Here is a 46,803-nt window from a genome sequence, read left to right as displayed (position 1 = left end):
CTCGACGCCTACGCCCACCAGGAACTCCCCTTCGAACGCATCGTCGAAGCCCTCAACCCCACCCGCTCCACCGCCCGCCACCCCCTCTTCCAGACCATGCTGCTGCTCAAGAACGGCAGCGGCGACGGCCTGGCCCTGCCCGGGCTGGAGACCTCCGAACACCCGCTCGACCTGCACATCGCCGAGTTCGACCTGCTGTTCGGCGTCACGGAGGAACCGTCCGGCGGCCTGCGCTGGACCATCGAGTACGCCACCGACCTCTTCGACCACGCCACCGTCGACGAGCTCAGCCGCCGCCTGATCCGCCTGCTGGACGCGCTGGCCACCGACCCCGACGCCCCCATCGGCCGGGCCGGCCTCCTCGCCCCCGAGGAGCGGGACCGCATCCTCACCGCCTGGAGCGGCGACACCGTCGAGCGGCCCCGCGCGCTCGCCGAGCGGCCGGTGCACGAGTTCCTGCAGGAGCAGGCCCGCACCCGGCCCACCGCCACCGCGCTGGTGCTGAACGACGAGCGGATCGGCTTCCGCGAGCTCAACGAGCGGGCCAACCTGCTCGCCCGGGAGCTGATCCGGCGCGGCGCCGGCCCCGAGGAGCGGGTCGCCGTCCTGCTCCGGCGCTCGACCGCCTCGGTGGTGGCGCTGCTCGCGGTGCTGAAGGCGGGCGCCGTGTACGTCCCCGTGGACACCGGGCACCCGGCGGACCGGATCGCCTACATCCTGGAGGACGCGGCCCCCCGGCTGGTCCTCACCACCTCGGACCTCGACCCGGCCCTCACCGACGGCGCCCCCGTGCTCCTGCTGGACGGCCTGCCGACCACACCGCCGGGGCACACCGCCGACCCGGGCACCGATCCGGGCACCGACCCGACCGACCGCGACCGCCGCACCCCCCTGCGGCCCGCCCACCCCGCGTACCTGCTCTACACCTCCGGGTCGACCGGCCGCCCCAAGGGCGTGGCGGTCGAGCACCGGGCGCTGACCAACCTGTTCCACAGCCACCAGGAGACGCTGTTCGCCGAGCACCTGGCCGCCACCGGCCGGTCGGCGGCCAGGGTCGCGGTGACCGCGCCGCTGTCCTTCGACGCCTCCTGGATGGGCCTGCTCGCCCTGTTCGCCGGGCACGAGCTGCACCTGCTGGACGACCCGACCAGGCGCGACCCGGCCGCGATGGTCGACTACGTCGGCCGACACGGCGTGGACTTCCTGGACACCACCCCCACCTACGGCCTGGAGATGCTCGAACACGGCCTGCTCTCCACGCCCGCGCTCACCCCCCGCACCCTCACCTTCGGCGGCGAGGCGATCCCGGAGCCGCTCTGGCGCCGCCTGCTCGCCGAACCCGCCACCACCGCCCACAACTTCTACGGCCCGACCGAGTGCACCGTCGAAACCCTCACCACCCCCCTGGAGGCGACCGACACCCCGGTGATCGGCCGGCCGATCGCCAACGCCCGGGTGTACGTGCTGGACGAGGCGCTGCGGCCGGTGCCGGCCGGGGTCACCGGCGAGCTGTACATCGCCGGGGACGGGCTGGCCCGCGGCTACGCCGGCCGGCCCGCGCTGACCGCCGAGCGCTTCGTGGCCTGGCCGTACGGCGACGGCGGGCGGATGTACCGCTCCGGCGACCTGGCTCGCTGGCGGGCCGACGGCAGCCTGGAGTTCTGCGGCCGGGTCGACGACCAGGTCAAGCTCCGGGGCTTCCGGATCGAGCTGGGCGAGATCGAGGCGGCGCTCGGGCGCCACCCCGGCGTCGCGGCGAGCGCGGTGGTGGTCCGCGAGGACCGGCCCGGCGACAAGCGCCTGGTCGGCTACCTCGTCCCGGCGGCCGGCGCCGGACCGGACCAGGCGGAGCTGCGCCGCTTCCTGGCGGCGGCCCTGCCCGAGTACATGGTCCCGGCGGCCTTCGTCCCGCTCGCGGTGCTGCCGGTGACCGCCAACGGCAAGCTCGACCGGCGGGCGCTGCCGGTGCCCGAGTACGGCGGGCTCGGCCGCGCCCCGGGCACGGCGCTGGAGCGCGCACTCGCCGCGGTCTTCGCCGAGGTGCTGCAGGCGCCGCGGATCGGCGTGGACGACAGCTTCTTCGACCTCGGCGGGCACTCCTTCCTGGCCGCCCGCGCGGTGACCCGGATCCGCACCGAACTGCCGGACGCCCTGCCGGACCTGACCCTGCAGACGTTCTTCCGGACGCCCACCGTGGCCGGGCTCGCGGCCCACGCCGAGGCCGGCCCGGCCGCCGCCGGCGCCGACCCGCTGGTGCCGCTCAGCACCCGCGGCAGCCGCCCGCCGCTGTTCTGCGTGCACCCCGTCACCGGCCTGAGCTGGTGCTACGCGGGCCTGGCCGGAGCGCTGCCCGACCGCCCGGTGTACGGGCTGAACGCCGACCTCGACCCGGCCGGCCGGCACCCCGACCTGACCGCGCTGGTCGACGCCTACCTGGCCCGGATCCGGGCCGTCCAGCCCACCGGCCCGTACCACCTGCTCGGCTGGTCGCTCGGCGGCAACCTCGCCCATGCGATGGCCTGCCGGCTGCAGGAACAGGGCGAGCGGGTCGGCCTCCTGGCCCTCCTCGACGCCTACCCGACGGGGCCGGCCGGCGCCGACCCGGACCGCCCCGGCACGCCCGCCTTCGCACCGGCGGAGATCGCCGGCTTCCTCGACCGGGAGGGCGCCGAGGGCGCCGGCGCCGCCCTGGAGCCCGCGTTCGTCGCCTCCCTCGCCGAGGCGGCCGCGCACACCGTCGCCCTGGTCGAGGCCGCCGCCCCGGGCCGGTACGACGGCGACCTGCTGCACGTCGCCGCCACCGCGGGACGGGAGCCCGGCGCCCCCGTCCCCGGGGACTGGCAGCCGTACCTCACCGGGCGGATCACCGGTCACGCGGTCGACTGCGAGCACCTGGACATGACCCGCCCGGGCCCGCTCGCCGCCGTCGCCGAGCTGCTCGGCCGCGACCCGCGCCTCGCCTGACCCCGGCCCCGCTCACCCGAAGAGAGCCGACTCCTCACCCCGAAGAGAGCCGACCATGATCCAAGAGACCATCGCCCAGTACGAGTTGTCCGCCGCCGAGGTGGCGCAGATCAGAGCGAGTACGGCGCGGCTGGCCGCCACCTTCACCGACCCGACCGCTCCCCCCGCGTACGACGACCTCCGGCACCGGTTCGCCGACCACGGGCTGCCGCCCCGGCTGCGCACCTTCCTGGAGGAGTTCCGCCGCACCGAGTCCGCCGCCGGCCTGCTGGTCCACGGCTTCCCGGTGGACGACGCCGGGGTCGGCCCCACCCCCGAGCACTGGGAGCGGGTGGCGGACCGGGACAGCACCCTGGAGCAGGAGCTCTTCCTGGCCATGTGCGGCACCGCCCTCGGCGACCCGTTCACCTTCTCCACGCTCCAGCTCGGCCGGATCATCCAGAACATCCTGCCGATCCGCGGCGACGAGGTCCGCCAGAGCGGCCACGGCAGCCAGACCCTGCTGGAGTTCCACACCGAGGACGGCTTCCACCCGGGGCGCTGCGACTACCTGCTCCTGTTCGGCGTCCGCAACCACGACCGGGTGCCGACCATCATGGCCTCGGTGCGGGACGTCAAGCTCGCCGAGGAGGACTGGGCGGCGCTGTTCCGACCGGACTTCCAGATCATGCCGGACGACGAGCACGTGCGGCAGCTCAAGCTGCGCCACCCCGAGCACCCGGCGCTCGCCCGGGCCGAGGAGATGCAGCGCAACCCGGTGCCCGTGCCGGTGCTGTTCGGCGACCGCGAACGCCCCTACCTGCGCGTCGACCTCCCGTTCATGCGCTGCGCCGCCGACCGGCCCGGCGCCGAGCAGGCACTGCACGCGCTGATGTCCGAACTGGAACGGGTGCAGCACTCGGTGGTGGTCGAACAGGGCAGCCTGCTCGTGGTCGACAACTACCTCGCGGTGCACGGCCGCAAGCCCTTCGAGGCCCGCTACGACGGCACCGACCGCTGGCTCAAGCGCATGATCGTCAGCCGCGACCTGCGCAAGGCCGCCCAGGCCGACGCGGCCGGCCTGCTGCCGGGCGGCAACCGCGTCCTGTACTGACCCCCGCCCGGCCTTCCACCCCGTTCTCACCGTTCCCACCGTTCCCACCGTTCCCACCGTTCCCACCCAGGAGTTCCCCTTGCGTACCGTCATCGTCTCCGGCGCCTCCAGCGGCATCGGCCGGGCCACCGCCGCCCGCTTCGCCCGGGCCGGGGACCGCGTCTTCAACCTCGACGTCGCCGCCCCGGAAGCCCCGGAAGCCCCGGAGGCCCCGGAGGCCCCGGAGGCCACGGAGACCCCGGCGGCCCCGGAGGCCACCGCGACCGCCCACGACGCGACCACCGAGGTCCGCTGGCTGAAGGTCGACACCGCCGACTGGGCGGCCGTCCGGGCCGCCGTGCGGCAGGTCCACGAGGAGACCGGCCGGCTGGACGTGGTCATCGCCAACGCCGGGATCAGCGTCCGGCACGGCGTCCTGGACATCGCCGAGGCCGACGCCCGGCGGATCACCGACGTCAACCTGCTCGGCGTGCTGGGCCTGTGGCAGGCCGCCGCCCGGATCATGGCCCCCCGGGGCGGGGGCGTGCTGCTGGCCACCGCCTCCGTCAACGGCCGCCGCGGCTACCCCCATTACGCCGACTACAACGCCACCAAGGCCGGGATCGTCGCGCTCACCCAGACCTTCGCGCTCGAACTCGCCCCGGCCGTCCGGGTGGCCTGCGTGAGCCCGGGCGCCGTCCTCACCCCGATGCAACTGGCCGAGTACACCGACGAGATGCTCGCCGCCACGAACGCCCGGATCCCGGCCGGCCGGCACGCCGACCCGGAGGAGATCGCGGCTGCCTTCCACTACCTGGCCTCCCCGGAGGCGCGGTTCCTCACCGGCCAGGAACTGGTGGTCGACGGCGGCGAGACCGCCGGCGCCACCACCGCCGACTGGGGCACCGCCCTCGCCACCGCCCGTAACTGACCCCCACCAGCGGGAGATTCGGAAACCCCGATGCACACATTGGTGACGACGACCTCGTCCGACTCGCACACCTGGAACCTGATCTACCTGGAGCACCTGCTGAAGGAGTGGGGCCACGAGGTGACCAACCTCGGCGCCTGCGTCCCCGACGAGCTGGTCATCGACCAGTGCTCCCGGCTGCGCCCCGACATCGTCGTGGTGAGCAGCGTGAACGGCCACGGCGCCAACGACGGCCTGCGGCTGATCCGCAAGGTCAGGGCCGTCCAGGAGCTGGCCGGGCTGCCGGCGGTGATCGGCGGCAAGCTCGGCACCGCGGGCAACGCCGCCGCCTGGGCGCCCCGGTTGCGCGAGGCGGGCTTCGACGCGGTGTTCGAGGAGAGCGAGGGCATCCTGCCGTTCCGCGGCTTCCTGGACCGGCTCGCGGCGCGGGTGCAGGTCTGATGGCCTGGACGGTCGACTTCGGGTCGTTCGTGCGCTCCGCCCCCGAGCTGGTCGTCCAGCCCCGGATGGGCTTCGGCACCCAGGCGCGGATGCGGCACGGCCTGCTGGCCACCCGGGGCGCGGACGCCACCACGGTGGGCACGCTGACCCTGGACAGCTACACCCGGGTCGGCGACCACGCCGCCGCCCGCCGGGCCGTGGACGAGGGCGTGGACCTCAACGGCTACCCCATCGTCACCCACGGCCCGGAGGCCACCCGGCGGATGCTGGAGGGCGTCACCGACGGCGACTTCCCGGTCCAGGTGCGGCACGGCTCGGCCGCGCCGCAGGCGATCATCACCGCGCTGGCCGCGGCCGGACTGCACGCCACCGAGGGCGGCCCCGTCTCCTACTGCCTGCCGTACAGCCGCACTCCGATCGCCGAGTCGGTCCGCAACTGGGAGGAGTCCTGCCGGCTGCTCGCGGCGGCCGGCGGGCCCGGGCAGCGGCCGCACCTGGAGTCCTTCGGCGGCTGCATGATGGGCCAGCTGTGCCCGCCCTCGCTGCTGGTGGCGCTGTCCGTGCTGGAGTGCCTGTTCTTCGTCCAGCACGGGCTGACCAGCGTGTCGCTGAGCTACGCCCAGCAGATCGACGAGGAGCAGGACGAGGAGGCGGTGCGGGCGCTGCGCGCGCTGGCCGGGGAGCTGCTGCCCGCGGTCGACTGGCACGTCGTCGTCTACACCTACATGGGCGTGTACCCGCGCACCGCCTCCGGCGCCCGGGCGCTGCAGGACCGGGCGGTGCGGCTGGCGGTCCGCACCGGCGCCGAACGGCTGATCGTCAAGACGGCGGTCGAGGCGTACCGGATCCCCACCGTCGCCCACAACGTCGAGGCGCTGGAGACCTCGGCCCGCACCGCGCGGCTCGCCCGGGGCCGCCCGGTGCTGCGCGGCAACGCCGACAACGAGGTGTACGCGCAGGCCAGGGCGCTGGTGGAGGCGGTGCTCTGCCTGGGCGAGGACGTGGGGGCCGCGCTGGTCGAGGCCTTCGCGCGCGGCTGGCTGGACGTCCCGTACTGCCTGCACCCGGACAACGCCGGGCGCACCGCCACCTACATCGACGAACGCGGCCGGCTGGCCTGGAGCGCGATCGGCGCGATGCCCATCGGGCACCTGGTGACCCCGCGCCCGGCCGCCGCGCTGACCAGCGGCGGCCTGCTGGACGCCCTGCACCACGTGGAGTCCCGGCTGGACCTGGGACAGCTCGCCGAGGCCGGCGCGTAGCCGGCGACACGTACGAGGAGATGACTTCGATGAGTTCGCTGCATGCCGGCGGGTACCCGCAGGAGCAGGTCCGGGCCCGGGCCCGGGAGGGTGCGGCCACGGTGTTCCCGCCCGCGGCCGCGTACGGGCACGAGCTGTTCGGCGCCGCGCCGCAGCCGGTGCCCGGCGACGGCGGGGATGTGCTGGAAGCCACCCGGCTGGTGCCGCCCGCGTTCATGCCGCTGCGCCTGGAGAAGCTGATCGAGCTGGGCCGGGAGCCGCTCTACCAGGACGTCGAACTGGCTACGGAGGTGGGCGGGTTCGCCGCCGCGCTGCCGGTGTACGTGTCGGCGTTCGGTTCGACCCAGGTGGCCAGCCGGGACCTCGGGATCGCGGCCGGCCGGCAGGCCGCCCGGCTGGGGATCCCGATGGTGATCGGCGAGAACGTCGGCCCGGTCAACGGCACCGGGCGCCTGGGCGAGAAGGAGGGGCGGACCCTGCTGGGGCGGATCGCCGCCTACCAGGACGAGCTGGCCGGCCCGGGCGGCGGCATCGCCGTCCAGCAGTCCACCGAGGACGCCGACGCGGAGATCTGGAACCTGATCTACAGCGACACCTCGGTGCAGCCGCTGCTCGAATCCGGGCGGCTGGCCTTCGAGTTGAAGGTCGGCCAGGGCGCCAAGCCGGGGCTGGGCGGGATGACGCTGGTGGACCGCGAGTCGGCGTGCCGGCTGGAGCAGCAGTACGCGGTGGAGCCCCTGCTGCCGGACGCCGCGGGCGAGCGGACGGTGCTGCGGTCGAGCTGCCCGGGCACCTTCACCGAGGAGATCCTGGCCCACCAGGTCCGGCTGATGCGCAACAACTTCCCCCGGGCCCGGATCTGGGTGAAGCTGCCGCCGTCCCGGGACGTCCGGTCGGCCGCCGCCACGGCCTGGGCGGCCGGCGCCGACGCGGTGACCGTGGACGGCGCCGAGGGCGGCTCCGGCTGGGCGCCGGTGTCCTTCCTGGGCTCGGTCGGGCTGCCGCTGGCCGAGTGCCTGCGCCGGGTCGCCCCCGCGCCGGGGCAGTGCCTGCTGGCCAGCGGCCGGATGTGGGAGGGCGCCCGCGCGGTCAAGGCGCTGGCCGCCGGGGCCACCGCGGTCGGGCTCGGCCGGGCCGCGCTGCTCGCCGTGGACGAGGACCCGCAGGCCGGCCTGGAGCGGCTGGTCCAGGCCCTCGCGCTCGAACTGCGGCTGATCACCAGCGCGTTGGGCAAGTACCGGCCGGCCGACCTGGGGCCGGAGGACCTCTGGCACCCGGACGCCGCGCAGTGGAGCGCCGAGCGCCGGCCGGAGCCCGTCGGCCGGTAGCGGGCGGGCACCGCCGGCCGGAACGTCCCGGTGAGCGCGGACCGCCCGCACGGTTCCCGACGGCCCGCGGGCCCCGAAACTGCCCGGCACCCGCCGGGACGACTGCCGGGCCGGGCCGCCTCCCGCTCCTACGCTCGAAAGCACCCCACCCCCTGACACCCACCGAGAGAGAGGCCGGACCCATGGCCAACCCCTTCGAGAACGAGGAGGGCCAGTACCTGGTCCTCGCCAACGACGAGGACCAGCACTCCCTCTGGCCCGCCCAGATCGCGGTGCCGGCGGGCTGGCGCGCGGTGCACGGCGTCGACAGCCGCCCGGCGTGCCTGGAGTACATCGAGCGGACCTGGACCGACATGCGCCCGGCGAGCCTGCGCCGCGAAATGGACGAGGTGGCCAACTAGCCATGAGCGGCCAGCTGTTGCAGGACGCCAGGGTGGTCCGTCCGGCCCCGCGGCCGGACGCCGACCACGCCCTGGTCTGCCTCGCCTTCTGCGGCGGGGGCACCGGACCGTACCGGAACTGGCTCGACCTGGTCGAGGAGTCCACCGAGCTCGCCCTGGTCTGCTACCCGGGCCGCGAGGGCCGCTTCGCCGAGCCCTTCGCCACCACCTGGGACGAACTCGCCGAGGACGCCGCCGAGTCGGTGCTGGGCGCCGCCGACGGCCGCCCGTACACCCTGTTCGGGCACAGCATGGGCGGCTGGATGGCCTACGACGTCGCCGCCCGGCTGGAGGCGCGCGGCGCGCACGCCCCGGCCCGGCTGATCGTCTCCTCCTGCAATGCCGCCGACCGCGGCGTCACCGAGCGCGACCGCTTCCCGCGGATCGAGGACGCCGACGGACGGCTGCTGGAGTGGATGCGGGAGATCGGCCTGCTGCCCGAGTACGTCCTGGCGGACGCCGACCTGAGCGAGATGGCGGTCGAGCTGATGCGCGCGGACATCGTCGTCCGCGACTCCTACCGCCCCACCCCCGGGGCCTCGGTCGGCATGCCCGTCCAGGTGCTGTACGGCGAGGACGACGCCGTCATCGAGCCGGCCGTCGCCGAGCAGTGGGCGCGCTGCGTGCGCGGCGAACTGCGGGTGGACCGGCTGCCCGGCGGCCACTTCTACCACCAGCGGCTCTGGGAGTCGCTGCCCGAGCACTTCGCGCCGCGCGGGCCGCGAGAGGAGAAGTCATGACGCTCGACTGGACCGAGGCGCCGGGCCGGCCGGTGCGGACCGTCGTCGAGGGCGTGTCCACCGCCGGGCAGGCTGCCGACTGGGTGCGCGCGCACCACGCCGAGCTGCGCGACGTGCTCACCCGGCACGGCTCGCTGTACGTGCACGGCCTGCCGATCGCCACCGCCGGCGACTTCGCGGCCGTCCGCGACGCCCTGTTCGCCGCCCGCGCCAAGTACCAGGAGAAGGCCACCCCGCGCAGCGACTTCGGCGACGACGTCTTCTCCTCCACCGACCTGCCGCCCTCCCAGGCGATCCGGATGCACAACGAGAACAGCTACACGCTGACCTTCCCCGGCCTGCTGCTGTTCTGCTGCCTGACCGCCCCGGAGGAGGGCGGCGCCACGCCGGTGGCGGACGTCCGCAAGGTCCTCGCCGAGCTGCCGCCCGAGCTGGTGGCCCGCTTCCGCACCGAGGGCTGGGCGCTCACCCGCAGCTACGGCGAGCACATCTCGCTCGACTGGCGCACCGCCTTCGCCACCGACTCCCCCGCGGACGTGGAGGCCTACTGCGCCGACAACGGGATCACCTGCCACTGGGGCGAGGACGGCACGCTGCGCACCCGTCAGCTGCGCCCGGCCGTGATCCGCCACCCCCGCACCGGCGAGGAGGTCTGGTTCAACCACGTCGCGTTCTGGAGCGAGTGGTCGCTGGACCCGGACATCCGGGACGTGCTGGTCGGCGAGTTCGGCCCGGACGGCCTGCCCTTCAACACCGCCCTCGGCGACGGCACCCCGCTGACCGCCGCGGAGGCCGCACTGATGGACGCCGCGTACGAGCGCGCCACCGTGCGCGAGCCCTGGCAGCCGGGCGACCTGCTGCTGGTCGACAACATCCTGACCGCGCACGGCCGGGACCCGTTCCGCGGCGACCGGAAGATCGTCGTCGCGATGGGCGAGCCGGTCGCCCTCGCCGACTGCGATCCGGCCGTCCCGGCGGGCGCGGCGGCCCTCCAGCCCACCCCGCTGTAGTCCAAGGAGCCTTCGATGCACTCGAGTTCGACCGGCCTGACCGACGCCGCCGCGGCCGCCCTGGCAGCCCCGGCTCCCGAGGCCACCACCGACCCGCTGCTGCGCTTCCGGGCGGCCGCCGCCGCCCACCCGGAGCGCACCGCGGTCACCACGCCCGCCGGCGACCGGCTGACCTTCGCCGAACTCGACAGCCGGGCGGGCGGGTTGGCCGCCGCGCTGACCGCCGCCGGGGTGCGCCCCGGCACGGCGGTGGGCATCAGCCTGGCCCGCGGCGTCGAACTGGTCGCCGCCCTGCTCGCGGTGTGGCACGCCGGCGCCGCGTACGTGCCGCTCGACCCGGCCCACCCGGCCGAGCGGCTGGACCACGTGGTCCGGGACGCCGGCATCACCGTGGTGGTCGCCGCCGGGGGCGGCCACCGCTGGGCGCCGGAGGTCCGGGTGGTGGCCCCCGACGCGACGGCGGCGCACCCGGCCCCGCCGGTGCCCGTACCGCCGGCCGCCCCGGCGTACGTCATCTACACCTCGGGCTCCACCGGCCGCCCGAAGGGCGTCACGGTGACCCGCGGCGGCGTGGCCCAGCTGCTCGCCGCCCTGGAGGCGCGCGGGATCTACCGGGACGCCCCGGGCCGGGTCGCCTGGAACGCCAGCGTCTCCTTCGACGCCTCCGTGCAGCAGTGGGCCCGGGTCTGCCGCGGCGACGGCTTGCTGCTGCTCACCGACGAACTGCGCGCCGAGCCGGAGGCGCTGGCCGCCTACCTGCTGGCGCACGGCGCCACCGACCTGGACACCACGCCGGCGCACTGGTCGGCGCTGCGCGACCAGGTGGCGGCCGCCGCCGAGCGGCTCCCCGAGCGCCCGCTGCGGCTGTTCATCGGCGGCGAGGCGGTGCCGCCCGCGATGTGGACGGACCTGGCCGGCCTCGCCGGGCGCGGGCTCGTCCGGGCGGTCAACCTGTACGGCCCCACCGAGTGCACCGTCGACGCCACGGCCGGCTGGGTCACCGACGGCACCCCGCACATCGGCACCCCGCTGCCCGGGGTGGGCGCCCACGTCCTGGACGACGCGTTGCGGCCCGCCCAGGAGGGGGAGCTGTACCTCACCGGCGCGGGCCTGGCCCAGGGCTACCTGAGCCGCCCGGGGCTCACCGCCGAGCGCTTCGTCGCCGCCCCGTCCGGCCCGCCCGGCAGCCGGATGTACCGCACCGGCGACCGGGTGCGCCGCCGGCCGGACGGCGGCCTGGACTACCTCGGCCGGGTCGACCACCAGGTCAAGGTGAACGGCTTCCGGGTCGAACTCGGCGAGATCGAGGCCGCGTTGACGGACCACCCGGCGGTCGCGGCCGCCGTCGTGGTGCTGCGTCCGGACGCCGCCGGCGCCACCCTGGCCGGGTACGTCGTCCCGCGCCCCGGCGTCACGCCGGACCTCGGCGCGGTGCGCGAGCACCTGGCGGCCCGGCTGCCGGCGTACATGCTGCCCTCGCTCACCGCGCTGGCGCGGCTGCCGCTGGCGGTCGGCGGGAAGGTGGACCGGGCGGCGCTGCCGGACCCGGCCGTCGAGGCGGTGCCCGACGGCGGCGAAGCCGCCGAGGCGCTGCCGACGGGCGAGTTCGAGGTGACGGTCGCCGAGGCCTGGCAGGAGGTGCTGGGCCGCGAGCGGGTGCTCGCCACCGACGACTTCTTCGCCCTGGGCGGGCACTCGCTGATGGCCCTGCGGGTGGTGGCGAACCTCAAGCGGCAGCTCGGCGTGGTGATCCCGAGCCGGCTGGTCTACCAGCACCCCAGGCTGCGCGACCTGGCCCGCGAGGCGGCCCAGCTGGCCTCCTGAGGCGCCCGCCGGGGCACCCCACGGCGCGTCGCTCCCGGCCGTCCACCGCGGCGGCCGGGGCGGCGCGCCGTGCCCGTACGGGCCGGTCCGGCGGGGGCGCGACCAGCCCGGACCTGCGCCGCGACCTTTGCCAAGACTCCTTGGCCAAGAAGTCTTGGCAAAGGAGTCTTGGGAACCTACGCTGCTGCCATGAGCAACACCCCGGAACACCCCGCCCCCGCCGAGCGTCCCTGGCCGCTGGGCCCCAACCCCGGCGGGGAGGTGGTCCTGGACGCCCGCAGCCTGCGCGGCCTGGCCCACCCCCTGCGGGTGAAACTGCTCGGGCTGCTGCGGAGCGACGGACCGGCCACCGTCACCCGGCTGGCGGAGTGCGCGGGTGTCAGCACCGCCTCCGCCAGCTACCACGTCCGCCAGCTGGCCGCGTACGGCTTCGCCGAGCCCGACCCGCGCCCGGCCGGCCGCGAGCGCTGGTGGCGGGCCGCGCACCAGACCACCCGGCTGCACACCGAGGACTTCGCCGACGTCGAGTCCGCCGCGCTGGCCGGCGCCTACCTGCAGAGCGTCGCCGACTACTACGCCGAGCAGACCCGCGCCGCGGTGGCCGAGATGCACCTGCTGCCGACCGACTGGCGGGAAGCCAGCAGCACCAGCGACTTCGCGCTGCGGCTGACCTCCGACCAGCTGAGCTCACTGGTCGCCGACCTCTTCGAGGTGATCGGCCGCTACCACCGCGACGACCCGGACGCCGCCGGCGAGGACCCGGAGACCGCCCCCGTCGTGCTGCAGCTGCAGGCCTTCCCCCGCCCCGGGGCGCTCACCGGGCCGCCGCCCGGCCGGCCCTCCGCCGACCGGCCCGCCGCCCAGAGCGACCCGCCGTCCGTCCAGGCCTCTCCGCACCGACCGGAGTGACGAAAGGACCGCCATGCCCTCCCGGAAGCCCTCCGCCGGCGCCTTAACCCCGCGAGGCCGCCGCACCTCGCTGCACGGACTGCTCGCCGCGTACACCGTCTCGCTGTTCGGCACCCGGCTGACGATGATCGCGCTGCCCTGGCTGGTCCTGGTGACCAGCGGCAGCGCCGCCGAGACCGGGCTGGTCGCCTTCTGCGAGGCGGTGCCGCTGGTGATCGGCAAGACCCTCGCGGGCCCGCTGATCGACCGGGTCGGCTCCCGCCCCTTCGCGGTCTTCGCCGACCTGGTCAGCGCGGTGGTGGTCGGCCTCGTCCCGCTCTGCTACTGGCTGGACGCCCTGCCCTACGGCGCGCTGCTGGTCCTCTCCGCGGCCATCGGCGTCGCCCGCGGCCCGGGCGACGTCGCCAAGCGCACCATGACCCCCGAGGTGGCCGAGCAGGCCGGGATCCCGCTGGAGCGGGCCAGCGGTCTGGTCGGCACCCTGGAGCGGCTGGCCGGCACCGCCGGCCCGGCGGCGGCGGGCGCGCTGATCGCCGCGCTGAGCCCGCTGTGGGCGATGACCGCCAACGCCCTGTGCTTCGTGGTCTCCGCCGCCCTCATCGCGCTGACCGGCCCGCGCGCCCGGCGCGGGCCGCAGCCCGCCGCGGAGGCCGCCACGGAGTCCGAGGCCGTGGCCGGTGCCGGCACCGAGGGGGAGCCGGAGCGCTACCTCGACCGGCTCCGGGAGGGCATCCGCTTCCTGCGCCAGGACCGGCTGCTGCGCTCGATCGCGGTGATGCTCAGCGTCACCAACCTGGTCGACGCGGCGTACGGCTCGCTGCTGATCCCGGTCTGGGCCAAGGAGGTCGGCGGCGGTCCGGCCGCGATCGGCGCGCTGGGCTCGGTGTTCGGCATCGCCGCGGTCGGCGGGTCCGCGCTGGCCACCGCCTTCGCGGCGAAGCTGCGACGCCGCCCGACGTACGTGATCGCCTTCCTGATCGCCGGCCCGCCGAGGTTCCTGGTGATGGCCTTCCACCTGCCGCTGTGGGTGGTCCTGGTGGTCGCCGTCGGCGACGGCCTGGCGATCGGCTTCGTCAACCCGATCCTCAACGCCGTGATGCTGGAACGGATCCCGCGTACGCTGCTCGGCCGGGTCTCGGCACTGACCGACTCGGTCGGCTCGGCCGGCGTCCCGCTCGGCCCGATGCTGGCCGGAGCCGCCGTCACCGCGGCCGGCCTGGTGCCCGTGCTGTTCGCCTGTGCCGGACTCTACCTGGCCAGTACGGTGCTGCCCGCGCTGCGCCCGCACTGGCGTGAGCTGGACGCCCGACCCGCCTCCGGCGAACCGACTGTCGCCCCGGCACAGGTTCCTGACGACAGGTCAGCCAGTGCCCGAACGCCCACCGCCGCGACGACTGCCGCCGAAACTGCCCCCGGGACCTCCGCATAGCGCGGATTTCGCCGCATAACGTGACAGCAGAGCTCGAAGTCCCGACCCCGGATACCTCTGACCCACGGAAAGAGACGATTCCCATGTCCAGTGGTGCGTTCGCTGCGGTACAGCTCAAGGGTGAGTACGACGTCGATCGGCTGCTGGCCGAACTCCACGACCTGGAGCGGACCCAGTGGGCCGCCCAGCGGACCTACGGCGAGAGCCTCGAACCCGGCGAGGCGACCGTGCTCGACTGGCGGGTGCTCCCGCTGCGCAGCCCCGAGGGCAGCGACGAGCGCACCGACCCGGGCGGCCTCGGCCTGGTCGGCTACGCCGGGACGTCCTGGCTGGCGCGGGCGCCGTACATGGCGTCCATCCTGGCCGCCCTGCCGACGGAGCTGCGCGCGGTGCGCCTGATGTCGCTGGGCGCCGGGGCAGAGGTCGACGAGCACCGGGACGTCCCGTACGGCCTGCCGGCCGGCTGGGTCCGGCTGCACATCCCGCTGGTCACCAACGACAAGGCCGTGCTGACGGTCGGCGGCGAGGACCACACCTGGCAGCCCGGCACCCTCTGGTTCGGCGACTTCTCCCGGCCGCACTCGGTGCGCAACGAGGGCACCGAGCGCCGGGTCCACATGGTCATCGACGCCTACGTCAACCACGACCTGCTGGAGCTGTTCCCGGCCGAGTTCCGGGACCGCGTGCGCTGGTCCGACGTGCTGCTCAACCGCCCCGAGCTGCCCCTGGACGCCACCGAACTCCCCTCCTTCGCCTGCGAGTTCGCCCTTCCGGAGGCCTTCCTGTACGGCGAGTCCGAGGAGTTGGCGGCCGCCGACGACCAGCACACCGCCGACGCCGTCTCGGTCTCGGAGGACCGGGCGGGCCGGATCCGGGTCGACGGCGAGCGCCTGGTGCTGGACGTGGACGGCGAGCCCCGGGCCGGTCTGGTCCACCTCGGCGAGGGCGAGTTCCGTGCCATGGGCTGGACGGCGGAGCGCACCCTGAAGATCGAGCCGACCGGCGTCGGCGGCCCCCGGGTCCGGCTGCGGATGCGCTGGGGCAGCCGGATGGAGGAGGTCGTCCGGGCGGCCACGCCGCTCGCGGGCTGAGCCCGACCCCGGGCCCCGCAGCCCGTGCCACCGCCCGCCCGCCGGCGGCCGGAGCCTCCGACGGGCGCCCGCCCCACCGACGTACGACGCCCCGGCCGCCGCGCGCAGCGCCTACAGCAGCGCGTAGAGGGCCGAGGCGTCGTCGTGCGTCTTGCCCCGCGGCCAGCGCTCGCAGGCGGCGTCCGCCCGCTCCACCGCGCGGACCTGGGCGATCAGCTCGCCCGGGCCCGACTCGGCCAGCAGCCGCAGCACGTCGCCCCAACTGCCCAGCCCGAAGCGCTCGGTGTAGCGCGAGGCCCCGTCGGTGAGGGCGGCCAGCGCGTGCAGCCGGTCCAGCCGGACGAAGCCGGTCTCGGCGTGCTCGGCCGCGCGCGGGCCGGCGGCGGCGATCCACGGCCCGGCGCCCCGGTTCCGGGCGGCCCGGACGGCCAGCGCGTACTCCAGGTGCAGCGCCGCCCGCTCGGCCGAGCCGGGCACGGTCGACCAGACCTGCCGGCGCAGTTCCTCCCCGCCGGGGAAGCGCTGGTTGTCCCCGATCACCTTCGGCGGACCGTCCCTGAACTCCAGCACCAGGAGCGAGTCGCCCAGCACCAGGTACTCCAGCACCTCGCCGTGCCGCCGGGCCGCGACCACCATCGCGGCGGGCGTGTTGGGATGGGCCAGGTCGCAGCGGCCGCCGTGCAGTGCGGCCGTCTCCACGATGGCGTCGGCCAGGCACTCGGCGATCGAGCGGTCCGCCCGGTCGGTGAGCCGGGCGAGCAGGTGCACGCCCAGCCGCCGTACGTACCAGGCCGTTCCGTGTCGGCACCCGGACTCCAGGCCGGCCGGCGAACTCGCGCCGTCCAGCAGGACCAGCGCCTCCGGCGAGGCCGCCGCGAAGTCCTCGCTCTCGCGGTCGGGCCGCCGTGCTTCCCCTGCGAGCTGTAGCTGCATCCCGACAGTGTGGACGCCGCCCCCGGCCCGCGCCCAGCCCCGTGCGCCGGTGTGGCGCGGCCCGGGGCGGGGCGCCCGGTGGCAGCCGGGGTGATTCGGCCATACCGTCGGTGAATGACCGGACAATTCGGCCAATCGGGGCGGGTCAGGTTTGGGAGCACCTTCGGGTGCCCGAGCGGCCCGCGACTGACGAGGAGCGGAAGATGTTCTGGCAGTTCATCGTGGTGCTGGCCGCCTCGCTCGGCTTTCCGACCGCCGCCCTGCTCTTCCTGATCGGCGGCCCGAGCTTCCCGGACGAGCAGCGCGGCAAGGCCTCCTGAGCCGGCCGGCCCCCGGAGCGAGCCGGCTCAGGAGGCCTCCGGAGACGGCCGGTCCTCCCGGGTCACGCCTTCCAGGCGGGATCGCGGCCGAGCAGCGCCAGGGCGCGCTCGAACCGGCCCGGCCCGGCACCCGGCCCCGGCGGCAGGCCCGGCCGGAAGGCCCGGCCGGGCGCCCGGGCCTCCGGGGTGTCCGGAACGGACTCCGTCACCGCCAGCAGCGCGGCGACCAGTTCCTCGTCGCCGTCCACCGCCGCGACGAAGCCCTCCCGGGTGCCGAGCGCGGCCGCGACGTCCCAGCCGTGCACGAGCGTGTCGAGCAGGTGGAAGCCCACCGCCTGCGCGAGCGGGAACGGGCCGCCGTCGCGGATCTCCGGGAGCCACAGCGACCGGCCGGCCGCGTCCGCCTCGCGGAACGCGGCGGTGAGGTCGAAGCCGGTCCGGCGGAAGGCGCCCGCCGGGTCGTCGCCGAGCGGGGCGTCCGCGAAGAGCGCGAGGTCGGGCCCGGCGCCGCGGGCGGCGGCCGCGAAGCCCCGGTGCTGGCCGACGCAGTGCTCCAGCAGCCGGCGCAGTGTCCAGCCCGCGCACGGGGTGGGCAGGTCCAGCTGCCCGGGCCGCACGGCGTCCACCACGTCGGCGGCCGACTCCATGGACCGTGCGTGCAGTTCGATGAGCTTCATGCCGCGGTGACCTCCGGGCCGGTGGACAGGAATCCGATCACCTGGTCAACGACGGCGGGTTCCGCGACGATCCGGCGGTGGCCGAGCCCCCGGGTGACCACCAGGTCGAGCCGCTCCCCGTACGCCTTCCGCAGTCGGTGCGCCTGGCCGAGCGGGACGACGTCGTCGTCCTCGTCGTGGACCACGAGGACCGGCAGGTCCACCTCCGCCACCCGCCGGGCGGCGTCGTAGCGCTCCCAGCCCCCGGCGTCCCCGCCGAACAGCTCCCGCTCGATCCGGTCCCGCAGGGCGCGCTCGACCGCCTCGTCCAGTCCGAGCCCGGCGCCGAACGCCGCCGGGAAGAACCCGACCCGGGACACCCCGGCGACGGCCGCCAGCCGGCCCGCCCGCAGGCCGTCGGCCAGCGCGCCGAAGGCGGCGCAGACGCCGAATGAGTGCGCGATGACGGCCTCGAACGGCCCGTACCGCTCCTGGAGCCGCAGCGCCAGCTCGCCGACCTCCAGCACGCTGGTGGTCCGTCCGCCGGAGTCGCCGTGGCCCGGCGCGTCGAAGGAGACGGCGCTCAGCCCGAGCGCCTGCAGCCGGGGCACCAGGGGCGCGTACCGGGACGCCCTGGAGCGCCAGCCGTGCAGCAGCAGGACCGGCCGCTCGCCGCTGCCCCAGCGGTAGCCGACCACCCGCTTGCCGTTCACGGCGAGCCGCTCGGTGACGGCCCGCCGGTGGACGTCCCGCTCCGCCGGGCGCACCCGGCTGCGCCGCATCGGGTGCATGAACAACTCGTAGGCGATCCGTCCGGCCACTGCGGGGGCGACCCGGGCGGTGGGGTCGAGGACGGTGCGGATCAGTGCCTGGGCCGGGTCCATCGGTCTCCCTGTCGGTGCGGACGGGTGTTCCTGCGGGGTGGGGCCGTGCTGCTCGCGCAGCGGGATCGGTCGAGCTCGGGTCGAGCCCGGTCGACCTCGGGTCGAGATATTAGCACGACCGTTCGTGCAGTTTCAGCGGGTGCGGACCGCCGACCCACTACCCTGGGCCGCACGCACTGCGAGCAGAACGGGGGCGGACGATGGCCGGACCGACCACGGACGGACGGGTCCTGCGCGGCGAGGAGACCCGCCGGGCCGTCCTGCGCCGAGCCGTCGCGATCGCCTCCGTCGAAGGCCTGGACGCGCTCTCCATCGGCCGCCTCGCCACCGACCTCGGGCTCAGCAAGAGCGGCGTCTTCGCCGGCTTCGGCTCCAAGGAGGAACTGCAGCTCGCCACCGTCCGCGCCGCCCGCCGGATCTTCGCCGACGCCGTCGTCGTCCCCGCCGCCGACACCCCGCCCGGCCTCCCCCGGGTCCGCGCCCTGTGCGAGGGCTGGCTCGCCTACTCCCGCGCCCGGGTCTTCCCCGGCGGCTGCTTCTTCTACGAGGTCACCGCCGAGTTCGACGCCCGCCCCGGCGCCGTCCGCGACGCCCTGGCCGGCTGCGCCCGGGAATGGTCCGACACGATCGTCGCGGCCCTCGCCGAAGCCCGCGCCGCCGGCGCCGTGCGCCCCGACACCGACCTCGGCGACCTCGCCTTCGCCCTGATCGCCGTCCTGGAGACGGCCAACTCCCAGGCCGTCCTGCACGACGAGACCACCCCGTACGAGCGCGCCGGCCGCCTCCTGCTGCGCCTCCTGCGCGCCGAGGCCGCCGACCCGGCCGACCCGGCCCTCGCCTAACCCTCCGCCAGCAGCCGCTCCAGCACGGCTGATTGGGCCAGCAGCCGCTCGTCCGCGCCCTCCGCACCGACCACCTGGAGGCCCAGGGGCAGCCCGCCCCCGGTCCGCCCGGCCGGCAGGTTCAGCGCCGGCCGCCCCAGGAAGCTCCACGGCAGCGACATCACCGCGTCCCCGGTGCTGTGCAGGCCCTCCGGCGCCCCGCCGGTCGCCGACGGCGCCAGCCACAGGTCCACCCCCGCCGCCGCACCCGCTGCGGCCACCCGCTCGCGCAGCAGCTCCCGGAACCGCAGCCCCGCCGCCCGGTCCGCGGGCGCGACGCCCTGGCCGACCCGGATGCCCGCCACCGTCTCCGGCCGGTACAGGCCCCCGAACCGGGCGAACCAGTCGGCATGGCTGCGGGCCGCCTCGAACCGGTTGACGGCCTGCAACTGCCGCCCCACCTCGGCGAAGTCCGGGAACAGTCCCACCCGGCGCACCACCAGCCCGGCCTCCGCCAACCGCTCCACCCGCTCCTCGAAGACGCGCAGCGCGGCCGGCTCGACCCGCTCCAGGTACGCCCCCTCCGGCACCCCCAGCACGGGCGCCGGCGCCTCCCCCACCGGCCGCCAGTCGTCGCAGAGCAGCGAGGCCGCCAGGGCCGCGCCGGCCAGGTCCGCGGTGAACACCCCCACGGTGTCGAAGCTCGGCGCGTTCGGGATCACCCCGCCCACCGGGATCCGCCCGTACGTCGGCCGGAAGCCCACCACCCCGCAGTACGCGGCCGGGCGGATCACCGAGCCGACCGTCTGGGTGCCGACCGCCAGCGGCACCAGCCCCGCCGCCACCGCCGCCGCCGAACCGCTGCTGGAACCACCCGGAGTGTGCCCCGGGTGGTGCGGGTTGCGGGTCGGCCCCGGAGCGCTCCCGGCGAACTCGGCGGTCACCGTCTTGCCCGCGACCAGCGCCCCCGCCGCCCGCAGCCGGTCCACCACCGCGGCCTGCGGCCCGGCCAGCACCCCGGGCGGCAGCGCCGACCCGGCGTGCGTGGGCAACCCGTCCACCCGCACGATGTCCTTGACCCCCACCGCCACCCCGTACAACGGTGGCCGCCCGGCCGGATCCGGGTACCGCGCCGCCAACTCCCGCGCCTGCGCCCGCAGTCGACCATGCCTCCCGGGCTCCGGCACGAACGCGTGGATCAGCGGATCGACCCGCTCGACCAGCGCGCAGAACCGGTCCACGTACTCCGCCAGCCCCGGCACACCCGCCCGCAGGCCGGCAGCCTCACCGGTCAACGGCCTCGGCCGGACGAGGGATCGCTCCATGCCGGTCACCGTAGACCGGGCCTACGGGTGCTCGGCCGCCAGGTACGGCGCCTCACGCAGGAAGTACGCCCCGCAGGTGTGGCAGCACAGCTCCCGGGTCTTCCCCCACTGCACCGCCTCCCGCACCTCCGCCCCCGGCTCGAGCTCCCGCCCGCACATCGCCACACTGCTCTCGCCCCGGACCACGTGCCACAGCCGCACCCCCTCGGCCACGCCGCCGGCCCCGTACTCGGCTCGCATCTGGTGCATCATCCCCCCATCGTCCGACCCCCCACCGCCCCCCGGCAACCGGAAGCCGGCGCCTGCCCGCGCGGCCCCGCCGGACACGCCGCCCCTCAGGAGGCCGCCCGCAGCAGCGCGCCGTCCTGCCACTTGAGGATCTTGTCGAAGCTGACGATCGCCCCCCGCAGGGGGTGGTTGCGGAGCTGGACGTGGTCGGTGAGGGCGTGGATGAGGAAGAGGCCGCGGCCGGATTCGGCGGTGAGGTCGGGGAGGGTGTCGAGGTCGACGGGGCGCAGGGTGGGGGCGGTGGGGCGGCGGGGGAGGACGTGGGTGTCGTAGGGGTGGCCGTCGCGTCGGGGCCGGTGGCCGGTGAGGACGTGGGCCGGGACGGTGGCCCGGCCGCGGCGGGGGCGGCGCGGGGCCGAGCGGGCCGGGGTCGGGGCGGCCGGGCGACGGACCGGCGGGGCGGCCGGGGCGGCCAGGCCGGGGCCGGAGTCGGTGACCTCGATCCGCAGCCGGTCGCCGCTGATCGAGGCGGTGACCTGGAAGCCGTCGTCGGGCCGTCCGGTGGCGCCGTGCTCGACCGCGTTGGCGCAGGCCTCGCTGAGGGCGACGCCGAGGTCGTCGGCGATCTGCGGGTCGACGCCCGCGGTCGCCATGGCACCGAGCAGGATGCGGCGGGCCAACGGGACGCTGGCCGGGTCGCGCTTGAGGTGCAGAGTCCACCAGATGTCCACGGGAGGTCCCTCCTGGCTGCGGCTCCACATACAACTAGGTATCTCCGGGCGATTCTGCGGTGAACCGTGCCCGGGGGCCGCTACCGCCCGTTCGGCGGATGGACTGGGGGACGGGGTCTGTGCCGGGCGGCGCGCACCGGGAGCCGTACGCCGCCGCCGAACGGGGCATTCGTAGGGATTTCCCACCCTGCCCGTGTCGGCGGTGTACGCAATGAGAAGATGGCCCGGCCATGACTGCCCTCGCCGCCGCCCCGCTCCCGGGCGCCCTCGGACCGGCCCAGCCGGTGGGGGCCGCCGCCTGGGATCTGCGGCTTGCCCGGGCGGTTCCGTTCGCGCTGGTCTGCACGCTGATCGCGGCCGCCGGGCACGCCCTCGCCGGTGGCGGGAACGTGCCGCCGACCGCACTGGTGGCGGGTTTCGCCGCGGTGCTGGTGCTCGCGGCGGCCTGTGGCGGACGGGAGCGTTCGCTGGCGGCCATCGCCGGGGCGCTGGGCACGGGGCAGCTCGGACTGCACTGCCTGTTCCACGGTTTCAACGGCTTCGGCAGCTTCGGCGGCTCCATCGGATCCATGGCCGGCATGCACCACGGCGGCTCCGGTCCGATGACCGTGCCGCAGGTGGCCGGGCGGCTGATCTGCAACGAGGCCCGTCCGGGCACGCTCCTCGGCCTGCCGGGCAGCCCGTCGCCGGAGCAGTTGGTCTCCTCGGCCGGCCTGGATCCGCACGCGTTCGCCGCCGCGCCCTGGTGGCAGGGCGGCGTGTTCGGCATGACGCCGTCGATGCTGGCCGGGCACCTGGCGGCCGCGCTGGTGGCGGGCTGGTGGCTGCGGCGCGGCGAGGCGGCGCTGTGGCGGCTGCTGCGGGTGGCCGCGTCGGCGGCCCGCGAGCAGTGGGCGGCGCCGCTGCGGTCGGTGTTCGTGCTGGTGGCCGCGCTGCTGCGCGGCCTGGGCGGCGTGGCCGGTCCGGTCCGCCGGTTCGGGGCCCGGGGCGGTGAGGGTCCGCTTCCGGCGGGTGCCGTGCTGCGGCACAGCGTGGTGCGGCGCGGGCCGCCGTGCGGGGCCTTCGCGTACTGATCCGCGTCCGCCGACGGCCCCCGGGCCGCTCCGGGTCGCGGGGGTGCGCACCGTCCGGGCCGATCTCCCGACCACCGGGTCCGGCCCGAGGCTCCGCCCTCACACGTCCCCACATGCGGCACCACCGGGACACACGACCGCGGTGCGGCTCCGTCCGCCGCCGTGTCCCGGCCTGCCGCCGAGCTCCGATCGGAGACCCCCCATCATGCGTTCCCTTCCCGCCCGCCGTCTCGCCGCCGTCGCCCTGACCGCCGCCGCCTCCGTGGTGGCGCTGGCCGGTCCCGCCTTCGCGCACGTCACCGTGAACCCGGGTTCGGCCGCCCAGGGCGGCTACACGGCCGTCGACTTCCGGGTGCCGAACGAGAGCGACACCGCGAGCACCGTGAAGCTGGAGGTCAACCTCCCGCTGGACCACCCGCTGGCCTCGGTCCGGACCCTGCCGCTGCCGGGTTGGACCGCCACCCTGGAGAAGTCCAAGCTCGACAAGCCGATCAAGGTGCACGGCAGCGACGTGAACGAGGCCGTCTCGAAGATCACCTGGACCGCCGACGCCGGCACCAAGGTCGCGCCCGGGCAGTTCCAGGAGTTCCGGGTCTCGCTCGGCCCGCTGCCCACCGACGCCGACAGCATGGTCTTCAAGGCCCTGCAGACCTACGACAACGGCGACGTCGTCCGTTGGATCGACGAGTCCAAGGACGGCCAGCCCGAGCCGGCCCACCCGGCCCCGGTCCTGAAGCTCACCAAGGCCGACGGCGGCGACGGGCACGGCGCCACCGCCACCCCGGCGGCGGGCACCCACGCGGACAGCTCGGACCACGCCGCCGGCTCGGACAGCGGCAGCAAGGCCGACGACTCGACGGCCCGCACCCTCGGCGTCATCGGCATCGTGGTCGGTGTGGTCGGCACCGCCGTCGGCGTGCTCGGCCTGCGCCGTCGGAGTGGCGGCTCCGCCTCCTGATCCCCGCGCCGCCGGGGCCGCGCCCATGCCACGGGCGCGGCCCCGCCGGCGGACCACCACGCACGATCGGAACTCCCATGCCCCGCACCACCCGCACCGCCCGCACCACCCGTCTGGCCGGCGCGGCCGCCCTCGCGCTGGCCGCCGCCCTGACGCTGTCCGCCTGCGGCTCCTCCGGCGGCTCCACCGCCGCGAAGGTCACCCGGCAGAAGGAGGACACCCCGTACCAGGGCACCAAGCTGGCCAAGAACTTCGAGAAGCCGGACCTCCAGCTGACCGACACCTCCGGTCAGCCGTTCGACCTGCGGCAGCGGACCAACGGCAAGGCGACCCTGCTGTTCTTCGGCTACACCAGTTGCCCGGACGTCTGCCCGACCACCATGGGCGACATCGGCGTCGCGATGAAGGCGCTCCCCGCGGAGGACCGGCAAAAGGTCGACGTCGTCTTCGTCTCCACCGACCCGCAGCGCGACACCCCCCAGGTGCTGCGCACCTGGCTGGACTCGATGGGCACCGACTTCATAGGCCTCACCGGCGACCTGGCCAAGGTGAAGACCGCCGCCAAGTCGCTCGGCATCATGATCGAGGACCCGGTGGTCAACGCGGACGGAACGGTCACCTCGACCCACGGCGCGCAGGTGCTGGCCTTCCTCCCGTCGGACGACAAGGCGCACGTGCTCTACATGAGCGGCACCGAGGAGAAGACCTACGAGCACGACCTGCCGCTGCTCGCCAAGGGGGTCGCGGCGTGATGGTGACCGGGACGCGCTTCCGGCGGACGGCCCTCACCGGCTCGGTGCTGGCCACCGTCCTGGGCGGCGGCGCCATCCTGGCCGCCTGCGGGGCGGGCGGCCAGGACGGTGCCGCCGCCGGACCGGCCCGGCTCAGCGTCGCCGACTCCTACATCCCGCTGCCCCCGGCCGGCGGGATGGCGGCCGGCTACCTGACCGTGCGCAACGACGGCGGGCGGGACCAGCTGCTCAAGGTGAGCAGTCCGGGCGCGGAGTCGGTCACCATGCACCGCTCGACCCCGTCGAGCATGGAGCAGGTCGACAGCCTGGACGTGCCCGCGCACGGCTCGCTGCAGTTCGCCCGCGGCGGCACCCACCTGATGATCACGGGGTGGCAGAAGGCCCCCACCGTGGGCGACGAGCTGGAGCTCGACCTCACGTTCGCCAAGTCCGGCACCATCGCGGTCAAGGTGCCGGTCAAGGACCTCACCTACCGACCCGGCCAGAGTTAGGGGACCGCCACCATGCAGTCGGCCGGCCTGGAGAAGGCCTCGCACCGTCGGATCGCCGGGGTGCTCGGAGCGCTCGGCGCGCTGCTCGCGCTGATGCTCGCGGGCGCCGGACCGGCCTCCGCGCACGCCACCCTGGACTCCACCGACCCCCGGCAGAACTCGGTGGTCGCCACCGCCCCGCAGGCGGTCACGCTGACCTTCAGCGAGTCCGTCTCGCTCTCCTCGGACTCCGTCCGGGTGCTCGACCCGGCCGGCCGGGCCGTGGACACCGGCGGCCCGGCGCACGCCGACGGCAAGGGCAACACGGCCCGGGTCGGGCTGAAGGGCGGGCTCGCCAACGGCACGTACACCGTGGCCTGGCGGGCCGTCTCGGAGGACTCGCACCCCGTCGGCGGGGCGTTCACCTTCTCCGTCGGCGCCCCGTCGGACACCTCGGTGTCGGCCACCGCGCTGCAGGGCGCCAAGGCCGACGGCCTGGTCGCCGCCCTGTACGGCACCGGGCGCACCATCGCCTACGCGGCGTTCGCGCTGCTGGCCGGCGTCGCCGCCTTCGTGCTGGTCTGCTGGCCGGCCGGGGCCGCCCGGCGCCCGGTGCAGCGGCTGCTGATGACCGGCTGGACGACGCTGCTGGTCTCCACCGTCGCCGTGCTGATGCTGCGCGGGCCGTACGAGCGCGGCACGGGGGTCGGGCAGACCTTCGACCTGTCGCTGGTGCGCGCCACGCTGGACGAGCGGATCGGGACGGCGCTGGCCGCCCGGCTGCTGCTGCTCGCGGCGGGCGGGATCTTCCTGTCGCTGCTGGTCGGCCAGCTGGGGCAGCCGCCGCGGCCGGTCCCGGCGAAGCCCGACGCGGACGGCGGTGCCGGCGGCGCCGCTGGTGATGCGGGCGGCGCGGGCGACGCGGGCGACGCGGGCGAAGACGCCGAGGCCGTCGAGCTGCGCGAGCTGGAGCGGCGGGCCGCCGAGCGCCCCCAGCGGGAGACCCGGCTGGGCCTGGGCGTGGCCGGGCTGCTGCTGTCCGTCGCCCTCTCGGCGACCTGGGTCGGGGCCGACCACGCCTCGGTCGGCATCCAGGTCTGGCTGGCGCTGCCGTTCGGCATCCTGCACCTGATCGCGATGGCGTGCTGGCTGGGCGGCCTGGCCGCGCTGCTGGTCGCGCTGCGCGAGGGCGTCGGCGCCGAGGTGGTCGACCGCTTCTCCCGGATCGCCTTCGGCTCGGTGGCCGTCCTGGCCGTGACCGGCGTCTACCAGTCCTGGCGGGGGCTCGGCAGCTGGGGAGCGCTGACCGGAACCGAGTACGGGCGGCTGCTGCTGGTGAAGGCCGGCTGCGTGGCCGTGATGCTCGGCGTCGCCTGGATGTCGCGGTCCTGGCTGGCCCGGCTGCGCTCGGCCCCGGCGGAGGCGGCGGAGGTCGAGCCGGCCGAGGTACCGGCGCCCGTCGGCGGCGGTGATGTCCTCGGGCACGCCGAGGACCCGGTCCGGCAGGCCCAGCTGGCCCGGCAGCAGGCCGCCCGGAACAGCGCCGGGCGCGAGCGCGGGCTCACCCCGACCCGGGCCGGGCTGCGCCGCTCGGTGCTGGTCGAGGCGGTGGTCGCGGTGGCGGTGCTGGTGGTCACCACGATGCTCACGAACTCCCCGCCCGGGCGGGTGGCGAGCGAGATCGGGACCGGGTCCGCCGCCGCGCCGGTCGCCGACGCCGGGGCCGCGGCCGCCCCGCAGACCGAGCCGGGCCGCACCGTCGAGCTCAAGCTCCCGTACGACACCAAGGGCCGCACCCCGAACGCCAAGGGCACCGCGACCGTCACCCTCAACCCGGCCCGGCCCGGCCCGAACGAGGTGAAGCTCGCCCTGGACGGCACGGACGGCCGGCCGGTGGACGTCCCCGAGGTGCAGCTCGCCTTCACCCTGCCGGACCGCGACCTCGGCCCGCTGCCGGTCGCGCTCACCCCGGAGGGCACCGGCCGCTGGAGCGGCACCGCACAGCTGCCGCTGGCGGGCACCTGGGTGGTGTCGGTGCAGGTCCGCTCGTCCGACATCGACCAGACCACGCCGACCCAGCAGTTCAAGATCGGCTGACGGCGATGGACGACGCAGCCACGACGGCGGAGCAGGACCCGGCAGGTCAGGACCCGGCTGGGCAGGCCGGGGCGGAGCGGGCCGCCGGGGGTTTCACCAGGCGGGCCCTGCTCGGCACCGCCGGCGCCGGGCTGCTGGTCGGCGCCGGCGCGGGCGTCGCCGGGGCGGTCGCCCTGGACCGTTCCGACCGCGCCGCCGGTACGACCGCCGCGGGCGGCGCGCTCGGCGCGGCCCGGGTGCCGTTCCGCGGGGAGCACCAGGCCGGGATCCTCGAACCGCAGCAGGCGAGGGTCCAGCTGGCCGCCTTCGACCTGGCCGGGGACGTCGGCCGGGACGGACTGCGCACCCTGCTGCAGCGCTGGACGAAGGCGGCCGAGCGGCTGACCGCCGGGGAGCCGGCCGAGGAGTTCGACAACCAGGTCGCGCTGGACGCCGGGCCCTGCTCGCTCACCCTCACCGTCGGCTTCGGCGCCGCGCTCTTCGACCGGGCCGGGCTGGCCGACCGCCGCCCGCCCGGGCTCGAACCGCTGCCCGCCTTCCCGGGGGACGCCCTCGACCCCGCCCGCGGCGAGGGCGACCTGTTCGTCCAGATCGGCGCCGACGACGCGCTGGTCGCGGTGCACGCCCTGCGGGTGCTGCAGCGGCTGGCGGCCGGTACGGCGGCGCTGCGCTGGCAGTCGGCCGGCTTCGCCCGCACCCCCGGCGCGGCCGCGCGGCCGGTGACCGGCCGCAACCTGATGGGCCAGGTCGACGGCACCAACAATCCGAAGCCCGGCGAGGACGGCTTCGCCGCCAAGGTGTTCTGCACCGCCGGCGGTGACCGGCCGGCCTGGCAGGCCGGCGGCTCGTACCTGGTGTTCCGGCGGATCCGGATGCTGCTGGACCACTGGGAGGCGCTGCCGGTGGACCGGCAGGAGCGGGTGGTCGGGCGGCGCAAGGCGGACGGCGCCCCGCTCGGCGCGCCCGCCGGGGCCGGCGAGCACACCCCCGTCGACCTGTCCGCCTTGGGCCCGGACGGCGCACTGGCGATCCCCGCCGACGCGCACATCCGGGTCGCCGCCCCCGCGGCCAACGGCGGGGCGGCGATGCTGCGGCGCGGCTTCTCGTACCACGACGGGCTGCTGCCGGACGGTTCGCCGGACGCCGGGCTGCTCTTCCTCGCCTTCCAGGCCGATCCCCGCCAGGGCTTCACCCCGGTGCAGCGCAAGCTCTCCCGGGCCGACGGCCTCTCCCGCTTCCTGCGGCACGAGGCGAGCGGCCTGTACGCGCTGCCCCCGGGCGCACCGGTCGGCGGCTACCTCGGGCAGCAGTTGCTGGAGGGGTGACCCCCGGCCCGTGGACGCGCGGTCCCGGCCCGTAGCACAGGCGGTCCCGATCACTGGAACGCCTTTCTGCCGGGACGGCGGAATCGTTATGGTGACTGCCTCGGCACCATCCCGTTCGTGCCCCGTTCGTGCAGCACCAGAGCCCATGGAGGCGTCATGTCGGCCACCCGCTACACCTACCTCGGCCCGGCCGGCACCTTCACCGAGGCCGCGCTGCACACCCTGCCCGAGGCCGCGACCAGGGAACTGGTGCCGCTGTCCTCGGTGGCGCTGGCGCTGGACGCGGTGCGCGGCGGGGAGGCCGCCGGGGCGTTCGTGCCGATCGAGAACTCGGTGGAGGGCGCGGTCACCGCGACCAACGACGAACTCGCCTCCGGCACACCGCTGATGATCTACCGTGAGGTGCTGCTGCCGATCTCCTTCGCCCTGCTGGTGCGGCCGGGCACCGAACTGGCCGGGATCAAGACGGTGACCAGCCACCCGGTGGCCCAGCCCCAGGTGCGCCGCTGGCTGGCGGCCAACCTGCCGGAGGCGGTCTGGGAGTCCGCCGCGTCCAACGCGGACGGCGCCCGGCTGGTGGCGGAGGGCCGCTACGACGGCGCGTTCGCGGGCGAGTTCGCGGCGCCGATCTACGGGCTGGAGCCGCTGGTCAAGGACATCGCGGACGCGAAGAGCGCGGCCACCCGGTTCGTCCTGGTGGGGCGCCCGGGCCGGGTCTCCTCGCCGACCGGCGCGGACAAGACGTCGATGGTGGTCTGGCTGCCGGACGACCACCCGGGCGCGCTGCTGGAGCTGCTGCAGGAGTTCGCGGTGCGCGGCATCAACCTGATGCGGATCGAGTCCCGGCCGACCGGTGAGGGCCTGGGCAGCTACTGCTTCCTGATCGACTGCGAGGGCCACCTGTCCGAGCGCCGGGTGGGCGAGGCGATGATGGGCCTCAAGCGGATCTGCCCGCAGGTGCGGTTCCTCGGCTCCTATCCGCGCGCCGACCGCCAGGAGTCCGTCCACCGCCGGCCGGGGACCTCGGACGACGATTTCTCCTCGGCGGCGGACTGGCTCTCCCGTGCGCTCGACGGGCGCGGGGACATCTGAGGCGGCCACGAGGAGCTTCCGGGCCCGCCCGCGAGGTTCCGGGGCGGGCCCCACCGAGGCCCGGGAGCACCGCCGAGGCGGAGCCGAGAGCCCTGCCGGTCGACTGAACGCAACTCTTGCCATTCTGGCCTTTTCCGACCTTTTCCGACCGTCTCGGACCGGGCCGATCAGGTAGGGCGGGCGACCCTCCCCGTCGTCCACAGGGCCGCCCACCGCCGGAGGCCGCTGTCCACAGGCCTTCCCACTGTCCACAGCCGGAAGTTATCCACAGGCCTGGGGACGAGTCGACAAACCGGTATAGCCATTGCCCGGAACCGGTCGGACCATCGGTTTGCGTCACAGAGATGATTAATCGGACCAGAGTCACCCGGTTGCCAGCAAATCACCCGTCTGAGTGCTTCAATTCCCTCACCTGAGAAGGTCGAATGAGGTTTGAATCCTCAATTCCCTGGTTCGGGCGGACGGAGGGTGATCCTCCCCTTCAATCCACAGACCCGGCCCCAGCCCTGTGGATAACCCGCTGCCGGCGCGGTCCCCACCGGAGTTATCCACAGGACCGGGCCGGTTATCCCCAGGGAAAAACCGGTACCGGTGGAGGAACTTCCGCCCGGTACGCTTGGGCCTGTGATTGACCTTCGCCTGCTCCGTGAGGACCCTGACCGAGTGCGCGCCTCGCAGCGCGTCCGTGGCGAGGACGTCGACCTGGTCGACGCCCTCCTCTCCGCCGACGAACGGCGCCGGTCCTCGGGCAGCCGCTTCGACGAACTGCGCAACGAGCAGCGGCTGCTCGGCAAGCAGGTCGCCCAGGCCAAGGGCGAGGAGAAGGCCGCCCTGCTCCAGCGCACCAAGGAACTGGCCGCCGCGGTCAAGGCCGCGGACGCCGAACAGGGCGCGGCCAAGGAGGAGGCCGAGCGCCTGGTCCGCTCGCTGGCGAACCTCATCGACCCGGCCGCCCCGGTCGGCGGCGAGGAGGACTTCGTCACCCTCGAGGAGATCGGCACCCCGCGCGACTTCGCCGCCGAGGGCTTCGAGCCGCGCGACCACGTCGAACTCGGCCAGATCCTGGGCGCGATCGACACCGAGCGCGGCGCCAAGGTCGCCGGTGCCCGCTCGTACTACCTGACCGGTGTCGGCGCGCTGCTGGAGCTCGCCCTGGTCAACATGGCGATCGCCCAGGCCACCGCCGCCGGCTTCGTCCCGATGATCACCCCGACCCTGGTCCGCCCGGCCGCCATGGACGGCACCGGGTTCCTCGGCCAGGCCGCCGAGAACGTCTACCACCTCGCCGAGGACGACCGGTACCTGGTCGGCACCAGCGAGGTCCCGCTCGCGGCGTACCACATGGACGAGATCATCGACGCCGAGAAGCTGCCGCTGCGCTACGCCGGCTACTCGTCCTGCTTCCGCCGCGAGGCCGGCACCTACGGCAAGGACACCCGCGGCATCATCCGCGTCCACCAGTTCGAAAAGGTGGAGATGTTCGTCTACACCACGCCCGAGGACGCGGAGAACGAGCACCGCCGCCTCCTCCAGTGGGAGAAGGACTTCCTCAACGCGCTGGAGCTGCCGTACCGGGTCATCGACGTCGCCTCCGGCGACCTCGGCGCCTCCGCCGCCCGCAAGTTCGACATCGAGGCCTGGATCCCCACCCAGGGCAAGTACCGCGAGGTCACCTCGACCTCCAACACCACCGAGTACCAGGCCCGCCGGCTGTCGATCCGGATGCGCGAGGAGGGCAGGACCCGCCCGCTCGCCACTCTGAACGGCACCCTGGTCGCCGTCCCGCGCACCATCGTGGCGATCCTGGAGAACCACCAGCGGGCCGACGGCTCGGTGGCCGTGCCCGAGGCACTGCGGCCGTTCCTCGGCGGGCGGACCGTCCTCGAACCGGTCAAGTAGCCCCCGGCTCCTCCGCACCGCCCCCGTACCACCGCACCACCCGCAACTCCCGGGAGACGACCGGCCCATGAGCACCACCAGCCCCAGCCCCGTCTCCCCGGAGGGCACCCGCGACGGTGGCGGCCTGCCCTACCGGCTGGTCGCCACCGACCTCGACGGCACCCTGCTGACCAGCCGGGGGACCGTCTCCGAGCGCACCCGCGCCGCCCTGGCCACGGCCACCGGCGCGGGCGCGCTGCACATCGTCGTCACCGGCCGCTCGGCCGTCTGGGCCCGCCCGGTGTTCGACGGGATCGGCTACACCGGGATAGCCGTCTGCGGCCAGGGCGCCCAGGTCTACGACGCCGGCGCCCACAAGCTGCTCACCTCCCTCACCCTCGACCGCCGGCTCGCCGCCCTCGCCATCGAGAAGATCGAAGCCGAGACGGGCCCGCTCGCCATCGCCGCCAACCAGGACGGCCTCGACGGCCAGGTGCTGGCCGGCCCCGGCTACGAACTGCGCATCGGCTCCGACCTGCCGGTCGTCCGGGTCGACCGCGGCGGACTGCTCGCCTCCCCGGTCAGCAAGCTCTACATCCAGCACCCCGCGCTGGGCGACGACGCCCTCGCCGAGGCCGCCCGCCGCGCCGCCGGCGACCTGGTCGGCATCGTGATGGCCGGTGCCGGCGTGGTCGAACTGCTCCCGCTCGGCCTGTCCAAGGCCACCGGCCTGGCCGTCGCCGCCCGCCGCCTGGGCCTGCGCGCCGCCGACACCATCGCCTTCGGCGACATGCCCAACGACGTCCCGATGTTCGCCTGGGCCGCCCACGGCGTCGCCATGGCCAACGCCCACGAGGAACTCCTCGCCGTCGCCGACGCCGTCACCGCCGGCAACGACGAGGACGGCGTCGCCGTCGTCCTCGAACGCCTCTACCCGGGCCGCTGACGCCACAGCCGCCCCGCCCCCTCTTCCGACCTGGCCGAGGCCACCCTTCGGCCCGGCCACGCGTCCGTGCGCTGGTCAGCAGGGGTTGTAGGATGACCGGGCAAGCGGTTGTAGGATGACCCACGACCGACGATGACGCGTACCGCGACGGAGGGAGGCCCGGAATGAGCGGCGACGGCAGCAGCCTGCAGGCAGCCGGGCGGCGTTCCCTGGTGGACACCACGATCGACCAGCTGCGCGAGCAGCTGGCCGGTGGGGTGTGGCCCGTGGGCTCGCAGATCCCCACCGAGCACGAGCTCGCCGAGCGGCTGCAGGTCGGCCGGAACACCGTGCGGGAGGCGATCCGGGTGCTGGCGCACGCCGGGATGCTGGTCTCCCGGCAGGGCGAGGGAACCTTCGTCCGCTCCACCAGCGACCCCGCGGCGGTGCTGCGCGGCGTCCAGCGCTCGGGCATCCGGGACGTCCTGGAGGTCCGAGCGGCACTGGAGACCGAGGCCGCCCGGCTGGCCGCGCTGCGGCACACCGCCGAGGACGTCCGGCGGATGCGGGCCGCGCTGGCCCGCGAGGCCGAGGTGTTCGCGGCGCACCCCGAGCGGACGAGCCGCGAAGCCACCGTCGAGCACGACCTGGAGTTCCACACCGCCGTCGTCGACGCCGCGCACAACCCCGCGCTGGCCGAGGTGTACCGCTACTTCGGCGCCTCCGTCCGCGAGGCCATGACCGCCGCCTTCGGCGACCACGACATGCCCGAGGCGGTCGTCGCCACCCACGAGGCACTGGTCGACGCGATCGAGAGCGGTGACCCGGACCGGGCGGAGGCGGCCTGTCGTGCGCTGCTCGCCGGCCCGACCGCGGCCGTCGAGCAGCTGCTCGCGGCCATCGCGGCCCGGAAGTAGGACGGCGCGAGCCTCCTCCTGTCCGCCCCCGCATCCACGCACCTCCCGGAAAGAACAGCACACCCATGGCCGTCACCCGTGCCCAGCAGCCGGTTGTCACCACGTCCGCCCCGCTCCCCGTCCGCGCCCGACTGGCCCATCCGCTCCTGCTGCTGACCGGCATCGTGCTGGTCGCGCTGAACATGCGGGCCTGCCTGGCCGCGATCTCCCCGATGGTCGGCGAGATCCAGCGGACCTTCGGCCTCTCCACCACCGCGAGCGGGCTGATCACCACCGTGCCGGTGCTGTTCCAGGGCGTCGGCGCCCCGCTCACCCCCCGGCTGACCCGCCGGTTCGGCGCCGAGCGGGTGGTGCTGGGCGCGGTGCTGGTGCTGGGCGCGGGCGTGCTGCTGCGGGTGCTGCCCTCGGTGTTCGCGCTGTACGCGGGCTGCGTGGTGATCGGCGTGGCCATCGCGGTGCTGAACGTGTCGATGCCGGGCCTGGTCAAGCGGGAGTTCCCGGACCGGGCGGCGACCATGACCGGCGTCTACTCGACCACCATGCTGGTCGGCGCGACCCTCGCCGCCGGCACCTCCGTCCCGCTGGAGCACGCGCTCGGCGGCGGCTGGCGGGCCTCGCTCGGCGCGTGGTCGCTGCTCGCGCTGGTCGCGGCGGTGGCCTGGCTGCCGCAGGTGCTGCGCTCCCGGCAGGAGCGGGGCTCGGCGGCCGTGGCGGCCGTGCCGGGCACGCCGATCGCGGGGGTCTGGAAGTCCCCGCTGGCCTGGCAGATCAGCCTCTTCATGGGCGTCTCGTCGCTGCTGGTGTACACCCTGGTGGCGTGGATGCCGACGATCCTCGCGGACCACGGCATGGACCGCGGCCAGGCCGGCCTGGTCTTCGCCTTCTCCAACCTGGTGCAGGTCGCCGGTGCCTTCCTGGTGCCGCTGATGGCCGGCCGGATGACCAGCCAGCGCGCCCTGGCGGTGACCATGGCCGCCCTGAACGGCTTCGGCATCGCCCTGCTGCTGGTGGCCCCGGTCTCGGCCGCGTGGGTGTCCGCGACCATCCTGGGCGTGGCCCAGGGCGGTTCCCTCGGCCTCGGCCTGGCGTTCATCGTGCTGCGCACCCGCAGTGCGGCCGGCGCCGCCCAGCTGGGCGGGATGTCGCAGGCGGTCGGCTACCTGGTCGCCGCGGCCGGCCCGGTCGGAGCGGGTGCGCTGCACCAGCTCACCGGCGGCTGGGAGGCCACCCTGGTGCTGATGCTGGTGCTGGTCGTCGTGGTCGGCGCGGCCGGCTGGGGCGCGGGCCGCAACCGCACGCTCTGAACCACGCCGCGAGCCGTGCTCAGGACCGCGCCCGCTCCGGAGCCTTCCGGACGGTTCACTCCTCGCCGGCCAGCGTCAGCCCGGCCAGCTTCACCGAGGCGAGCACCGTCGCCCCGACGGTGACCACCAGCAGCAGCGGCACGGCCGCCGCGAGCGAGACGTCGGCGCCGATCGCGGTGTCCCCGGCGACCGCCTCGGCCACCGCCCGGCCCCACTGCTGGATGCTCAGCGTCCGGGCGCCCTCGACGAAGTTGCCGACCGCCGACTCCCAGATCAGCGCGTACCCCAGCCCGGCCACGACCGCGTGCCGGGTGACGACGCCGAGCAGCAGGAACAGCGCGCTGTACGCGGCCCCGGCGACCAGCACCGCCACGGTGTAGCCGAGCGCCACGCCGTCCCGGGTGCCGTACAGCAGCAGCCCGGCGAGCAGCGTCGGGACGACCGAGAACAGCCAGGTGACGCCGATCGCGACGGTCAGCTTGGTGGTGATGATCCGCCACCGCGGCAGCGGCTTGGCGAGCAGGTAGACGATCGAGCCGTCGTCGATCTCGGTGGCGATGACCCCGGTGCCGACCACCAGGCCGAGGACCGGCACCAGGGTGCCGAGGCCGAGCTGGCCGAGGATCCTGACGGTCAGGCCGTGCGCGTCGGCGCTCGACCCGCTCGCGATGGCGGAGACGAGCAGCAGCAGGGCGGGGACCACCAGCAGCACGAGGCCGCGGCGGCGGCCCAGCAGCCCGCGCAGGGTCAGCCTGGCGACGGTGGGGTTCATGGTCGGTCGGCCCCTTCCTGGGCAACAACGGTCACGGCGGGGGCGGCGGGCGTGCGGGAGACGGCCGGCGGGGCGGGCGCAGTGGCGGCGGCGGGCGCGGCGGCACTCACGCGGAGACCAGGTACGAGAAGACGCTCTCCAGCGACTCGTCGGCCGGGGAGACGGTGTACAGCCGGATGCCGGCCTCCCGGGCGACCCTGGGCAGCAGGGTGGTGAAGCCCTGGAAGTCGACCGCCTCGATCCGCAGCGCGCGCTCCCGCCCGTCCACCTCGATGCCCGTGGTGGAGCCGTCGGCGATCAGCGCGGCGGCGAGCCGGCGGTCGTCGCTGGAGCGGACCAGGTAGCGGTGCGGGCGGTCGGTCATCAGCCGGCGGATCCTGCGGAAGTCGCCCGAGGCCGCGTGCCGGCCGGCCACCACGACCTCGATGTGGCGGGCCAGTTGCTCGACCTCCTCCAGGATGTGGGAGGAGAACAGCACGGTGCGGCCGTCCGCGCCGAACCGGCGCAGCAGCTCCATCAGCTGGAGCCGCTGGCGCGGGTCCATGCCGTTGAAGGGCTCGTCCAGCAACAGCACGGCCGGGTCGTGGACCAGCGCGGAAGCCATCTTGACCCGCTGCTTCATGCCCTTGGAGTACGTCCCGGTGCGGCGGTCCTTGGCGTACGCCATCTCCACCAGGTCCAGGGCGCGGCGGGCGGCGGCACCGGGCTGGGGCAGGCCGTGCAGTTCGGCGTTGGCGACGACGAACTCCCAACCGGTCAGGTAGTCGTACATCGACTCCCGCTCGGGGACCAGGCCGATCTGCCGGTACACCCGCTGGTTGCGCCAGATCGGCACGCCGTCCAGCGTGACCGAACCGCCGGAGGGGGCGAGGAAGCCGCTCATCAGGTGGATGAGGGTGGACTTGCCCGCGCCGTTCGGCCCGAGCAGGCCGGTGATACCGGGCCCGACGGCCATGGTGACGTCGTTGACCGCGACCACGTTCCCGAACCAGCGGGAGACCTTGTCGATGCTGATGGTGGCCATGCCGCCCTCTCTCAAACCTTCTTGTAGCGGCTCAGCAGCAGCCGGTACGACCCGACCACCATGGCCACCGCGACGAGCGCGAAGACCGCCACGCCGAGGCCGCCCGGAGCGTGCCGGCGGTCGAGTCCGGCGCCGAGGCCGAACACCTCGTCGACCAGGGACTCCACCAGGTCGATGGGCGAGATCAGTGCCGTCCACTGCGCGCCGTCCGAGCCGGTCGTGCCCGGGTTGCTGATGCCGACCGCGACGGTGGCCACCGCGGAGCTGACCGCCAGGTAGCCCATGATCGCGGCGACCCCGAAGCCCCGGCGCGGGGTGGCGGCCGCGATCACCAGGGCCACCGAGGTGGGCACCAGGGCGTACAGGACGGCCGCCGCGAGGCCGTGGAGGAACTCCCCGGTGTTGTGCGAGAAGTCCATCCCGCCGAGCAGGGCGCCGACGTACAGCACCAGCAACGGCGCTGTCATCAGCAGCAGTTGGGCGCAGACCATGGCGGCGAACTTGGCCCGCACGTAGTCGCTGCGGGTGATCGGGCGGGAGAAGTAGAGCGGCACGGTCTGGTACCGCAGGTCCCGGGAGAGGAGCACCGGCGCCTGGGAGGCGAGGAAGACGGAGACCACCAGGCTGAGGTCGGCGAGATAGGCCGGGGGCTCGACCGGCAGCTCGTCGCGCTTCAGGGCGACCGCGATCGCCACGAAGATCATCGCGGGCACGGAGACCACGCCCAGCACCAGCATCGGCAGCACCTTGGACTTGCCGGAGCGGCCGAGGCCGTACGCGGCGCGCAGGCTCTGGGTGAAGAGCGAGCGGGTGGCGTGGCCGCGGCCGAGCCGGGGGCCGGCGTAGCCGCGGTAGCCGATGTCGTGGATGACGCCGGTGTCGGCGGGCCTGCTCTCAGGAGGCAGCGACATCGTCCGTCCCTCCCCTGCTGTCCTGGGCGTACGGACCCTCCGCCGGGCCCGAGGTGCCGTGGTCGTGGGCGGCGCGGCCGTCGCGGCCGTCCTGGGCGTCGCGGTCGTCGGTGAAGAGTTCGGCGACCCGGTGCCGGCGCTGCTCCAACCGCACCAGCCCGAGGCCAAGTTCGGCGACGGTGTCGCGGATGGCGTCGTACGTCGACTCGTCGGCCAGCCGCACCAGCAGCAGGTGCGAGTTCTCCGCCTGCACCGAGAGGCCGGCGGCCGCGAGCCGTTCGCGGACGACCGCGGCGGGCTCGGCAGCGGCGGGCTCCGCAGCGGTGGCCCGGGCGGCGCGGTCCTGCGCGGGGAGCCCGGGCAGGTCGGTGACCTCGACCGCGAGGACGGCCGTCGCCCCGGTGAAGGAGGCGGTGGAGGAGGAGCGCAGCAGCTTCCCACCGTCGATGACGACCAAGTGGTCGCAGGTGCGCTCCAGTTCGCCGAGCAGGTGGGTGGTGACCAGCACCGAGATGCCGAAGTCGGTGTGGACCCGGCGGATCAGCCCCAGCATCTCGTCCCGGCCCGCCGGGTCGAGCCCGTTGGTCGGCTCGTCCAGCAGCACCAGCTTCGGATCGTGCACCAGCGCCTGGGCGAGCTTGACCCGCTGCTTCATGCCGGTCGAGTACCCGCCCATCGGCCGGTACCGCTCCTCGTAGAGGCCGACGTGCCGCAGCGTGTCCGCGGTGCGCTCGCGGGCGGCGGTGGCGGGCAGGCCCGCCATCCGCGCCATGTGCACCACGAACTCCGTGGCGGAGACGTCCGGCGGCAGGCAGTCGTGCTCGGGCATGTAGCCGACCTGCTCGCGGATCTCGGAGCCCCGGGTGGCGACGTCCAGGCCGAGGACCTCGCCCCGGCCGGAGGTCGCCGGGGCGAGTCCGAGCAGGATCTTGATCAGGGTGGACTTGCCGGCACCATTGGCCCCGACCAGCCCGACCACCCCCGGCTGCACCTCGACGGTGAGCCGGTCGAGGGCGGTGACCCGGGGGAACCTCTTGGTGAGGCCGTCGGTCGCGATGACTGCTGTGGACACGCCTTCAACGTAACGGCGTTCCCCGGCAAGGGACATGAGCTGGAATGACGAGGCCGACTGCTGCTGCGGGATGACGTCCGGACTCTTCCCCCCCTAGGGGTCGACGGGCCTCGGCACCGCCCGCACCCCCAGGTGGCGGCGCCGAGCAGCCCGAGTCCCGGTGAGCCGCCCGGCGCCGCACGCCCCGCGGGTCAGCTGTGCGCGCGCTCCCACAGCTCGGTGACCTTGCCGGAGGCGTCGATCGCCACCTTGTAGTCACCGGACGAGCACGGGTACGAGCCCTTCTCGTTGTGCGGCGTGGCGATGCACTCGTTGACGTGCTTCACCAGGTCGGCCAGGTTGACGTCCTTCGGCGGCGCGAGCACCGAGCTGAGGTGGCCCTTGGCGGTCGGCGCGAAGGCCGCGGTCTTGTCGGCGCCCACCGGATCGAAGCCGACGTCGTCGACCCCGCAGACGTCCTTGGTGTCCTTGTACACCAGGGTGGTCGTGGTGGTGCCCTTCCCCGGGTAGATCCACTTCTGCCCGGCGGGCAGCGGCCCGTGGGTGCAGAAGCCCTCCTCGGACTGCCCGGAGGGGGTCGACGCTCCGGTCGGCGCGGGCTTGCCGGTGCCGGCCGGGGATCCGGTGGGCGCGGCGGGAGCCGAGGTCGGGGCGGCGGTCGGGGCGGCCGTCGCGGGATTGTTGGACCCGCTCCCCGCCCCCTGGTCCGACGAGTCGTCCGGGCCGCAGGCCGTGAGGCCGAACGCGGCGGAGGCGACCAGAGCAGCGGCGAGCAGTGTCCTGGAAACAGGCATGACGAAGGAACCCCCGTTGTAACGCATGATCAGATTGGCGGTGCGGCGGACAGACTAGCGCCTGCCACCGACGCCTCCCCGAGCACGGTCCCGCCGGCACACCGCGCGCACCGGCGCACGGCTCGCACCGGCCGGCCTGCACGCACCGGCGTGCCCGCCGGAAACGGCAGCGGGTGCCACCCCACAAGGGGCGGCACCCGCGGGTCGGGGAGGGTCAGGGACGGGCGGCGGTCCGGGTGGCGGCCACGAAGGGCAGCCGGAACGGGCTCGACGCCGCGGTCCCGCCCTCGGCCGCGGACGGCGCCGGAGCGGCCTGCACCTTCGCGGACGGCGCGCCGGCGGCCGGAGCAGCAGGAGCGGCAGGAGCGGCAGAGGCGGAGAACGGCTTCGCGCCGCTGCTCGTGGTGTAGAACCCGAACAGGTCCACCACGATGTCGGTGCTGCCGACGTGGTTGAAGAAGTCGACGTAACCGTTGGCCCCCACCGTGGCGTTGACCATGTTGGGGATGGTCTGGCCCGCGGTGAAGTTCAGGTTGGAGGCGTCCGACAGCCCGGCACCGGTCGGGCCGGAGTCCACCGGCCCGCCGTCGGGGTACACGGTGATGAAGCTGTCCTCGGTCGGGTTGGTCGCCGTCACGTTGAGCAGCAGCGAGCCGATCCCCCAGTCCCGCGGCTGCAGGCCCCAGCCGACCATGGAGGTGCCGCCGGCGATCGGCGAGCCGGTGTCCCGGCTGTCGTACAGCCGCTCCGGCGCGACGGTCACCAGCACACCGTCGGTGGTCTGGCCGCTCGTGTCCGGGACGAAGTAGCCGGAGGCGTCGACCACGATGTCGACCGGCGCGAAAGCCGAGCTGAAGATGTCCACCGAACAGCCGCTGCCCAGGCGGGCGACGGCCGTGTTGGCGATCGTCTGCCCCGCCGTGAAGTTGAGGCTGGAGGCGTCCGGCCGCGACTGCCCGTGCGGGTAGACCGTCAGGAAGCCCGCGTCCTGCGGGTCGGTGACGGTGACGTTGAGCGCCGCGGCCGTGGCCGCGGCCGGGAGCCCGGCCGTGGTGCACAGGTCCACGGTGACCGTGCCGCGGGCCGGCACGTGGGCGGGGCGGGTGTCCAGGGCGCGCCGGGGGCTGAGGCCGGTGTAGACGGAGCCGGTGGTGTCCGGGACGTAGTAGCCGACGACGTCGGCGACCAGGTCCAGGTTGCCGTCCGAGCCGTTGAGCATGCTGACCGCGCCGCCCGCGCCCAGCTGGACCGTCACCGCGTTGGGGATGGTCTGGCCCTTGGCGTGGTTCAGGCTGGAGGCGGTCGGCACGGGCTGCCCGGTCGGGTAGACGGTGACGAACCCGGCGTCCTTCGCCTCCGTCGCGGTGACGTTCATGACGACGGCGACGGCATCGGCCGGGACACCCGCGACGCCGGCGACCTTCAGCGACCCGGCGCTGCGGGCCGCCAGCGTGCCACCGCTGCGGGTGTCGAGCACGCGCTGCGGCGCCGTCGGGACGAAGGTGCCCGCGATGCCCACCGAGACGTCCAGCGGCTTGGCCAGCGGAGTCCCGACCGCGCCGAAGCTGTGCACGCCGTCGGCGTCCGTCACGGCGATCTCCAGCGCGTACAGGCCGGCCTGGCACCCCGTCGGCAGCGGGCCGTTGGCGCCGTCGGTGGTGGACGCGGCGGCGAACGGCAGGTTCAGCGAGACCGTCGTCGACAAGGTGCCGTCCGCAAGCGTGGTGGACGCCGTCGGTGCGCACCCCGGAACGGCCGGCCCGTGCGCCGTCACCGTGACCTTGGAGATCGCGACCGAGTCGGACACCGGGAACGACACCGGCACCCCGCCCCCGTTCGGCGGCACCTGGCGCTGGAACGACACGTCCCCGATCGAGATGCCGCCGGCCGACTGCTGCGACGGCGCGGAAGCCGACCCGGCGTCAGCCGAAGCGGCGGGCGCCGCCAAGCCGGCCGCCGCCAACCCCGTCACCGCCGTCAGGGCCACCGCGGTGGCACGCCGCAGCCGGCGGTTCCTGGATATGTCTCTGGTCATGCCTTGCCGTCCTTCATGGGGGGGACTTCGACACCATCGGGTGGGGCATGGCGGAGCCCGACGCTCCAGAGACCACCCCCGCGGAAATGCGCCCAGATCCTAGCGGCCGCCGCCGACACCCCCGTGACCGGGCGGAATGGGCAGCCCGGGGCCGGGAAGACGGGCGCCATGGGAGACATTCTCGTCGGCGCGTGTTCATGGACGGACCAGGAGCTGCTGTCCAGCGGCTGGTACCCGGAAGGCCACCGCAGCGCGGAGGACAGACTGCGGTACTACACCACGGAGTTCCCGGTGGTCGAGGTGGACGCCACCTACTACTCGATGCCCAGTACGCGTAACAGCACGCTCTGGGTGGAGCGTTCGCCGACCGGCTTCCGGTTCGACGTGAAGGCGTTCTCGCTGCTGACCGGGCATCCGACCCGGCCCGGCGCACTGCCCGCCGATCTGCGGCCGGCTCCCGGCCGGCGGCCCGGTCGAGCGGCGGCGGACCCGGAGCTGCTGGACGAGGTGTGGCGCCGTTTCAGCGGGGCCCTCGAACCGCTGCGCCGGTCGGACCGCCTGGGGACGCTCCTCTTCCAGTTCCCCCCGTGGCTGGCCCCGGGCGCGTCGGCCACGTCGGTGCTCCGCCAGTGCCGGGAGCGCACCGAGGGCTGGCCGGTGGCCGTGGAGTTCCGGCACCCCGACTGGTGGCAGCCGGGCCGTCTCGCCTCCACCCGCGGCCTGTTGGCGGAGCTGGACCTGGCCGCCGTGGCCGTGGACACGGCGCAGTCGCTCCCCACCTCCATCCCGCCGGTCACTCCGGTCACCTCCGCCCGGCTCGCGGTGGTCCGCTTCCACGGCCGCAACCGCGCCTGGGGGACGGGGTCGAAGGAGGAGCGGTTCCGCCACCGCTACACCCCCGAAGAGCTCTCGTCCTGGACGCCGGCCGTCCACGCCATGGCCGACCGGGCCCGCGAGGTCCACGTCCTGTTCAACAACTGCTGCGGCGACGCGGCCGTCCGCGCCGCCGCGACGATGAGCCGGCTGCTCGGCACCCCGACCCGCAACCCCCGTCCGGTCGGCGGGCTCTCACCCACCGCCAGGCCCGCGTAGGTCCGGTGCCGTCGGAAGCAGCGGCCGTCCCGGGCCCGCTCCGCTCAGACCGCGATCAGCCGGACCCGGGTGCCGCAGAGCTTCGTAAGGTCGCTGCCATGCGACTGAGCACCGTGATCCTCCCCATTCACCGGTGAGCGAGGGGCAGAAGACCTGGCGGCGGGCCGAGGAGCTCGGGTTCCATGCCGCGGACACCTACGACCCCCTGTCCTGGCGGTCGTTCCGGGACGAGCCGTGGTTCGGGGCGGTCCCGACCCTGACGGCGGCGGCGTGCGCCACCGACCGGATCCGGCTCGGGACGCTCGCCCCCTCGGTCAAGCCTCGTTCACCCGTCCCCCTGGGCGGGCGAGCCTCTTCGACGTCCGGGGCCGGCTCCGCCCGGCGGCGCGGGCGGAGCGGGGCCGCCGTTCAGGAGGAGAGGCGCTTCAGTGCCGCGGTGGCGACGCCTTCGACGGAGGCGGGCTCGCCGGGGACCTCGACGATGGCGACCTTGGTGCCGCTGCGCAGGACCGCGACCCCGCCGGCGGCGCCGCCGTCGCCGTTGTAGGCCGGGTACCAGCGGGCGGTGCCGCCGGTGACGGTCAGGGTGTGGGCCGCGCCGTAGTGCCAGTGGCCGGCGGGCTCGTCCTGGCAGACCTCGACGAGCGCGACGAGCTGCTTCTCCCAGGTGGCGGCCGTGGTCCCGGTGGGGGCGCTCGCGGCCGACTCCCTCAGCATGCCGGGGGTCTCGAAGGTCCAGGTCACGGACGCGTAGCCGGTGGCCTGACCCTTGGTCAGGTCGCGCATCGTCTCCTCGCCGGAGCAGGCGGACAGCCCCTCGCGTCCGGTCAGCGAGATGGTCGCGCCGGCCGGGTTCATGCCCTTCTGGAAGTCCTCGCTCTGGACGAGGCGGGCGGAGCCGAGTCCGGGCGCGGCGACCGCGGTCGAGCGGGCGGCGACCGCGTCGCGCTGCGCGGCCCCGTCGGCGGCGGCCGACTGGGTGCCGACGACGCCGGCCGTGATCAGTGCGGCGGCGAAGCAGGCCGCGGCGGCGAGCCGGTTGCGGCGAACGGACTTCTGGACGGTCTGGTTCTCGGTCATCTGGTCCCCCTGCTGGTCGGGACGCCTGCTGCGTCCTCGTACAACCGGGGAGATGCCGCCTCCGGAGGGAAAGTCGGAGTCCCTGACCGGCTGTTTCACAGCTGTGACAGAGCGGTCCTGACGACGCGGTCCATCGCGGCCGTCCCCAGGCAGGCCTCCACCTCCAGCACTCCGTAGTGGTTGCCGCTGCGCAGCACGGCGATGCCGCCGCAGGGCTCCCTGCCCTCGGGCGCAGTGCCGGTGGTGTTGAGCGATCCCTGGTAGGTGCCCATCCATCGCGCGGTGACGTCCGGGCCGAGCTGCAGCGTCGTGGTCTTTCCGTAGACCCAGTGCCCTGGTGTCGCCTCCTGGCAGGGCACCTCCTCCAGCAGCAGGCGTTCGCTGTAGTTCTGCGCCAGGGAAGGGCTCTGGGCCTCGGCGGCGACCTCGCGGGCGACCTGGCCGCCGCTCTCGCCGGCCACGGTGGGGTCGTCCGGGCTGGTGCGGCCGGTCATGAGTCCGCGGAAGTGGGCACCGCGCCCGCCCAGGGTCTGAGTGAGGGTCTTCTCGCCGGTGCAGGCCGCGTTGGCGTAGTTCCCGTCGCCGTACCGGTCGGTGACGTGGATCCGCTCGACGCCGACGTCCGGGCTGAACGCCGCGGGCTCCAGAAGGTTCGCGGTCGTCACCGGCCCGGTCGCACCGGTCGCACCGGTCGGCGAGGCGGAGCCGGAGGCCGAGGACCCGGGCGTCGGGACGGACCCGCCGGGCGTCGCGGGAGCGGACGCGCCCTGGGACGCCCCGCCGACCGCGGCATCCGGCCGTGCTGTCGGGTGCGCGGTGGCGCCGGGGGGCGCCGGCAGGACGAACCGGCCGGCCACCAGCCCGAGCGCGGAGGCTGCCACCAGGGCGGCGACGGCGGACCGGGGCCGGACGACGACGCGGCCGCCGCCCGCCGCAGGACGGTCGTTCACAGACCGGTGGCCAGGCGCTCGCGCATGAAGCTGCGGGCCTTGTGGATGCGGTCCTTGACCGTGCTCAACGGGGCGTCCAGCACCTCGGCCACCTGGATGTAGGTCAGGTCGCCGAGGTCGCGCAGCACGAAGGCCTCCACCAGGGCGGGGTGCCGCTGCTCCAGCGCGGCCAGCGCCTCCATCACGTCGAGCCGGGTCCCGGCGATGACGCTGGTGGTGCGCGGGTCGACGGACTCGGGGAGGTCGGCGTGGCTGTCCTCGGCGCGCCGGCGCATCGAGCGGTACGTGGACCGGGCGGCGTTCGAGGCGATCACCGTCACCCAGCCCAGGAAGGAGCCGCGGCCGCCGTACTCCCCCAGGTGCTTGCTGATGGACAGCAGCGCGTCCTGTGCGGCCTCCTCCGCGTCGGCGTGGTGGGGCAGGAAGCGCGAGCAGCGGCGCAGCACCACCGGCCGCAACTTGGCCAGCAGGTACTCCATCGACCCGGGGTCTCCCGCCTGAGCGGCCGCCACGAACCGTTCCAGCTCGCCGTCCTCGAACATCCGGATCCCCCCGTTTCGTCCCGCCCGCATCCAGCCCGCCGAACGGGAGTTCCGCACTCCCCGCGACTCCGGCAGAATGCTGCCACATGCGCAAGCTCGGCCGTTACCTCCTCCTGGAGCGGCTCGGAGCCGGCTCCTTCGCGACGGTCTGGAAGGCCTATGACCCGGAGCTCGACACCGAGGTCGCGGTGAAGGTGCTGGCCGAGAACTGGGCCGCCAACGCCGATGTGCGCGAGCGGTTCCTGGCGGAGGCGAGGCTGCTGCGCCGGATCGCCAGCCCGCGGGTGGTCCGGGTGCACGACGTCGGGGTGCAGGAGGACCGGCCCTACTTCGTCATGGACTACGTGCGCGGCGGCACCCTGGCGGACCGGGTCGGGCGGTGCGACCCGCAGGAGGCGCTGCGGCTGGCCGCTGAGGCGGGCTACGCGGTCCAGGTCCTGCACGAGGAGGGCGTGGTGCACCGCGACGTCAAGCCGTCCAACCTGCTGCTCGCCGCCGGCCCCGCGCCCGCCGCGGTGCTGGTGGCGGATCTGGGCAGCGCGAAGCAGCTGGCCGACGCGTCCGGGCTGACGGTGACCACGGGCACGCCCGCGTACATGGCGCCGGAACAGGCCTTCCAGAGCGGCGGGTTCGACGGGAGGGCCGACGTGTACGCGCTGGCCGTCGTGGCCTACGAGCTGCTGACCGGGCAGAAGCCGTTCGGCCCGGGCGGACGCGCCACAGCCCTGATGACGGGCCAGCCGGCCGCCTCGACGCTGCCGGCGCTCCCGGCCGGAACGGAGCTCCCGCCGAACGTCGCCCTGCTGCTGCGGGCCGCGATGTCCGTCGAGCCGGCGGACCGACCGCCGTCCGCCCGGGCCTTCGCGGACGCGCTGCTGGCCCCGGTCCCGCAGTCCCGGCCGCTGGATGGCCCGGGGTGGCTGACCCGGCGCGCGGTCTGTCTGGTGTCGGGCACGGTGTTCACGGCGACGACCCTGTTGAGCTGGCTGTGGCGCTGAATCCGACAGGGGGCCGGTCCGCGCCGGCGGTCGTGTCCTGATCGGCGCCGGCCGCTGACGGCTACCGTAGGGTCGGCGGTATGCGACTGAGCACGGTGATCCTCCCCATCCACCGGTGGAGCGAGGGGCAGAAGACCTGGCGGCGGGCCGAGGAGCTCGGCTTCCACGCCGCGTACACCTACGACCACCTGTCCTGGCGGAGCTTCCGCGACGAGCCGTGGTTCGGGGCGATCCCGACCCTGACGGCGGCGGCGTGCGCCACCGACCGGATCCGGCTCGGGACGCTGGTGACCTCGCCGAACTTCCGCCACCCGGTGACGCTGGCGAAGGAGTTGATCACGCTGGACGACGTGTCCGGCGGCCGGCTGACGCTGGGGATCGGCGCCGGCGGGACGGGCTTCGACGCGACGGCGCTGGGGCAGCAGGCGTGGTCGCCGAAGGAGCGGGCGGACCGGTTCGGCGAGTTCCTGCCGCTGCTGGACGAGCTGCTGCGCACCGACGCCACCACCCGGGAGGGCAGGTACTACTCGGCGGTCGAGGCGCGGAACGCCCCCGGCTGCGTGCAGACGCCGAGGGTGCCGTTCTACGTGGCGGCGGCCGGCCCGCGCGGGATGGGGCTGGCTGCGGAGTACGGGCAGGGCTGGGTGACGTACGGGGATCCGAAGGGGCCGGCGGACGTGCCGGTCGAGGAGGCGCCCGGGGTGATCGCGCAGCAGATCGCAAAGCTGACGGCGGCCTGCGAGGCCAGGGGCCGGGACGTCGCGACGCTGGAGAAGATGCTGCTCCAGGGCTCGACGGCGGAGAAGCCGCTCCAGTCGCTGGACGCCTTCGTCGACTGGGCCGGGACCTACCGGGAGCTGGGCGTCACCGAGCTCGTGATCCACTGGCCCGTCCCGGACTCGATCTTCGAGAACGACCTCGCCGTCTTCGAGCGCATCGCCACCGAGGGCCTCGCGCAGTTGGGTTGATCGTGCAGGGGCCTCCGGCGGGCGCCGGGGAACGACGGCGCCGGCCTCCGAGGGTGTCTCGGAGACCGGCGCCGGGGGTGCCGTCCATCGGTGGGGACCGGTGGGAGGGGCGTCCTACGAGCCCCAACCTTGCCGTCCGCCCCGACCGGGACCACGACCAGGTTCGGCGTCGTCTGACCGGCCACCCAGTTCAGGTTGGACGACGTCGGCTGAGCGCTCCCCGACGGCCACACCGTCAGATGACCGTCCCCCGCGGGCTCGGTCACCGTGACGTTCAGGACCACGGCCTTCACGCCCTGCGGCACACCGCCACGGCCCGCCACCTGCAGCGACACCGTCTCGTTCGCCGAAACCTTGTCGTCGCCCGGCCGGCCGACGCCCGCACGCGAGTCGAGCAGCCGCGACGGGTCCACCGTCGAGAAGGTCGACCCCGCC

43 protein-coding genes and 1 pseudogene are annotated in these 46,803 nt (G+C 74.9%); 29 read left to right on the top strand and 15 right to left on the bottom strand.

Annotated features, from left to right (window positions below; translation table 11 throughout):
• From IF30_RS0132730 to IF30_RS0132670, 13 genes are all read left to right on the top strand, one after another.
• Positions 1-2,964: non-ribosomal peptide synthetase (locus tag IF30_RS0132730; RefSeq protein ID WP_030245262.1), on the top strand; the 2,964-nt coding region annotated here is incomplete at its 5' end.
• Between the two features lie 55 nt (positions 2,965-3,019).
• Complete coding sequence (gntD, locus tag IF30_RS0132725) at positions 3,020-4,057, top strand: guanitoxin biosynthesis L-enduracididine beta-hydroxylase GntD (protein WP_030245258.1); 1,038 nt, start codon at positions 3,020-3,022, stop codon at positions 4,055-4,057.
• Positions 4,058-4,136: 79 nt separating this feature from the next.
• On the top strand, positions 4,137-4,967 hold the full coding sequence (locus IF30_RS0132720) for an SDR family NAD(P)-dependent oxidoreductase (RefSeq protein ID WP_030245256.1): 831 nt from the start codon (positions 4,137-4,139) through the stop codon (positions 4,965-4,967).
• A gap of 42 nt (positions 4,968-5,009) precedes the next feature.
• Positions 5,010-5,408 carry a cobalamin B12-binding domain-containing protein gene (locus tag IF30_RS0132715; RefSeq protein WP_234322931.1) on the top strand — a complete coding sequence of 133 codons (399 nt, stop codon included), beginning with the start codon at positions 5,010-5,012 and terminating at the stop codon, positions 5,406-5,408.
• Positions 5,408-6,670, top strand: coding sequence for a methylaspartate mutase (locus IF30_RS0132710; RefSeq protein WP_030245251.1), 1,263 nt, complete (start codon positions 5,408-5,410; stop codon positions 6,668-6,670). Before IF30_RS0132715 ends, IF30_RS0132710 begins: the two co-directional genes overlap by 1 nt.
• A gap of 29 nt (positions 6,671-6,699) precedes the next feature.
• A complete protein-coding gene (locus IF30_RS0132705) occupies positions 6,700-7,998 on the top strand; it encodes a glutamate synthase-related protein (protein WP_037901885.1) in 1,299 nt (432 codons plus the stop codon).
• Between the two features lie 182 nt (positions 7,999-8,180).
• A complete protein-coding gene (locus IF30_RS0132700) occupies positions 8,181-8,399 on the top strand; it encodes an MbtH family protein (RefSeq protein WP_030245249.1) in 219 nt (72 codons plus the stop codon).
• A 2-nt stretch (positions 8,400-8,401) separates the two neighbouring features.
• A complete protein-coding gene (locus IF30_RS0132695; protein ID WP_030245248.1) occupies positions 8,402-9,178 on the top strand; it encodes a thioesterase II family protein in 777 nt (258 codons plus the stop codon).
• Entirely contained in the window at positions 9,175-10,188 is a 1,014-nt protein-coding gene (locus IF30_RS0132690; protein ID WP_037901883.1) for a TauD/TfdA family dioxygenase, read from the top strand. The genes IF30_RS0132695 and IF30_RS0132690 overlap by 4 nt, the downstream gene beginning before the upstream one ends.
• Positions 10,189-10,203: 15 nt before the next feature.
• Positions 10,204-12,012 carry a non-ribosomal peptide synthetase gene (locus tag IF30_RS0132685; RefSeq protein ID WP_051711712.1) on the top strand — a complete coding sequence of 603 codons (1,809 nt, stop codon included), beginning with the start codon at positions 10,204-10,206 and terminating at the stop codon, positions 12,010-12,012.
• A 189-nt stretch (positions 12,013-12,201) separates the two neighbouring features.
• The gene (locus IF30_RS0132680; protein ID WP_051711710.1) at positions 12,202-12,921 is read left to right on the top strand and encodes a winged helix-turn-helix domain-containing protein; all 720 of its coding nucleotides are present in this window, start codon (positions 12,202-12,204) and stop codon (positions 12,919-12,921) included.
• A gap of 13 nt (positions 12,922-12,934) precedes the next feature.
• Positions 12,935-14,350 (top strand): MFS transporter, encoded by a 1,416-nt coding sequence (locus IF30_RS0132675; protein WP_078891882.1) that lies wholly within the window; start codon positions 12,935-12,937, stop codon positions 14,348-14,350.
• Between the two features lie 83 nt (positions 14,351-14,433).
• Complete coding sequence (locus IF30_RS0132670; protein ID WP_030245241.1) at positions 14,434-15,441, top strand: aspartyl/asparaginyl beta-hydroxylase domain-containing protein; 1,008 nt, start codon at positions 14,434-14,436, stop codon at positions 15,439-15,441.
• A 111-nt stretch (positions 15,442-15,552) separates the two neighbouring features.
• Here the strand turns inward: IF30_RS0132670 and IF30_RS0132665 are convergent, their stop codons facing one another.
• The 3 genes from IF30_RS0132665 to IF30_RS0132650 form a co-directional block, all read right to left on the bottom strand.
• Complete coding sequence (locus IF30_RS0132665; RefSeq protein ID WP_030245239.1) at positions 15,553-16,374, bottom strand: protein phosphatase 2C domain-containing protein; 822 nt, start codon at positions 16,372-16,374, stop codon at positions 15,553-15,555.
• Between the two features lie 382 nt (positions 16,375-16,756).
• On the bottom strand, positions 16,757-17,371 hold the full coding sequence (locus IF30_RS0132655) for a TIGR03086 family metal-binding protein (protein WP_030245237.1): 615 nt from the start codon (positions 17,369-17,371) through the stop codon (positions 16,757-16,759).
• The gene (locus tag IF30_RS0132650; protein WP_030245236.1) at positions 17,368-18,234 is read right to left on the bottom strand and encodes an alpha/beta fold hydrolase; all 867 of its coding nucleotides are present in this window, start codon (positions 18,232-18,234) and stop codon (positions 17,368-17,370) included. The genes IF30_RS0132655 and IF30_RS0132650 overlap by 4 nt, the downstream gene beginning before the upstream one ends.
• A gap of 200 nt (positions 18,235-18,434) precedes the next feature.
• Here IF30_RS0132650 and IF30_RS0132645 point away from each other — a divergent pair, with 200 nt between their 5' ends.
• Entirely contained in the window at positions 18,435-19,076 is a 642-nt protein-coding gene (locus IF30_RS0132645; RefSeq protein WP_030245234.1) for a TetR/AcrR family transcriptional regulator, read from the top strand.
• Here IF30_RS0132645 and IF30_RS0132640 read toward each other — a convergent pair.
• The 3 genes from IF30_RS0132640 to IF30_RS0132630 all read right to left on the bottom strand — a co-directional run bounded on the left by IF30_RS0132640 (position 19,073) and on the right by IF30_RS0132630 (position 21,339).
• On the bottom strand, positions 19,073-20,380 hold the full coding sequence (locus tag IF30_RS0132640; protein WP_030245232.1) for an amidase: 1,308 nt from the start codon (positions 20,378-20,380) through the stop codon (positions 19,073-19,075). The two genes, IF30_RS0132645 and IF30_RS0132640, sit on opposite strands and share 4 nt — an antisense overlap.
• 21 nt (positions 20,381-20,401) lie before the next feature.
• Complete coding sequence (locus tag IF30_RS48205) at positions 20,402-20,632, bottom strand: hypothetical protein (RefSeq protein ID WP_030245230.1); 231 nt, start codon at positions 20,630-20,632, stop codon at positions 20,402-20,404.
• A gap of 83 nt (positions 20,633-20,715) precedes the next feature.
• Positions 20,716-21,339, bottom strand: coding sequence for an ATP-binding protein (locus tag IF30_RS0132630; RefSeq protein WP_030245228.1), 624 nt, complete (start codon positions 21,337-21,339; stop codon positions 20,716-20,718).
• Between the two features lie 230 nt (positions 21,340-21,569).
• Between IF30_RS0132630 and IF30_RS0132625 the strand changes: the two genes are divergently transcribed.
• The 11 genes from IF30_RS0132625 to IF30_RS0132575 all read left to right on the top strand — a co-directional run bounded on the left by IF30_RS0132625 (position 21,570) and on the right by IF30_RS0132575 (position 34,130).
• A complete protein-coding gene (locus tag IF30_RS0132625; RefSeq protein WP_051711707.1) occupies positions 21,570-22,412 on the top strand; it encodes a hypothetical protein in 843 nt (280 codons plus the stop codon).
• Positions 22,413-22,617: 205 nt separating this feature from the next.
• The gene (locus IF30_RS0132620) at positions 22,618-23,370 is read left to right on the top strand and encodes a YcnI family protein (RefSeq protein ID WP_051711705.1); all 753 of its coding nucleotides are present in this window, start codon (positions 22,618-22,620) and stop codon (positions 23,368-23,370) included.
• A 77-nt stretch (positions 23,371-23,447) separates the two neighbouring features.
• The gene (locus IF30_RS0132615; RefSeq protein ID WP_030245218.1) at positions 23,448-24,122 is read left to right on the top strand and encodes an SCO family protein; all 675 of its coding nucleotides are present in this window, start codon (positions 23,448-23,450) and stop codon (positions 24,120-24,122) included.
• Positions 24,122-24,613: a copper chaperone PCu(A)C gene (locus IF30_RS0132610; protein ID WP_030245217.1), complete on the top strand. Its 492-nt coding sequence runs from the start codon at positions 24,122-24,124 to the stop codon at positions 24,611-24,613. Before IF30_RS0132615 ends, IF30_RS0132610 begins: the two co-directional genes overlap by 1 nt.
• Before the next feature lie 12 nt (positions 24,614-24,625).
• Positions 24,626-26,689, top strand: a complete 2,064-nt coding sequence (locus IF30_RS0132605; protein ID WP_107054573.1) for a FixH family protein — start codon at positions 24,626-24,628, stop codon at positions 26,687-26,689.
• Between the two features lie 5 nt (positions 26,690-26,694).
• On the top strand, positions 26,695-28,014 hold the full coding sequence (gene efeB, locus IF30_RS0132600) for an iron uptake transporter deferrochelatase/peroxidase subunit (protein ID WP_030245208.1): 1,320 nt from the start codon (positions 26,695-26,697) through the stop codon (positions 28,012-28,014).
• Positions 28,015-28,170: 156 nt separating this feature from the next.
• The gene (pheA, locus tag IF30_RS0132595) at positions 28,171-29,106 is read left to right on the top strand and encodes a prephenate dehydratase (RefSeq protein WP_030245204.1); all 936 of its coding nucleotides are present in this window, start codon (positions 28,171-28,173) and stop codon (positions 29,104-29,106) included.
• A 624-nt stretch (positions 29,107-29,730) separates the two neighbouring features.
• Complete coding sequence (gene serS, locus IF30_RS0132590; protein WP_078891881.1) at positions 29,731-31,005, top strand: serine--tRNA ligase; 1,275 nt, start codon at positions 29,731-29,733, stop codon at positions 31,003-31,005.
• A 67-nt stretch (positions 31,006-31,072) separates the two neighbouring features.
• Positions 31,073-31,930, top strand: coding sequence for an HAD family hydrolase (locus IF30_RS0132585; protein WP_051711704.1), 858 nt, complete (start codon positions 31,073-31,075; stop codon positions 31,928-31,930).
• Between the two features lie 164 nt (positions 31,931-32,094).
• Complete coding sequence (locus tag IF30_RS0132580; protein WP_030245198.1) at positions 32,095-32,826, top strand: FadR/GntR family transcriptional regulator; 732 nt, start codon at positions 32,095-32,097, stop codon at positions 32,824-32,826.
• 65 nt (positions 32,827-32,891) lie between these two features.
• Positions 32,892-34,130: a CynX/NimT family MFS transporter gene (locus IF30_RS0132575; RefSeq protein ID WP_030245196.1), complete on the top strand. Its 1,239-nt coding sequence runs from the start codon at positions 32,892-32,894 to the stop codon at positions 34,128-34,130.
• 55 nt (positions 34,131-34,185) lie between these two features.
• On the opposite strand, the gene IF30_RS0132570 is transcribed toward IF30_RS0132575, so the two are convergent.
• From IF30_RS0132570 to IF30_RS0132545, 6 genes are all read right to left on the bottom strand, one after another.
• Positions 34,186-34,902 carry an ABC transporter permease gene (locus IF30_RS0132570; protein ID WP_030245194.1) on the bottom strand — a complete coding sequence of 239 codons (717 nt, stop codon included), beginning with the start codon at positions 34,900-34,902 and terminating at the stop codon, positions 34,186-34,188.
• A 106-nt stretch (positions 34,903-35,008) separates the two neighbouring features.
• Positions 35,009-35,926 carry an ABC transporter ATP-binding protein gene (locus IF30_RS0132565; protein ID WP_030245192.1) on the bottom strand — a complete coding sequence of 306 codons (918 nt, stop codon included), beginning with the start codon at positions 35,924-35,926 and terminating at the stop codon, positions 35,009-35,011.
• Between the two features lie 11 nt (positions 35,927-35,937).
• Complete coding sequence (locus IF30_RS0132560; RefSeq protein ID WP_030245191.1) at positions 35,938-36,837, bottom strand: ABC transporter permease; 900 nt, start codon at positions 36,835-36,837, stop codon at positions 35,938-35,940.
• Positions 36,821-37,909, bottom strand: coding sequence for an ABC transporter ATP-binding protein (locus tag IF30_RS0132555; protein ID WP_420791176.1), 1,089 nt, complete (start codon positions 37,907-37,909; stop codon positions 36,821-36,823). The genes IF30_RS0132560 and IF30_RS0132555 overlap by 17 nt, the downstream gene beginning before the upstream one ends.
• A gap of 191 nt (positions 37,910-38,100) precedes the next feature.
• A complete protein-coding gene (locus IF30_RS0132550; RefSeq protein ID WP_030245186.1) occupies positions 38,101-38,703 on the bottom strand; it encodes a hypothetical protein in 603 nt (200 codons plus the stop codon).
• Positions 38,704-38,917: 214 nt separating this feature from the next.
• Positions 38,918-40,738, bottom strand: coding sequence for a hypothetical protein (locus IF30_RS0132545; protein ID WP_158835649.1), 1,821 nt, complete (start codon positions 40,736-40,738; stop codon positions 38,918-38,920).
• Positions 40,739-40,906: 168 nt separating this feature from the next.
• On the opposite strand from IF30_RS0132545, the gene IF30_RS0132540 reads away from it, so the two are divergent.
• Together IF30_RS0132540 and IF30_RS45835 are read left to right on the top strand one after the other, a co-directional pair.
• Positions 40,907-41,830: a DUF72 domain-containing protein gene (locus IF30_RS0132540; protein WP_051711702.1), complete on the top strand. Its 924-nt coding sequence runs from the start codon at positions 40,907-40,909 to the stop codon at positions 41,828-41,830.
• Between the two features lie 98 nt (positions 41,831-41,928).
• Positions 41,929-42,203 (top strand): annotated as a pseudogene (locus tag IF30_RS45835) (LLM class flavin-dependent oxidoreductase); the annotation flags it as partial.
• A gap of 35 nt (positions 42,204-42,238) precedes the next feature.
• Here IF30_RS45835 and IF30_RS0132535 read toward each other — a convergent pair.
• The 3 genes from IF30_RS0132535 to IF30_RS0132525 form a co-directional block, all read right to left on the bottom strand.
• Positions 42,239-42,910, bottom strand: a complete 672-nt coding sequence (locus IF30_RS0132535) for a hypothetical protein (RefSeq protein ID WP_030245181.1) — start codon at positions 42,908-42,910, stop codon at positions 42,239-42,241.
• A gap of 95 nt (positions 42,911-43,005) precedes the next feature.
• Positions 43,006-43,860 carry a hypothetical protein gene (locus tag IF30_RS0132530; protein WP_030245180.1) on the bottom strand — a complete coding sequence of 285 codons (855 nt, stop codon included), beginning with the start codon at positions 43,858-43,860 and terminating at the stop codon, positions 43,006-43,008.
• Positions 43,857-44,402 (bottom strand): RNA polymerase sigma factor, encoded by a 546-nt coding sequence (locus IF30_RS0132525; RefSeq protein WP_030245178.1) that lies wholly within the window; start codon positions 44,400-44,402, stop codon positions 43,857-43,859. The genes IF30_RS0132530 and IF30_RS0132525 overlap by 4 nt, the downstream gene beginning before the upstream one ends.
• A gap of 86 nt (positions 44,403-44,488) precedes the next feature.
• Here IF30_RS0132525 and IF30_RS42330 point away from each other — a divergent pair, with 86 nt between their 5' ends.
• A complete protein-coding gene (locus tag IF30_RS42330; protein ID WP_051711701.1) occupies positions 44,489-45,400 on the top strand; it encodes a serine/threonine-protein kinase in 912 nt (303 codons plus the stop codon).
• Positions 45,401-45,480: 80 nt separating this feature from the next.
• Entirely contained in the window at positions 45,481-46,368 is an 888-nt protein-coding gene (locus IF30_RS0132515) for an LLM class flavin-dependent oxidoreductase (RefSeq protein ID WP_030245175.1), read from the top strand.
• The last annotated feature ends 435 nt before the right edge of the window (positions 46,369-46,803 follow it).

Origin of the sequence: Streptomyces sp. NRRL S-350 (assembly GCF_000719705.1) — a bacterium.
Taxonomy (GTDB): Bacteria; Actinomycetota; Actinomycetes; order Streptomycetales; family Streptomycetaceae; genus Kitasatospora.
Note: the sequence above shows the minus strand (reverse complement) of the source record. Positions and strands in the feature narration are given on the sequence as shown.

Bases quoted from the DNA above. Each gene is read 5' to 3' on its own strand.
- IF30_RS0132565 (WP_030245192.1), bottom strand. From the start codon at position 35,926: ATGGCCACCATCAGCATCGACAAGGTCTCCCGCTGGTTCGGGAACGTG.
- IF30_RS0132575 (WP_030245196.1), top strand. From the start codon at position 32,892: ATGGCCGTCACCCGTGCCCAGCAGCCGGTTGTCACCACGTCCGCCCCG.
- IF30_RS0132625 (WP_051711707.1), top strand. From the start codon at position 21,570: ATGACTGCCCTCGCCGCCGCCCCGCTCCCGGGCGCCCTCGGACCGGCC.
- IF30_RS0132560 (WP_030245191.1), bottom strand. From the start codon at position 36,837: ATGTCGCTGCCTCCTGAGAGCAGGCCCGCCGACACCGGCGTCATCCAC.
- IF30_RS42330 (WP_051711701.1), top strand. From the start codon at position 44,489: ATGCGCAAGCTCGGCCGTTACCTCCTCCTGGAGCGGCTCGGAGCCGGC.
- IF30_RS0132615 (WP_030245218.1), top strand. From the start codon at position 23,448: ATGCCCCGCACCACCCGCACCGCCCGCACCACCCGTCTGGCCGGCGCG.
- IF30_RS0132540 (WP_051711702.1), top strand. From the start codon at position 40,907: ATGGGAGACATTCTCGTCGGCGCGTGTTCATGGACGGACCAGGAGCTG.
- IF30_RS0132670 (WP_030245241.1), top strand. From the start codon at position 14,434: ATGTCCAGTGGTGCGTTCGCTGCGGTACAGCTCAAGGGTGAGTACGAC.
- IF30_RS0132585 (WP_051711704.1), top strand. From the start codon at position 31,073: ATGAGCACCACCAGCCCCAGCCCCGTCTCCCCGGAGGGCACCCGCGAC.
- IF30_RS0132515 (WP_030245175.1), top strand. From the start codon at position 45,481: ATGCGACTGAGCACGGTGATCCTCCCCATCCACCGGTGGAGCGAGGGG.
- IF30_RS0132710 (WP_030245251.1), top strand. From the start codon at position 5,408: ATGGCCTGGACGGTCGACTTCGGGTCGTTCGTGCGCTCCGCCCCCGAG.
- IF30_RS48205 (WP_030245230.1), bottom strand. From the start codon at position 20,632: ATGATGCACCAGATGCGAGCCGAGTACGGGGCCGGCGGCGTGGCCGAG.
- IF30_RS0132640 (WP_030245232.1), bottom strand. From the start codon at position 20,380: ATGGAGCGATCCCTCGTCCGGCCGAGGCCGTTGACCGGTGAGGCTGCC.
- pheA (WP_030245204.1), top strand. From the start codon at position 28,171: ATGTCGGCCACCCGCTACACCTACCTCGGCCCGGCCGGCACCTTCACC.
- IF30_RS0132695 (WP_030245248.1), top strand. From the start codon at position 8,402: ATGAGCGGCCAGCTGTTGCAGGACGCCAGGGTGGTCCGTCCGGCCCCG.
- IF30_RS0132665 (WP_030245239.1), bottom strand. From the start codon at position 16,374: ATGCAGCTACAGCTCGCAGGGGAAGCACGGCGGCCCGACCGCGAGAGC.
- IF30_RS0132545 (WP_158835649.1), bottom strand. From the start codon at position 40,738: ATGACCAGAGACATATCCAGGAACCGCCGGCTGCGGCGTGCCACCGCG.
- IF30_RS0132705 (WP_037901885.1), top strand. From the start codon at position 6,700: ATGAGTTCGCTGCATGCCGGCGGGTACCCGCAGGAGCAGGTCCGGGCC.
- IF30_RS0132645 (WP_030245234.1), top strand. From the start codon at position 18,435: ATGGCCGGACCGACCACGGACGGACGGGTCCTGCGCGGCGAGGAGACC.
- IF30_RS0132535 (WP_030245181.1), bottom strand. From the start codon at position 42,910: ATGACCGAGAACCAGACCGTCCAGAAGTCCGTTCGCCGCAACCGGCTC.
- IF30_RS0132650 (WP_030245236.1), bottom strand. From the start codon at position 18,234: ATGGACCCGGCCCAGGCACTGATCCGCACCGTCCTCGACCCCACCGCC.
- IF30_RS0132550 (WP_030245186.1), bottom strand. From the start codon at position 38,703: ATGCCTGTTTCCAGGACACTGCTCGCCGCTGCTCTGGTCGCCTCCGCC.
- IF30_RS0132700 (WP_030245249.1), top strand. From the start codon at position 8,181: ATGGCCAACCCCTTCGAGAACGAGGAGGGCCAGTACCTGGTCCTCGCC.
- IF30_RS0132690 (WP_037901883.1), top strand. From the start codon at position 9,175: ATGACGCTCGACTGGACCGAGGCGCCGGGCCGGCCGGTGCGGACCGTC.
- IF30_RS0132605 (WP_107054573.1), top strand. From the start codon at position 24,626: ATGCAGTCGGCCGGCCTGGAGAAGGCCTCGCACCGTCGGATCGCCGGG.
- IF30_RS0132685 (WP_051711712.1), top strand. From the start codon at position 10,204: ATGCACTCGAGTTCGACCGGCCTGACCGACGCCGCCGCGGCCGCCCTG.
- efeB (WP_030245208.1), top strand. From the start codon at position 26,695: ATGGACGACGCAGCCACGACGGCGGAGCAGGACCCGGCAGGTCAGGAC.
- IF30_RS0132580 (WP_030245198.1), top strand. From the start codon at position 32,095: ATGAGCGGCGACGGCAGCAGCCTGCAGGCAGCCGGGCGGCGTTCCCTG.
- IF30_RS0132570 (WP_030245194.1), bottom strand. From the start codon at position 34,902: ATGAACCCCACCGTCGCCAGGCTGACCCTGCGCGGGCTGCTGGGCCGC.
- gntD (WP_030245258.1), top strand. From the start codon at position 3,020: ATGATCCAAGAGACCATCGCCCAGTACGAGTTGTCCGCCGCCGAGGTG.
- IF30_RS0132525 (WP_030245178.1), bottom strand. From the start codon at position 44,402: ATGTTCGAGGACGGCGAGCTGGAACGGTTCGTGGCGGCCGCTCAGGCG.
- IF30_RS0132680 (WP_051711710.1), top strand. From the start codon at position 12,202: ATGAGCAACACCCCGGAACACCCCGCCCCCGCCGAGCGTCCCTGGCCG.
- IF30_RS0132620 (WP_051711705.1), top strand. From the start codon at position 22,618: ATGCGTTCCCTTCCCGCCCGCCGTCTCGCCGCCGTCGCCCTGACCGCC.
- IF30_RS0132610 (WP_030245217.1), top strand. From the start codon at position 24,122: ATGGTGACCGGGACGCGCTTCCGGCGGACGGCCCTCACCGGCTCGGTG.
- IF30_RS0132675 (WP_078891882.1), top strand. From the start codon at position 12,935: ATGCCCTCCCGGAAGCCCTCCGCCGGCGCCTTAACCCCGCGAGGCCGC.
- IF30_RS0132655 (WP_030245237.1), bottom strand. From the start codon at position 17,371: ATGAAGCTCATCGAACTGCACGCACGGTCCATGGAGTCGGCCGCCGAC.